At 70.1% G+C, this 54076-nt stretch carries 47 protein-coding genes; 22 read left to right on the top strand and 25 right to left on the bottom strand.

Features of this window, described 5'->3' with window-relative positions:
- Both KY469_18015 and KY469_18010 read left to right on the top strand, forming a co-directional pair.
- Positions 1-1112, top strand: a 1112-nt coding sequence (locus tag KY469_18015; protein MBW3664995.1) for a trypsin-like peptidase domain-containing protein, incomplete at its 5' end; no start/stop codon positions are given.
- Positions 1113-1253: 141 nt separating this feature from the next.
- Positions 1254-1793 carry a hypothetical protein gene (locus KY469_18010; protein MBW3664994.1) on the top strand — a complete coding sequence of 180 codons (540 nt, stop codon included), beginning with the start codon at positions 1254-1256 and terminating at the stop codon, positions 1791-1793.
- A gap of 23 nt (positions 1794-1816) precedes the next feature.
- Here the strand turns inward: KY469_18010 and KY469_18005 are convergent, their stop codons facing one another.
- The 4 genes from KY469_18005 to KY469_17990 form a co-directional block, all read right to left on the bottom strand.
- Positions 1817-3472, bottom strand: coding sequence for an FAD-dependent oxidoreductase (locus KY469_18005; protein MBW3664993.1), 1656 nt, complete (start codon positions 3470-3472; stop codon positions 1817-1819).
- A 127-nt stretch (positions 3473-3599) separates the two neighbouring features.
- The gene (locus tag KY469_18000) at positions 3600-6257 is read right to left on the bottom strand and encodes a glycoside hydrolase (GenBank protein MBW3664992.1); all 2658 of its coding nucleotides are present in this window, start codon (positions 6255-6257) and stop codon (positions 3600-3602) included.
- A gap of 147 nt (positions 6258-6404) precedes the next feature.
- Entirely contained in the window at positions 6405-7019 is a 615-nt protein-coding gene (locus KY469_17995) for a hypothetical protein (protein ID MBW3664991.1), read from the bottom strand.
- A 44-nt stretch (positions 7020-7063) separates the two neighbouring features.
- The gene (locus KY469_17990; GenBank protein MBW3664990.1) at positions 7064-7621 is read right to left on the bottom strand and encodes a sigma-70 family RNA polymerase sigma factor; all 558 of its coding nucleotides are present in this window, start codon (positions 7619-7621) and stop codon (positions 7064-7066) included.
- A gap of 132 nt (positions 7622-7753) precedes the next feature.
- Here KY469_17990 and KY469_17985 point away from each other — a divergent pair, with 132 nt between their 5' ends.
- The gene (locus KY469_17985; protein MBW3664989.1) at positions 7754-7999 is read left to right on the top strand and encodes a carboxymuconolactone decarboxylase family protein; all 246 of its coding nucleotides are present in this window, start codon (positions 7754-7756) and stop codon (positions 7997-7999) included.
- 87 nt (positions 8000-8086) lie between these two features.
- The gene (locus KY469_17980) at positions 8087-8320 is read left to right on the top strand and encodes a hypothetical protein (protein ID MBW3664988.1); all 234 of its coding nucleotides are present in this window, start codon (positions 8087-8089) and stop codon (positions 8318-8320) included.
- Between the two features lie 308 nt (positions 8321-8628).
- On the opposite strand, the gene KY469_17975 is transcribed toward KY469_17980, so the two are convergent.
- Complete coding sequence (locus KY469_17975) at positions 8629-9834, bottom strand: DUF1214 domain-containing protein (GenBank protein MBW3664987.1); 1206 nt, start codon at positions 9832-9834, stop codon at positions 8629-8631.
- Positions 9835-9946: 112 nt separating this feature from the next.
- Here KY469_17975 and KY469_17970 point away from each other — a divergent pair, with 112 nt between their 5' ends.
- Complete coding sequence (locus KY469_17970; protein ID MBW3664986.1) at positions 9947-12352, top strand: arylsulfatase; 2406 nt, start codon at positions 9947-9949, stop codon at positions 12350-12352.
- A gap of 102 nt (positions 12353-12454) precedes the next feature.
- Here KY469_17970 and KY469_17965 read toward each other — a convergent pair whose 3' ends face one another.
- The 5 genes from KY469_17965 to amrS form a co-directional block, all read right to left on the bottom strand.
- On the bottom strand, positions 12455-12634 hold the full coding sequence (locus KY469_17965) for a hypothetical protein (protein ID MBW3664985.1): 180 nt from the start codon (positions 12632-12634) through the stop codon (positions 12455-12457).
- Positions 12631-14916: a hypothetical protein gene (locus KY469_17960; protein MBW3664984.1), complete on the bottom strand. Its 2286-nt coding sequence runs from the start codon at positions 14914-14916 to the stop codon at positions 12631-12633. Before KY469_17960 ends, KY469_17965 begins: the two co-directional genes overlap by 4 nt.
- A 69-nt stretch (positions 14917-14985) precedes the next feature.
- A complete protein-coding gene (locus KY469_17955) occupies positions 14986-16407 on the bottom strand; it encodes an FAD-binding protein (GenBank protein ID MBW3664983.1) in 1422 nt (473 codons plus the stop codon).
- A gap of 18 nt (positions 16408-16425) precedes the next feature.
- A complete protein-coding gene (gene amrB, locus KY469_17950) occupies positions 16426-17214 on the bottom strand; it encodes an AmmeMemoRadiSam system protein B (protein MBW3664982.1) in 789 nt (262 codons plus the stop codon).
- The gene (amrS, locus tag KY469_17945) at positions 17211-18332 is read right to left on the bottom strand and encodes an AmmeMemoRadiSam system radical SAM enzyme (protein MBW3664981.1); all 1122 of its coding nucleotides are present in this window, start codon (positions 18330-18332) and stop codon (positions 17211-17213) included. The genes amrB and amrS overlap by 4 nt, the downstream gene beginning before the upstream one ends.
- A gap of 60 nt (positions 18333-18392) precedes the next feature.
- Between amrS and KY469_17940 the strand changes: the two genes are divergently transcribed.
- From KY469_17940 to KY469_17930, 3 genes are read left to right on the top strand one after another with little or no spacing between them, the layout of a single operon-like run.
- Positions 18393-19352 (top strand): DUF1028 domain-containing protein, encoded by a 960-nt coding sequence (locus tag KY469_17940; GenBank protein ID MBW3664980.1) that lies wholly within the window; start codon positions 18393-18395, stop codon positions 19350-19352.
- A 9-nt stretch (positions 19353-19361) separates the two neighbouring features.
- On the top strand, positions 19362-20168 hold the full coding sequence (locus KY469_17935; GenBank protein ID MBW3664979.1) for a Mut7-C ubiquitin/RNAse domain-containing protein: 807 nt from the start codon (positions 19362-19364) through the stop codon (positions 20166-20168).
- A gap of 31 nt (positions 20169-20199) precedes the next feature.
- On the top strand, positions 20200-23928 hold the full coding sequence (locus KY469_17930) for a tetratricopeptide repeat protein (GenBank protein MBW3664978.1): 3729 nt from the start codon (positions 20200-20202) through the stop codon (positions 23926-23928).
- Here KY469_17930 and KY469_17925 read toward each other — a convergent pair whose 3' ends face one another.
- On the bottom strand, positions 23929-26808 hold the full coding sequence (locus KY469_17925) for an AAA family ATPase (GenBank protein MBW3664977.1): 2880 nt from the start codon (positions 26806-26808) through the stop codon (positions 23929-23931).
- Positions 26809-27065: 257 nt separating this feature from the next.
- Between KY469_17925 and KY469_17920 the strand changes: the two genes are divergently transcribed.
- The 6 genes from KY469_17920 to KY469_17895 all read left to right on the top strand — a co-directional run bounded on the left by KY469_17920 (position 27066) and on the right by KY469_17895 (position 30685).
- On the top strand, positions 27066-27530 hold the full coding sequence (locus KY469_17920; GenBank protein MBW3664976.1) for a cyclic nucleotide-binding domain-containing protein: 465 nt from the start codon (positions 27066-27068) through the stop codon (positions 27528-27530).
- 164 nt (positions 27531-27694) lie between these two features.
- Entirely contained in the window at positions 27695-28120 is a 426-nt protein-coding gene (locus tag KY469_17915; protein MBW3664975.1) for a cyclic nucleotide-binding domain-containing protein, read from the top strand.
- A 107-nt stretch (positions 28121-28227) separates the two neighbouring features.
- Positions 28228-28404 (top strand): hypothetical protein, encoded by a 177-nt coding sequence (locus KY469_17910; protein MBW3664974.1) that lies wholly within the window; start codon positions 28228-28230, stop codon positions 28402-28404.
- A gap of 63 nt (positions 28405-28467) precedes the next feature.
- Complete coding sequence (locus tag KY469_17905; protein MBW3664973.1) at positions 28468-28980, top strand: hypothetical protein; 513 nt, start codon at positions 28468-28470, stop codon at positions 28978-28980.
- 109 nt (positions 28981-29089) lie between these two features.
- Positions 29090-30178 (top strand): L,D-transpeptidase/peptidoglycan binding protein, encoded by a 1089-nt coding sequence (locus tag KY469_17900; protein ID MBW3664972.1) that lies wholly within the window; start codon positions 29090-29092, stop codon positions 30176-30178.
- Between the two features lie 201 nt (positions 30179-30379).
- On the top strand, positions 30380-30685 hold the full coding sequence (locus KY469_17895) for a hypothetical protein (protein ID MBW3664971.1): 306 nt from the start codon (positions 30380-30382) through the stop codon (positions 30683-30685).
- A gap of 31 nt (positions 30686-30716) precedes the next feature.
- On the opposite strand, the gene KY469_17890 is transcribed toward KY469_17895, so the two are convergent.
- Positions 30717-31196 carry a hypothetical protein gene (locus tag KY469_17890; protein ID MBW3664970.1) on the bottom strand — a complete coding sequence of 160 codons (480 nt, stop codon included), beginning with the start codon at positions 31194-31196 and terminating at the stop codon, positions 30717-30719.
- A 625-nt stretch (positions 31197-31821) separates the two neighbouring features.
- Here KY469_17890 and KY469_17885 point away from each other — a divergent pair.
- Positions 31822-32346: a GrpB family protein gene (locus tag KY469_17885; GenBank protein MBW3664969.1), complete on the top strand. Its 525-nt coding sequence runs from the start codon at positions 31822-31824 to the stop codon at positions 32344-32346.
- Positions 32347-32681: 335 nt separating this feature from the next.
- Here the strand turns inward: KY469_17885 and KY469_17880 are convergent, their stop codons facing one another.
- Genes KY469_17880 through KY469_17860 form a run of 5 tightly spaced genes read right to left on the bottom strand, consistent with a single transcriptional unit; the run spans position 32682 to position 41270 of the window.
- Positions 32682-34634, bottom strand: coding sequence for a cytochrome P450 (locus KY469_17880; protein MBW3664968.1), 1953 nt, complete (start codon positions 34632-34634; stop codon positions 32682-32684).
- Between the two features lie 48 nt (positions 34635-34682).
- Entirely contained in the window at positions 34683-36290 is a 1608-nt protein-coding gene (locus KY469_17875; protein MBW3664967.1) for an ABC transporter substrate-binding protein, read from the bottom strand.
- On the bottom strand, positions 36290-37651 hold the full coding sequence (locus KY469_17870; GenBank protein ID MBW3664966.1) for a hypothetical protein: 1362 nt from the start codon (positions 37649-37651) through the stop codon (positions 36290-36292). Before KY469_17870 ends, KY469_17875 begins: the two co-directional genes overlap by 1 nt.
- Complete coding sequence (locus KY469_17865; GenBank protein MBW3664965.1) at positions 37648-40470, bottom strand: ATP-binding cassette domain-containing protein; 2823 nt, start codon at positions 40468-40470, stop codon at positions 37648-37650. The genes KY469_17870 and KY469_17865 overlap by 4 nt, the downstream gene beginning before the upstream one ends.
- Positions 40470-41270, bottom strand: a complete 801-nt coding sequence (locus tag KY469_17860) for an ABC transporter ATP-binding protein (protein ID MBW3664964.1) — start codon at positions 41268-41270, stop codon at positions 40470-40472. The genes KY469_17865 and KY469_17860 overlap by 1 nt, the downstream gene beginning before the upstream one ends.
- A 280-nt stretch (positions 41271-41550) precedes the next feature.
- Here KY469_17860 and KY469_17855 point away from each other — a divergent pair, with 280 nt between their 5' ends.
- From KY469_17855 to KY469_17845, 3 genes are read left to right on the top strand one after another with little or no spacing between them, the layout of a single operon-like run.
- Positions 41551-41694 (top strand): hypothetical protein, encoded by a 144-nt coding sequence (locus KY469_17855; protein ID MBW3664963.1) that lies wholly within the window; start codon positions 41551-41553, stop codon positions 41692-41694.
- A 55-nt stretch (positions 41695-41749) separates the two neighbouring features.
- Complete coding sequence (locus KY469_17850; protein ID MBW3664962.1) at positions 41750-42127, top strand: ParD-like family protein; 378 nt, start codon at positions 41750-41752, stop codon at positions 42125-42127.
- The gene (locus tag KY469_17845) at positions 42124-42693 is read left to right on the top strand and encodes a zeta toxin family protein (protein MBW3664961.1); all 570 of its coding nucleotides are present in this window, start codon (positions 42124-42126) and stop codon (positions 42691-42693) included. The genes KY469_17850 and KY469_17845 overlap by 4 nt, the downstream gene beginning before the upstream one ends.
- Positions 42694-43023: 330 nt before the next feature.
- Here KY469_17845 and KY469_17840 read toward each other — a convergent pair whose 3' ends face one another.
- Positions 43024-43581 carry a dihydrofolate reductase family protein gene (locus KY469_17840; GenBank protein ID MBW3664960.1) on the bottom strand — a complete coding sequence of 186 codons (558 nt, stop codon included), beginning with the start codon at positions 43579-43581 and terminating at the stop codon, positions 43024-43026.
- A gap of 411 nt (positions 43582-43992) precedes the next feature.
- Here KY469_17840 and KY469_17835 point away from each other — a divergent pair, with 411 nt between their 5' ends.
- Positions 43993-44394: an SRPBCC family protein gene (locus KY469_17835; GenBank protein ID MBW3664959.1), complete on the top strand. Its 402-nt coding sequence runs from the start codon at positions 43993-43995 to the stop codon at positions 44392-44394.
- Between the two features lie 169 nt (positions 44395-44563).
- Here the strand turns inward: KY469_17835 and KY469_17830 are convergent, their stop codons facing one another.
- The 4 genes from KY469_17830 to KY469_17815 all read right to left on the bottom strand — a co-directional run bounded on the left by KY469_17830 (position 44564) and on the right by KY469_17815 (position 47695).
- The gene (locus KY469_17830; protein MBW3664958.1) at positions 44564-44998 is read right to left on the bottom strand and encodes a hypothetical protein; all 435 of its coding nucleotides are present in this window, start codon (positions 44996-44998) and stop codon (positions 44564-44566) included.
- A 617-nt stretch (positions 44999-45615) separates the two neighbouring features.
- Complete coding sequence (locus KY469_17825; GenBank protein ID MBW3664957.1) at positions 45616-46368, bottom strand: methyltransferase domain-containing protein; 753 nt, start codon at positions 46366-46368, stop codon at positions 45616-45618.
- Between the two features lie 319 nt (positions 46369-46687).
- Positions 46688-46954 (bottom strand): hypothetical protein, encoded by a 267-nt coding sequence (locus tag KY469_17820; GenBank protein MBW3664956.1) that lies wholly within the window; start codon positions 46952-46954, stop codon positions 46688-46690.
- Positions 46955-47053: 99 nt separating this feature from the next.
- Positions 47054-47695: a TetR/AcrR family transcriptional regulator gene (locus KY469_17815; GenBank protein ID MBW3664955.1), complete on the bottom strand. Its 642-nt coding sequence runs from the start codon at positions 47693-47695 to the stop codon at positions 47054-47056.
- Between the two features lie 82 nt (positions 47696-47777).
- Between KY469_17815 and KY469_17810 the strand changes: the two genes are divergently transcribed.
- From KY469_17810 to KY469_17800, 3 genes are all read left to right on the top strand, one after another.
- Positions 47778-48539, top strand: coding sequence for a DUF2071 domain-containing protein (locus KY469_17810; GenBank protein MBW3664954.1), 762 nt, complete (start codon positions 47778-47780; stop codon positions 48537-48539).
- Positions 48536-48910 carry a hypothetical protein gene (locus KY469_17805; GenBank protein ID MBW3664953.1) on the top strand — a complete coding sequence of 125 codons (375 nt, stop codon included), beginning with the start codon at positions 48536-48538 and terminating at the stop codon, positions 48908-48910. The genes KY469_17810 and KY469_17805 overlap by 4 nt, the downstream gene beginning before the upstream one ends.
- A 415-nt stretch (positions 48911-49325) precedes the next feature.
- The gene (locus KY469_17800; protein MBW3664952.1) at positions 49326-49688 is read left to right on the top strand and encodes a hypothetical protein; all 363 of its coding nucleotides are present in this window, start codon (positions 49326-49328) and stop codon (positions 49686-49688) included.
- Positions 49689-49928: 240 nt separating this feature from the next.
- On the opposite strand, the gene KY469_17795 is transcribed toward KY469_17800, so the two are convergent.
- The 3 genes from KY469_17795 to KY469_17785 all read right to left on the bottom strand — a co-directional run bounded on the left by KY469_17795 (position 49929) and on the right by KY469_17785 (position 53859).
- Complete coding sequence (locus tag KY469_17795; GenBank protein ID MBW3664951.1) at positions 49929-50447, bottom strand: hypothetical protein; 519 nt, start codon at positions 50445-50447, stop codon at positions 49929-49931.
- Between the two features lie 963 nt (positions 50448-51410).
- Positions 51411-52133, bottom strand: a complete 723-nt coding sequence (locus KY469_17790; protein MBW3664950.1) for an alpha/beta fold hydrolase — start codon at positions 52131-52133, stop codon at positions 51411-51413.
- A gap of 1051 nt (positions 52134-53184) precedes the next feature.
- Positions 53185-53859 carry a glycerol-3-phosphate acyltransferase gene (locus tag KY469_17785; GenBank protein ID MBW3664949.1) on the bottom strand — a complete coding sequence of 225 codons (675 nt, stop codon included), beginning with the start codon at positions 53857-53859 and terminating at the stop codon, positions 53185-53187.
- Positions 53860-54076 lie beyond the last annotated feature (217 nt).

Genomic DNA, 54076 nt, shown 5'->3' with positions numbered 1-54076 from the left:
CCCCACCCCCGCCCGATGCGGTGCCTTCCACTGCCGGGAAGGGCCGCAGCCACCTGGCGACCGCCGTCCTGTCGGCGGCGGTCGCCTCGGTGGTCACGCTGGCTGGCGTGGCGATCGTGGACGACGGCCCCGCCCCGACCGTCGCGCCACCCGCCACCGTGCAGACCGGCAGCGACGCGGATCCACCCGTGACCGGCGACGCCACCGGCGGGCTCAGCATCGGCGAGATCGCCCAGCGCGTCTCGCCCTCCGTGGTGCACGTCAGCGTGAGCAACGGTCGCGCGGTCGTGGGCGCCGGCACCGGAGTCATCTTCGACTCCGAGGGATACCTGCTGACCAACAACCACGTGGTCGAGCAGGCGGCGGCGGTCGGTGTCACCCTGCCCGACGGCAGCCAGTACGAGGCCGACGTGGTCGGCACCGATCCACGCAGCGACCTCGCCGTGCTCCGCATCGACGCGACCGGCCTACCCGCCGCCACGTTCGCATCCGAGCTGCCGCGCATCGGCGAGATCGCCGTCGCCATCGGTTCGCCGTTCGGCCTCGAGGGGTCGGTGACCGCCGGGATCGTCTCGGCCCTCGACCGCTCGCTCCCCACCGGGAACGGGACCCTGCTCGGCCTCATCCAGACCGACGCCGCGATCAACCCCGGCAACTCCGGTGGGGCGCTGGTGAACGACCGCGGTCAGGTGATCGGCATCAACACCGCCATCCTCAGCGAATCCGGCGCCAACGACGGGGTCGGCTTCGCGATCGCCGCTCCCGATGCGGTGAACGTCGCCACCCGCCTGCTCGAGGACGGCGAGGTCCGCTACGCGCTCCTGGGGATCCAGGGCCAGGACGTCGACGCGGGCATCGCCGCGACGTACGACCTCCCCGTGGACCAGGGCGCGCTCGTCGTCAGCGTCGAGCCCGGTAGCGGCGCTGACCGCGCGGGGCTGCAGCCGGAAGACATCGTCGTCTCCTTCGACGGCGAGGAGATCACCTCGATGAGCGAGCTCGCCGTCGCCGTACGCGCACAGGAACCCGGCGACGAGGTCGAGGTCGACGTCGTACGGGGCGGCGAGGAGCTGACCCTCACCGTGACGCTCGGCGAGGCCCCGCCCCTCTAGGGCCGCGGAAGCTCGTGCTACCGCTTCGCTGCTTGAGCACTCGAAAGGTTGAACCGCTGAACCGGGTAGACGGGTTCAGCGGTTCGACCTTCTCGGACGGCACCGCCCGCGTCGGGACCGTTCCCGTGCCACAATGTCCATGTGGACCGAGGGAACACACCGCTGTCCGACAGCCGCTGGGATCGGCTGGGTTCGTGGCACTCGTACCGGTACCTGGCTATCTACGGCATCGTGATCTGCTTCGCGGTCGTGCCGTGGACGCACCTGCCCACGTCCGGTCTCGACGAGGTGTCGGCCGTGGCGCTCGTCGCCGGGCTCGGCTGGGCCATCCCGTGCTGGCGCCTGGGCGTCGTCGCGGACGGGCGGGGCGTGCGCCTGGACTACGGCGTCGCGAGCCGACGCTTCGAGTGGGCTTGCATCGCCGAGGCAGCCGTCGGTCGTCGCGGCCTCGAGCCGCACCTGCGCCTGACGCTCGTGGACGGCCGGGAGTTCTGGGCGCCGGGCTTCACGGTGCCGCTGTCGGAGCGCAGCTCCCGTGCCGACGGGTGGCGCAGCACCGAGATGTTCCGCGCCGCCGAGCTCATCACCGCTGAGGCCGAGCGAAGGCGCCAGCAGGTCCCGCCCGACGCGACGTTGGTGCCTCGTCCGTTCGTCACCGCCCCCGCCCTCGCCCGCCACTGACGGCGACGTCTACCCCGCGGCTCTCACCACTGGAGCCGGCGGCGCACGACCGCGGCGGTCGTCGCGAGCGCGGCGCCCGCTGCGGCGGAGGCCGCCCCGGCACCGGTCGTGGGCAGGGGTGGCGGCTCGGTCTCCTCGGCGGGGGGAGGTGGCGAGGTGGGCTCGTCGAGGACCGCGACCACCTCAGCGCCGGCGCGCTCGCCGGAGCGGATGGCGCCGTCCATGTAGCCGTTCCAGGTCGTGGCGGTCTCGGTGCCTGCCCAGTGGAGGCGGCCGACCGGGGCCCGCAGCGCCTCGCCGTAGCGGGTGAGCACGCCGGGGGCCGTGAAGCCGACGTAGCCGCCACCGGAGTACGGCTGCGCCTGCCAGTCCAGGTCGAGGTAGTGGGTCGCTTCGAGCGCCTGATCGCCGAAGTAGCGCTGGGACGACTCGAGGAACGCGTCACGGCGCTCCTCGCGTGAGCGTGTGCTCCACTTCCTCGCCGCGTCCGCCTCGAAGAAGCCCATGAGCACGCCCGGCGTGCCGCTGGGCGGGGTGTTGTCGAAGGTGAGCTTGACCGGACCGGTGTCGCTGGTGGCCTGGCCCGCGAGCCCGTCGTCGCGCCAGAACGGGGTGTCGTAGACCGCCATCGCCTTGATGACCGAGCCCATCGGCATGCGCTGGGTGAGCTGGTCGCGGAGCGCCCCGACCGGTGGGGAGGTCTCGATGCGACCAGCGAGGTGGAGCGGCAGCGCGACGATCGCGCGCTGGGCTCGAACCGTGACGCCGTCGGCCTCGACCGTGACCCGGCCGGCGTCCTGGGTGATGCGACGTACGGGGGCGGCGAGGACGACCCGATCGCCGAGGGCGGCGGCGTGGCGGATGACGACCTCCTGCGATCCGCCGACGAACCGGTCCTGCTGGGCGCCGCCGGTGGTGTTGATGAGCAGGTTGAGGTCCCCCATCGCCGAGGCGATGTAGAACAGCACGTGCAGCAGAGCGACGTCGTCGGGGTCGCAGGCCCAGATCGCCTCGATGGCGAGCTCAGCCAGCGACCTGCCTCCCGGGGTGGCCATGTTGGACTCCATCCAGGTGCGGAACGTCTGACGGTCCCACTCCCCGGCCGAGTCGCTGGCCCACGGCGCTGCAGGGTCGACCTCCGCCGCCATCATGTTGAGGCGCTCGATCACCACGCCGGCCTCGACTGCACCGGCCGGATCGGAAGTGGGGATGCGCCCCTCGTAGGTGAAGCGCATCCCGTTGCGGTAGTCGACGTACGCGCCTTGGTCGTGGGTCGGGAACGTGTCGACGCCGACCTGCTCGGCCCACGCGTAGAGCCGGTCCTGGGTCGGGCCGACCCACTGCCCGCCGATCTCGATGGGTTGGCCGTCAGGGAGGTGGGCGTTCCACACCCGCCCCCCGACGCGGTCGCGTGCCTCGACGACGAGCACGCTGCGCCCCGCCGCCACGATGGTCTCGGCCGCGGCGATGCCGGCGAAGCCGGCCCCGACGACGACCACGTCGGCCTCGTGGGTGCCGGCGGCCGAGACCCCCGACTCGGCGTGGACGGCAGCACCAGCGGCTCGAGCGGAGGCGGGGCGCGCACCGGGCAGGGCGAGGATGGTCGCGCCCGCGGCCGCGCCTCCGAGGAAGCCCCGGCGCGTCAGCTGGCGGGGCGGGGTGCCGGTCGCGTCGGTCATCGCCTCCCCCCTGGAGGGGGGAGGGGCCGGCGTTGCCGGCCTGGGGGGTGAGGTCAGATCTGTCACGGTCGTGCCTCCCGATCCTGGGTGGTGTGGAGGATCGAACCGTTGAACCGGCGTTCCCGGTTCAACGGTGCAACCTCCGGTGAGCGGCGATCAGCGCGATCGCGAGCGCCCCGACGATGCCGCCACCGGTCGTGGGCAGGGGCGCGTCGGCGGGCGGGGTCGGCCTGGCTGGGTGCGGCGTCGGGGCGGCTGCGACGACGATGCGCTCGGTGTCGGGGTGCGCCGCTGCGTCGGTCCACCCGGTGGTGGCCTGGACCGCGACGGTGCCGTCCGATGCCACGGCCGGCGCCAGCCCGGGGCCGTACGCGCGCTCGGCCCAGCCAACTCCGGCGCCGCCGGTGGCGACGATGGCCGCGAACCCCTGGTCGGCCGCCTCGCGCTCGAACGCGATGCGCAGCACGCCGCCGTCTCCCACATCGGGGCTGCGCTCGCGGGCCGCGGAACGTTCCGACACGCTGATCGATCCGGACCAGGCGCACGACGCCCCGCAAGCGAGCCGTGACGCGCGGATGTGCCCGAGCCCGCCGCGGGTGTCCTCCCACGCCAGCCACACGTCGTCACCGACGCGCCCCAGGCTGGGGGTGAGCTGCTGCGCCCATTCGGTGGTGGCATCGTCGCTCCAGGTGCGCCCGTCCGCATCCGCCTCAACGAGAGATGACGCCGTGGTTCCGAGCTGGTCGATCGGCGCGATGACGGAACGCAGGGTGTTGCGACGGTCGCGGAAGTCCTGCCACACGAGTACGGCGTCGCCGTTGGACCGGAAGGCGGCTGCGGGACGCCACGCGTGACCGATCCCGTGGACGACCCGAGAGTCGGCGGGCCCGACCTCGATCGTCGGCGTGTCGTCCACCACGACTGGATCGGTCCACGTCGCACCCCCATCGGTACTCCTCACGGCGTAGACCCGCGCCGCAGAGTTCGCCATGTCGTGACCGTGGTAGACCAGCAGCACCTCGCCGTCGTCGGACACCGCCAGGTCGTGGTAGCCGTTGCGGGCCGCCCCGTTCGTCGGACGTCCCTCCGTGGTCGAGACGCGCGTGCTGGGCGACCACGTCGCGCCCCGGTCGGTCGAGCGCGCGACCCAGACGTTCTCGGACTCGCGCGCGTCCTCGTAGGCGACGACGAGCGTCCCGTCCGGCAGCGCCACGACCTCCGGGTGCCAGGCGCCGTCGTCGGGGCGGTTGCTCGGAGGCGGTCCGTCGTCGACGCGCACCGGATCCGTCCAGGTGCGGCCGCCGTCGTCGGAGCGCTGCGCGACGATGTCGCCGTCGGGGTGGACACCGTCCCAGGAGGTCGCGCCGACACGGTAGACGAGGTGGAGCGCCCCATCCGGGGCGGAGGTGACCGCCGGGGTCCACTGGCGCCCCGCGACCTCCGAGGTAGCGCGGCAGTCGCTGCACGCCGGCGCTGCGGGGAGGTCGACGGGGCGCTCCCGCAGCACGACGTCTGCCGCGATGACGCCCTCCACCTCCTCGTCGTGGTGCGGGGCTCCCGGCTCGAGCTGGCGTGAGCAGTCCACCAGCGCGGAACGGCGCTCCAGCAGCGGGGCCGACGGGTCGTCCGGAGGGCACCACGGGCGCACCGCATCGAGCCACGGCTCGATGGCGGAGAAGCCCGGCTCGGCCGGCGAGCCGATGAAGGCCCGAGGCTGGTCGGTCGGGCGCGGCTGGTGCATCACGTGGCCCTGGCCGTCGAACATGACGAAGTCGAGGACGGTGCCGGTCGCCATGGGCGTGACGTTGGCCTGCACCGACCCCGACAGCGACAGCTGCTCCCAGCTCGCCATGCGCCAGCCATCGGGCTGCCAGTTGTCCAGGGACGGCGGGGCGTTGGCCCAGCCGTAGCCCCCGACCGCCCCGGGGTTGGCATCTGGCTGGAGCTGCACGTGCATGTCGAGCTGCTCCAGCCGCTGTGTGACCTCGTGTGCCCATGCTGGCGCGCTGATCGCGAAGCCGAGGCGCCCGACCTCGGTGGGCACGACACCGATGTGGTCCACCGACTCGGAGGTGATGTCGAGCAGGTCCTGCTCCAGCGCGACGAGGTACTCCTTGCGCGCGGTGAACACCACCTCGCCGTTGGGGTTCCACACCCAGCACAGGTTGTAGAAGAACGGCTCGTCCTCGGGCACGACGTAGGTCGGCGAGTCGGCCGGTGCCTCGGGGTCGCGCACGACCGAGAACGTCGGGTCGTCGGTGGGCTCGAACGGCGCCTGGTCGCTGCAGCTGACCAGCCACACGTCCTCGTCGTCCGCGATGGCGGAGAACGTCTCCTGCACCGCACGCGTCATGGGATCGACGAGCGCCCAGGCGAGGGTGCGCAGATCGAGCGCCGCAGCCGGATCGTCGAGCTGGGTCGGGTCGGCGGGAGGCACGCCGAACCGGGCGGCGTAGAAGTCGATCTGCGGCTGGTGGGCGACCAGCAGCGAGGCGATGGCCTCCTCGGCGGAGTTCGCCTGCCGTCCGATCGCGCCCCGCGGCCCCAGGAACGCCGTCCACAGCCCGATCGACTCCGGGTAGACGACGAGGTTGAGACCGTCCGTGTCGAGGTCGGGGCGGGCGAGCTCGAACAGGCGCCGCATCTCCGCCTCGAACGTGGCGTAGCTGGCGTAGTCGGCGAGGTAGAAACGATCGTCGACGGCGACGACGCGGACCTCGCGAACCGTGCGGTCGGCCCGCGAACTCGCCGTGGCGGTGCTCCCCACGATCGCGCCGAGCGCCATGAGGCACACCGTCAGACCCAGCCAGCGACGCAGGACGCGCTCCCCTACCGCGAACGTGCGCAGCGTAGGCGCGGTGGCGGGGAGGACCCGACCCCTGCGGGAGGCGAACACCTCCGGGAGGTCGGGCACTCCCCGCCGGTGTGGCGGTCAGCCCGCCAGTGCCGACCGCCACGCGTCGGCGGTCGCGGCGTCGTAGGGCTGGGTGAAGCCGCAACCCCAGACGAACCCTCCGTCGCCGGAGACGAGCAGCCGGTCGCCCACGGCTACGGCTGCCGGGTTGTCCACGGTGATAGCGCTCAGGCCGGTCGCGCCCTGCAGCGTGATCTCTCCACCGACGTCACCGGCGAAGGACTCCTCCACGGCGAAGCTGATGTTGTCACCCTCGATCGCCGTCACGGTCCCGTCGAAGGCGAACTCACGGTTCGGCAGCGTCTCGAGCGAGTACACCTCGATGCACATCGCCATCCCGCCGTCCGGCGAGATCGGTTCAGATCCTGCGTCGTCGGGACCGGCGACCGGTGGGCTCTCGGGCTCGGTGCCCCCGGTCAGGGCGACCGTGACGCCGCCCACCAGCACGGCGGCGATGGCGACGCCGACGAGCAGGGGAGCCAGGCGTCCCCGACCGGTGCGGGCGGGGACGGGATCGGTGCTCTGCATGGTGATCTCCTGGTACGTGGCCCGCGCGCGGGCCGAACGGGACAGCTCCACGACCTCGTCTGGCGACACAGGGTTGGCGCGGGCCAGCCGCTCCAGCTCCTCCACGTCGTCCCTCCTGCGGTCGTCACCTGTTCCTCTGTCCGGCACGGTCACGATCCTCCCACCCCCGCGTCCGTCGGTTCGCCCAGCGCACGCCGGAGGCGTGCACGTGCTCGCACGACGCGGTTGGACACGCCCGACTCGCTGATCCCCAGCACCTGGGCCGCGTCGGCGTGGGTGAGTCCGTCCCAGGCCACCAGAGCCAGCACCTCGCGGTCGCGCGCGGGCAGGCTCGCCAGCGCGCGCGCGAGCTCCTCGTCGTCCGTCTCGGTGGCGACGTCGTCGGGACTCGCCGGTGGCGGCGCGGCACCGAAGGCCGTCGCTGCGCGGTCCACCAGCCCCCTCCACCGCCGGCCAGCACGCCGGTGGTTGGCCAGGCAGCGGCGTGCGACCGCGAACAGCCACGGGCGGGGCGCATCCGTCGGCACGCGCTGCGACCGGCGCCAGGTGATGCTGAACACCTCCGAGGCGACGTCGTGCGCCTGGTCCCAGGAGACCCCCCGACGGCGCGCGTAGGCGACCACCGCCCCGTAGTGGGCCTCGAACAGTGCCTCGAACGCCGCTTCGTCCACGCTCCCACCTGTTCCCGCCGTTCGGGGCGGTTGCACCCAGCGCGGCCTAGGCCACCGAGGTGCCCTAGCCGCACATCGGTGACGGAGGTGGGACGCCGTCGAGGCTGCTCCGGTTCCACGCGCCGCGCTCTCAGTAGGCTCAGGTCGACGTCCAGACTGGGGAAGCCGATGGCGTACGTGGAGAAGATCCCGCCGGAGGCCGCCGAGGGCGTTCTCCGTCGGGAGTTCGAAGCGGCCGTCGCACGGGCGGGACGGATCTGGGAGATCGTCGCGGTCCAGAGCCAGTCCCCGGCGATGCTGCGTGAGTCGATGCGGCTGTACAAGGCGACGATGTTCGGCGACTCCGAGCTGTCGCGCGCCCAGCGCGAGATGATCGCGGTCGTCACCTCGATGGCCAACGACTGCCACTACTGAACGAAGTCCCACCTGCACGACCTCCGGGCTGAGGTCGACGACCAAGCGCTCGTCGATCGGTTCTGCGACGACTGGCGCAACTGCGGCATCGATCCGGCGACGCGGGCGCTGCTCGAGTACGCCGACAAGCTGACGCGAACGCCCGGGGCGTGCTCGCGTGCGGACGTCGACGTGCTACGCGGGGTCGGATGGTCGGACGCCGCCATCTCCGATTGCGCCCAGGTGTGCTCCTACTTCAACTACATCAACCGCATCGCCGACGGTCTCGGCGTCGATGACGAGCCCTGGATCGACGACCGCGGCTACGAGCGCTCGGGTTGAACGCCAGGCCCCTCGCCCCGCGCCGTCCTCGCCCCGCGCCGTCCTCGCCCCGCGCCACCCGCGCCATCCTCGCCCCGGCGCCATCCGCGCCCCGCCGGGCGAGCTCCAGGAACCACCGGATACGGTGGTTCCCAGGCGATCGTCCGCACCGGTCGCCATCCGGAGGCGCCGGATACCGACCGGAACCACCGGATACGGTGGTTCTCGGGGCGAGCGCGCACGGACACCCCACCGAGTCGCCGGATACCGACCGGAGCCACCGGATACGGTGGTTCTCGGGGCGAGCGCGCGGCGGCGGAGCGATCGGCTCAGAGCTCGGCGAGCGGGGCGCGCGTGTAGGTGATCTGCATCGGCTCGGACGCCCCGATGGCCCGGACCACCACGTTGAACGAGCCCATCCCGGTGGTCGCGACCCAGTTGTCGACGCCGGGGTCGCGTTGGGACACCACCACACGGAAGCGCCCGTCGTCGCCGGTCACGAGCTGCTCGCCGACGAGGAAGACGGGGTGGTGGTGCCAGTCGCCCGACTCCATCCACCGCGACAGCAGCTGCACCGACCAGTAGCGGCACGCGGGCACGACCCCCTCCACGACCAGTGCCTCGTGCTCCTCGAGGTGGTCCACCCAGCTGCCGGAGTACTGGATCGCCGGTGACGGCATCGCCCGCTGGACCACCTGCGGGTCGATGGGCGGCGGGGTGGGCTCGCCGTGCTCGTCGACGTACTCGTCGCCGAACCGCAGACGCGAGGGGGTCGCGGTCGCCATGAGCGCCGACAGCGTCGTCTCGACCTCGAGGATGTTGCCGACGAACGCGGTCACCTCGTCGAGCCGCGACGCCAGCATCTGCGGGGTCAGCGGCGGCGGCGGACCCGGATCGGGCACGGCCTCGATCGTGTACGTCGCCTCCTCCTCCACGCCCCGATCGTCGAAGTACTGACGGACCATCACGTCGGTGGCGTCGTCCTCCAGCGTGATGACGTCGGCACCGACGGGGACGGCCTGGGACCCGGCCGGGGCGAGCCACACCTCGAACGCCCCGTCCTGGATGACGGCGAGGTCGGTGTCGTCGAGGTGACCGACGATGCGCCGCGCCCCGCCCTCGCCGGTCCCGTAGACGACGACGCCGAGGTAGGTGCAGGTCCCGCGGTGACCGTGGATCTGGTAGGTCAGGGACGGATCGAGGTAGGCGGCGTCGTAGATGGTCTCGGGGTTGTCGCCGAGGATGCGGCGGTGGTGGTCCATCCAGCGCGTGAACTCGGGCCGGGCGCGGTCTCCCTTCTCGAGCAGCATCTCGAGGGCGATGGACAGCACCCGTGTGACGTGGCGGTAGCCCTCGGCCAGCTCGCGCTCGTCCTGCGCCCCGAGCTCGCCGGTCACCACCGCCCCGGCGTCCGCCAGCCCCGTGACGAACCGCTCCCACGCGGCCATCGCGGACTCGGCCGCCGCGCCGTCCTGGAGCGCCGGGCCCTTCGCCGCCCCGCCCGCCGCCGCGCCACCATCTGATGGATCTCCCACCGCGCCTCCTCCGACGAACTTGAATACCTGGGTGCACTTAGATGCACCCAACCATTCAAGTTCAGGCGGGGCGGGGGCGGCGACCTCGCCCCGCGATGACGAGGAGGTCGCCGTGACCGACGATCCGACGCCGCCGGGGTTCCCACGCAGCGACTTCCCGCCGACCGGCTCGAGCGAGCCGTACGCCGGGTTCGAGGGCGTCGTCACCGATCGCATCGCCGGCTCGGAGTCGTGGTGGCCGCCCCGACCGACCCCACCAACGGGCGCCCCGAACGTCGTGGTCGTCCTCTGTGACGACCTCGGTTTCAGCGACATCGGCTGCTTCGGCTCCGAGATCGAGACCCCCAACCTCGACCTCCTCGCGGAGGAGGGCATCCGCCTGGCCAACTTCAACGTGACCCCGATGTGCTCGCCGTCGCGGGCGTCGCTGCTGACCGGGATGAACACCGGGCACCGCGTCGGCGTCGGCCACGTCGCGCACAGCGACCCCGGGTTCAGCGGCTACGCGATGGAGCTCGCAGACGATGCGGCGACCATGCCCGAGATCCTGAGGGACGGGGCGGGCTACGCCACGTTCGCGGTCGGCAAGTGGCACCTCGCGAAGGACTCCGACCTGTCCGATGCGGGACCGAAGCACTCGTGGCCGCTGGGCAAGGGATTCGAGCGCTACTACGGCTTCCTCGACGGCTTCACCAACTTCCACCACCCGCACCGGCTCGTGCGCGACAACACGACCGTGGAGGTGGACCGCTACCCCGACGGCTACTACCTCACCGATGACCTGACGTCGCAGGCCATCGCGCTCATCGGGTCGGCGCGAGCAGCGAACCCGACCAAGCCGTTCCTGCTCTACCTCGCGCACGGGGCGGTCCACGCCCCGCTGCAGGCCCCAGCCGAGCTGATCGCCAAGTACGCCGACCGCTACCAGGTCGGCTGGGATGCCATCCGCACGACGCGGCACCGCCGGGCGCTCGAACTCGGCGTCGTGCCACCCGGAACCGAGCTGCCGCCCCGCAACTCCGAGCCCGGCTACGAGGCACCTCCCTGGGACCAACTCGGCGACGACGAGCGCACCGTGTTCGCGCGCTACATGGCGGTGTACGCGGCGATGGTCGAGACCATCGACGTCTCGCTGGGCAGGCTGCGCGGGGCGCTCGAGGAGCTGGACGAGTGGGAGAACACGCTGCTCGTGTTCACCTCCGACAACGGGGCATCGCGTGAGGGCGGCCTCACCGGGACGACGACCTACTTCACTCACCTCGGCGGCGAGGTGGAGGTGTCACGTGACCTGGCGCGCTTGGACCTGATCGGCGGGCCGCAGACCGTGTCGCACTACCCCCAGGGCTGGGCGATGGCGTGCAACACGCCGTACCGGCTCTACAAGCTCAACACCCACCAGGGCGGACGCCACGTGCCGGCGATCGTGTCGTGGCCGGCGCGCTGGCGCGACCAGGCCGGCTCGATCCGGTGGCAGTACGCGCACCTGTCCGACGTGCTCCCGACTGTGCTCGATGTCGTCGGCGTCGACGCCCCGCGCGAGCGGGGCGGGGCGCCGCTACAGCCCATCGCGGGCCACGTCATGACGCCGTGGCTCGACGACCCCTCGGTCGACAGCACGCACCGCGAGCACGTCTTCGAGGTGCAGGGCAACCGCGCGTACCTGCGCGACAACTGGGAGATCGTCTCGCTGCACCAGCCGCTGGCAGCGTTCGACGACTCCGAGTGGGAGCTGTACGACCTGTCTGAGGATCCCACGGAGATCCGCGACCTTGCTGCCGAGCACGCCGACCTGGTCACGGAGCTGTCGCGCGCCTGGGACGAGGCGGCGTGGCGCGAGCAGATCTACCCGATGGACGAGGGCTCGGGCCTCAAGTTCATGATCCGTCCCGACCGCGACGAGGTGTTCGAGCGCCCCGCCGTGCTGCCGTTCTTCACACCGACGCTGGAGCGGTGGCGTTCACTGCAGTTCATCCTGTTCCGCTCCTGCCGCGCGACGGTGTCCTGGCCAGGTTCGACTGGCGACGGCGACGGCGACGGCGGGGCGGGGGGCGGCGCCGGTTACCGCCCCGGGGACGCCGGGTACCTCATCGCGCACGGCGATCAGGGCGGCGGCTACGGGCTCTACGTCAGCGACGGGCGTTTGACGTTCGTGCACAACGACGGGCACGGCTCGCTGCGTCACCTCGACGGCGGCGAGCTCGCGGATGGCGTCACCGAGATCGTGCTGCACCTCGACCGCCCCGCAGGTGGCACGTGGACCGTGAGGTTGGAGGTGGGCGGGGCCGAGGTCGCCCGGGACGAGGGCTTCAGGCCACTGTTCCCGATGGCACCGTTCCAGGGCATCGAGGCCGGCATCAACCGCCGTTCCCCGGTGAGCTGGGGCATCTACGAGCGCCACGGCTCCTACCGCTGGACCGGCGCACCGGGTGTGGTGCGCTACGAGGCGTTCGAGCCCGCGCCCGACGCCCCGTTCCACTACCTCGAGGACATCCGCCGCATCGCCATGCAGTACGACTGACGCCCCGCTGCCCCGCAGTCGCTCATGGCGGACGTCGCGACCCCGGCCCACTCCGTGGAGACCTGGCCTCACATGCGAGCACAACTCCACACGGAGCGGTGGTCAGAGGCCGACGAGGGCGCGGATCTGCTGCTCGACCCTCTCGGAGATCTCGGCCGGTCCGCCGACGAGGCGGATCATCAGGCCGCTGGGGTCGAGAGCCGCGATGAAGTCGCCGGTCGTCGGGCCGCGGTCGAGGTCGTCCTGGGGGTCACGCGCGCGCCGGAGGGGTCGGGACCTCACGCCCCGCCGACGGCGAAGCCGAAGGACTCGCCGAGGTCGATGGGGACGACGCGGAGCCCGCTTGGGAGGTGCACGCCGAGGCGCCCATCGGGCATCCGGAAGACGAGCACGCCTGTCGGTGACCAGCCCACGCCTCCGCCGCCGTAGGGCCCGACCGGGTCGATGCCCCCGGCGTCGTCGAGCAGAGCGACCATCGACCCCTCGACGGTCACCACACCGACCGCGAGCCGCCGGCCGTCGGGTGAGAACCGGCCGCGGCTGCCGTGGAACTCGCGGAGCGTCGCATCCGGCTCGACCACGGTCTGGTCGCCCGTGGCGACGTCCCTGATCCGTACGGCGCGACACGCCGGCGGTGTGCACGCCGCCACGCGGCTGCCGTGCGTCGCGATGACCCAGGCCGGACCGAGGTCCGCGATGACCTCGTCGGTCACCGGGTCCCACACGTCGACGACACCCTCACGGATGACCGCGCCGTCGACCGCTCCGGCGAGGCCGCCGCTCATCGGCACCTCGGGCACGGTCACGTTGCCCTCGAGCTCCACCTGCCGGATAGTCGGCGCCTCCCACGTTCCGCCGAGCAGCCAGACCCGCCCCGCTTCAGCTGCGGGCACGAACTGCAGTGCCCGGCCGAGCTCGCTGACCCTCCCGTCATCGGGGTCGAGCGCGTAGGTGATGTCACCACCCCAGAACACGAGTCGTCCCGCGACCGGTTCCAACCGGAACAGGGCGTCGCCCGGGGAGACCTCGGGGACCTCGAGGCGGCGCTCTCGCCGCGCATCCACGTCGATGATCCGGACGGTGCCCTCCTCCAGGGAGGTCAAGATCGGGTAGGTGAGGAAGACGCGCGCCCCGGTCGGCTCGTCCCCGAGCGCCTGCAACGCCCCGGTCTCCCGACCGTCACGCAACCGGAGCAACGCCCCGCCCCCGTGGAACGGGATCGGCTCGCCGGCGTCGGAGCGCTCGCCGATCGTCGCGCCGAGGAGCCCACCACCTGTCCAGACGATCGCCTCGGCACCCGTCCACACGAGCGACGCCCCGAACGCGGCGGGGATCGGGGCGACACCGATGCGCTCCCACGTATCGTTGGTCGGATCGAAGCTGAGCGCGACGGGACCGGCCGCATCGAGCGTGCCCGACCACGCGACGATGCGGTCCCCTGCCCACACCGCCGCCTGCCCGCCGTTGCACTCGCACGGTGGTGGCGACTCGAGCGGAGGGGAAGGCAGCGACCGCCACGTTCCCTTCGCGGGCTCGTAGGCCGCCGCCTCGTTCTCGGTTGCGCCGGAGTCGGCGACCGGACCCCACACCACGACCTCGGAGCCGGTCCACACCACGCTCGGGTCGTGGAGGGACCGCGTCGGCATCTCGGGCATGGGCCGCCACGCGTCCATCGTGGGGTCGTAGCTGGCCGCCTCACCACCGCCGACAGCGATGACGAGATCGCCGGTCCAGACGGCCTGCATGTGGGTCGTGCCCTCCAGCGGCACGTCGGGGATGGACCGCCACGTATCGGTCTGAGGGTCGTAGGCAGCACCGTCGCGAAGTTCGTCGTCGCCGAGGTTGGGGTTCTCGCCCCCGAAGGCGACGACCTCGGTCCCGGTCCACACCGACGTCGGCGAGAAGCGGCCCGGCACCGGTGCCGGCGCAGCGTGCCGCCACTCGTCCTCCCTGGGGTCGTACAGCGCGGCCCGTCCCTCACCTCCGTATCCCCAGACGAACACCTCCGCGCCGGTCCACTCCGCGACACCGTCCAGCCGACCGCCCACGGGGTGCGGCACGGGTGCGATGCGCTCCCACGTGTCGGTGGCCGGGTCGTAGAGGGCACCCTCGGAGCTGGGCGCGTTGAGGCGGCTCATCCCGCCCCAGACGAACATCCGGTCGCCGGTCCACACGACCGCTGGAGTCGCGTTCTCGTCCACTGGTCCGGGGGCGGGCAGGTGCCACGTCGGCTCGTCGAGCGGGGCCCCCGACACCGTGGTGACGGTCGGGGCGCCACGGCGATCGGCAGCCGCGGACGGCACGGGCTCCGGTACGTCGAGTGACGCCCCGTCGATGCGCCCGGAGGCGACGGCGACGACCGCGACAGCCGCGAGCACGACCGAGGCGAGGGCCAGCCACAGAACCGAGCGTCCTGGGGTCGTCGGCACCGGCCGCTTCCGCGGAAGCGCCCCGCCCCGCGGCGCCGTGGCCCGGCGGTCCAGCGCCGCCCCGCACGCCCCGCACCAGCCGGCCGACGGCGGCGCGACGGCGTCGCATTCGCGGCAGCGCACCTGCGTCGTCATCACCGACACGGTACGACGTCCGAGGACGTCGCATCGTTCAGTCGCCTGTCCCCGCCACTCTGGGTCGGATCATGGCCGTATGTGGCCGGAACTCGACCCGGAGCGGGGCGCGAGCGCCTTGCCGGGGTTGAGGATCGCGTGCGGGTCGAGCGCGTGCTTGATCGCGTGGCTGACGTCGAGGACGTCGGCGCCGATCTGCTGCTCCAGCCAGCGCTGCTTGAGCACGCCGACGCCGTGCTCGCCGGTGATCGTTCCGTCGTGCGCGAGTGCGAGGTCGACGAGCGCCCCGAACGCCTCCTGCGCGGCCCCGACCTCGTCCGGGTCGGCCGGATCGAACACGATGGTCGGGTGGAGGTTGCCGTCGCCGGCGTGCCCGAACGAGGCGATCGTGAGTCCCGCCCGTTCGGCGACGCGAGGGATCACGGCGAGGTAGGACGCGATCCGCGACAGCGGCACACCGACGTCATCGAGGAGCGTCGCGCCCCGCATCTCGAGCGCCGGGATGGCCATCCGGCGGGCGGTGAGGAGCGCGTCCCCCTCGAGGGGGTCATCGGTCACCGCGGTGTACCCGGCGCCGGCGTCGATGCAGGCCTTCTCGAAGCGAGCGATCTCCTCGGTCCGCTCGGCACCGGCGTCGGACTGGGCGAGGACGAGCGCCGCGGCGTCGCGTTCGAGACCCATGCCGGTCGCGTCGTCGACGGCGGCGACCGTGGTCGCGTCCATGATCTCCAACAGGGACGGGGCGCCGGCACGCGACAGGGCATCCACCGCGACGCCTGCGGTCTCGAGCGTCGGGAAGAAGGCGACGAGCGTGCTGGCCTGGGGCGGCAGGGGACGGACTCTTACGGTCACCTCGGTCACGACGCCGAGCGTTCCCTCGGAACCGATGAGGAGCTGTGTGAGGTCGTAGCCCGCGACGTCCTTCCGGGTCCGGCGCCCCGTCCGGATCACGCGGCCATCGGCCAGCACGACCTCGAGGCCGGCGACCCAGTCCCGGGTCACGCCGTACTTGACGCAGCACAGACCGCCGGCGTTGGTGTTGATGTTGCCGCCGATCGAGCAGAACGCCTGGCTCGCCGGATCGGGCGGGTACCACAGGCCGACCGTCGCGAGCTCGGCCTTCAGGTCGCCGTTGAGGACGCCGGGCTGGACCACTGCGAGGCGGTCCCGCACGTCGACATCGAGGACGCGGTCCATGGGCTCGACCGAGAGGACGATGCAGCCGTCGATGGCGTTGGCTCCGCCGGACAGGCCCGAGCCCGCGCCCCGCGGCACGACCGGCACACGCAACCTCGAGGCGACGGTCATCGCCGCCGCGACATCGGCCGTGGACCGCGCCCGCACCACCACGGACGGGGCACCGGCCGGAGCCCACTCCGCACGATCACGACGGTGCGTCGCGACGATGTCGGTGTCGGTGATCACCTGCTCCCGCGGGAGCACGGCGAGGAGCTCGGCGACGACGGGAGGAGGCGGAGGATCAGCAGCCACGCCAGCACCGTACCTGCGTCACGCGACGACGAACGCCCCGTACCCGACGACCGAGTCACGCGGTCCCCCGGCATCTCCTGAGCTGCGCAACGCGACCTCTCGCACCGACATCTCCCGACGCCCTGCGAGGTGGAGGAACCCGCGCAGCGCGTAGACCCCGCAGGCATCGTGCGGCGCGATCGCAGCGGCATCGGTGGCCGTGATCGCCGCCGAGGTCCGAGCATCGCGCTCGCGTGCGACGGCGTGGGGCAGGTAGTGGGACAGGTCGGTGGAGACCACCACCAGGGTCCCGTCGTCCCAGAGCTCCTCGAGCACGGCGGCCACGACCTCCGGCGCCGCCGCCCCGACGCCGAGCGGCACGACCGGGACGGCCCCGACCGTCTCGAGCAGGAACGGCAGTTGCACCTCGAGGCTGGGCTCGCGGAGGTGCACGTCGTCATCGACCACGATCTGCCGCCGCGCGGCCAACCCGTCCAACGCGTCGCGGTCCAGCGGAACGTCACCGAGGGGCGTCGCGAACGCGTCCACACTCGGCACCGCGATGCCGTGCAGCGGGGCGAAGTGGGTCGGGCCGGCGATGACGACCCGCCGCCACGCACGCTCCGCCACCGCCACCCGGGCGTACGCCTCTCCCGCGACCGGGCCGGAGTAGCGGTACCCGGCGTGTGGGACGATCACCGCACGGAGTGGCCCGGCCGCGTGGCCTCCGACGGCGACGTAGCGCCCGACGTCCGCGCGCAACCGGTCGGGATCGTCGGGGTAGAAGACACCCGCGACGGCGGGGCGTCGAACGGACGGGGCGGTCACGCGGTCCGCTGCCCCGACGCGGACGCGAGGTGCACCGGTAGGCGACGCTCCCCCCACGTCCCGACCGGTCCGTCGAAGACGCCCGGCACGTCCGCACCGCACACCTGACAGGCGCCCCGATCGGTGAGGCGGTACGTCCCGAGCTGGTACCAGTCACGTTCGATCACGACCGTGCCGCAGTCGGCGCAGCGCGTGGACTGCCCGTCGACGTCGTGGACGTTGCCGGTGTAGACGTGGTGCAGCCCGTTCCGCAGAGCGATCTCTCGAGCTCGGGTCAGTGTGCCCGGCGGGGTCGGCGGGACGTCGCGCATCTTGAAGTCCGGGTGGAACGCGGTCAGGTGCAGCGGCACGTCGTCACCGAGCTCGTCGACGATCCAGCGGGTCATCTCGTCGAGTTCCTCGTCGCTGTCGTTCTGGCCGGGGATGAGCAGCGTCGTGACCTCGGTCCAGACGTCGGTCTCGTGCACCAGGTAGCGGAGCGTGTCGAGCACGGGGTCCAGCTGGCCGGTGCACAGCCGCTGGTAGAAGCGGTCGGTGAACCCCTTGAGGTCGACGTTGGCGGCGTCGAGGTGTGCGTACAGGTCGCGCCGAGCCTCAGGGTTGATGTAGCCCGCAGTCACGGCCACGGCCCGGATACCGCGCTCGCGACACGCGTCGGCCGCGTCGGCGGCGTACTCGAGGAAGATGGTGGGGTCGTTGTAGGTGAACGCGACGCTGCGGCAGCCGAGGGCTTCGGCGGTCTGCGCGATCAGTTCGGGCCCGGCCGTGTCGGCAAGGGTGTCGATCTCGCGGGACTTCGAGATGTCCCAGTTCTGGCAGAACCGGCAGGTGAGGTTGCAGCCGGCGGTGCCGAACGACAGCACGGCGGAACCGGGGAGGAAGTGGTTGAGCGGCTTCTTCTCGATCGGATCGACACAGAAGCCGCTCGAGCGACCGTAGGTGGTCAGGACGATGTCGTCGCCCTGCCGCGCTCGCACGAAGCACAGGCCCCGTTGTCCGTCGCGCAGGCTGCACGCCCGTGGGCAGACGTCGCAGCGGACGGTGCCGTCGTCGAGCGGGGTGGCGTAGCGCGTCACGACGACGGACGGGTCGTCGGTCGGGGTGTGCAGGGACTGCATGGTCGTTCCCTCGGAGGCGGGCCGCAGGCCGAGTGCTCAAGTAGCGAGCGGTAGCACGACATGAGGGTACGGCGTTCGGTCCCTGCCACAGGCCGCCGTAGGCTCCGCGTCGGCGAGAAGCCGCGGCGTGCGAGAGGGAGATGGCGTGTGACGTTCTCCATCGTCGCGGCGGATCCCGACGCGGACGACGTCGGCGTCGCGGTCCAGTCGAAGTTCGTGGCCGTCGGGGCGATCGTGCCGTGGGCGCGGGGAGGCGTCGGCGCCGCCGCCGTGCAGGCCTACCCTGACGTGATGGTGGGTCCCCGCGCACTCGACCGACTCGAGGCCGGGCAGGATCCCGACGACATCCTCGACGAGCTCGTACGTGCCGATCCGGCGGCCCCGCTGCGCCAGACCGGTCTCGTCGCGGCGGACGGATGCTCCGCGTCGCACACGGGCGAGGAGTGCTTCCCCTACCGAGGCTCGCTGACCGGAGACGGGTTCGCCGTGCAGGGCAACGTCCTCGTGGGCCTACAGGTGCTCGAGGCAATGGCCGAGACGTTCCGCGGTTCCCAGGGGGCCTTGGCACACCGGCTCGTGGCCGCGCTGCGAGCGGGTCAGGCCGCCGGAGGCGAGAAGCGCGGGATGGAATCGGCTGCCCTGGTGGTCCGCCGACCTGGCGGTGGCTACGGCGGCAACCACGACCGCCTCGTCGATCTGCGCGTCGACCACCACGACGATCCCATCGAACGCCTGAACGAGCTGCTCGAGGTGCACGACTACTACTTCGACCGGGCAGCGCGCTCCGAGTGGGTCGCGCTCGACGAGACCCTCCGGCGCGAGCTCGCGGCACGTCTCCACGCCCACGGCTGGCTGGATGACCCCGGTGGTGGCCTGACCTCGCCCCTGCTGGACTACATGGGGTGGGAGAACCTCGAGGAGCGCTGGACCGACGCCGATCACATCGACCCGCTGGTGCTCGCGCACCTCCGGGCGGACCTCGCCCTGCCGGACACCGAGGGATCGGGCCCGGGCACGTAACGTGGGCAGGTGCCACCTTCGGACCGGCCCCACGACGAGCGCGTCGAGGTGCGTCTCTACGGCGACCTGGACTGGTTCTGCTCGGAGGTGGATCGCCACGGGGTGGCCAGCGTGCCCTTGGGTGAGCCTCGCTCGGTCAAGGACCTGATCGAGTCGCTCGGCGTTCCCCACGTCGAGGTCGGAGCGGTCCTGATCGACGGCGAGAGCGTCCGACTCGACACGCTGATCAGCTCGGCCGCCCGCGTCGCGGTGTACCCGCCACTCGATGATCTGGCACCCCTCCCTCGGCTGTGGCCGGATCCCCCCGACCCACGACGCTTCGTCGCCGACGTGCACCTCGGCACGTTGGCCCGCCGACTTCGACTGCTCGGTTTCGACACGTGGTACGCCACGGACGCTGACGACGCCGACCTGGCCGAGCGAGCGGTCGAGGACGAGCGCGTCCTGCTGACGCGCGATCGTCAGCTGTTGATGCGCCGCGTCATCGTCCACGGCTACTGCCCGAGATCGTCGGAACCCGACGAGCAGGTGACGGAGGTCGTCACGCGCTACGACCTCGCTGATCGCGCCCGACCCTTCACGCGATGCGCCGAGTGCAACGCCCCCCTCGCGGCCGTCTCCAAGGCTGACGTGCTGGACGAGTTGCCTCCGCGGACGCGCGTCGAGCACGACACGTTCTCGCGCTGCACCGGCTGCCGCCGGATCTACTGGCCGGGCTCCCACATCGACGCGTTGAGCCGACGCTTCGGCACCATCCTCGACCCTGCGCCGCCCGGTCGCGGATCCGTCGCCGGACACCCGAACCGGGCACGTTGAGGCTATTAGGCTCGCGGGGCGAGGGGGGGACGTGGTGGACACAGCGCTGCTCCAGGGGACCGTCGCCATCGTCGTCGTGGACGTCGACGGCCCGACGCCGTACGCCGATACCCGGGCGACCACGGATGCCCTCGCCGAACGAGCGCAGGCGCATCGGGGCGCGCTCCTGCGCAGTCAGGGCAAGGAGCACGTGCTCGCGTTCACCTCCGCGCCGCGTGCCCTGTCCTTCGCGATGGGGTTGCAGGACGACCTGGGCTGGGGCCGTCCGGTCCGTCTGGCGATCCACATCGGTGAGCTCACCCACCGCGACGGGGAGGTCTACGGCTCGGCGGTGAACGTGTGCCGGCGGCTGACCGAGGCAGCCGAGCCCGGCGCCGTGCTGGCCTCGGCGGTCGTGCACGACGTCTTGGGGGCCTCCACCGAGCACAGGTTCGTGCCGGTGCCGCTCGACCACGCCGGTCCCGCCGGGGCCGCGATGGCGTACCGCGTCGATGCGGCCAGGAGCGTCCCGCCGATGGCGGGCCGCCTCGCGGGCCCACCGGCACGGCTGGTGGATCGGCTCCAGGAGGCGACCCGTCGCGCACGCCTGAGCCTGGTCCTCGGTCGCGCGGGCTCGGGGAAGACCACCCTCGTGCGTGCGTTGGCCGACCTGCACCCGACGGTGTGGCTGTCGATCCCGAGGGATGGACTTCGTCCCGCGACGCTCGCACGCGAGATCGTGAGCGGTCTGCGGATCCGAGTTCCGGGTCTGCCGGCCACGCTGAACGAACTGGGAGCGGGACTCCAGAGCGAGGATCAGCGGAGCAGTCGATCTCGGGCCGAGACCCTGGCGGCGTCGGTCGGCGAGGCCCTCACGGACGCGCTGTCACGCGACCTGTACTTCGTGGTCGACGGGGCCGATCACCTCGCGACCTCGCGGACCTGCGTCGCCCTGCTCGAGGCCATCGCTCGGAACGCCCCGCCGGAACTCCGCCTGGTGCTGATCGCACGTCGCGATCCCGGCCTGCGCACCGATCGGCTGCGCACCAGCGGGGGCGTCGCCACGATCGATGACGCGACGCTCCGACTCGAGGACGCCGAGGTCATCGATCTCGCGCGGAGGCAACTCGGCCGCTCCGGGACCGATGCGGCCGTCGAGGCGGTCGTGAGGTTCGCCGACGGCAACCCCGAAGCCGCCACGCTGGCGGCCGCGCGGCTGCGTCTGGGTGGCGGACCACCCTTGGACAGCGTGACCGCGGTCGCGCGTGAACTCGTCGAGAGCCGCGACGACACCGACCGCACGTTGCTCGAGACGCTCGACGCGCTCGAGAGCGCGACCCCTCAGCTACTGGCAGCCGTGACCGGGTTCCCGGTCCTGTCGATCGTGCCCGGCCTGGCAGCGGATGGCTTGATCCGATCGCTGGGCGTGAGGTCCGACGTCCTCGAGGTGGGAGCAGCGACCGCGGACGTGCTGCTCGTCGACGACGAGCTGCGCAGCCGGGCGAACCTCGCCGCGGCGCGTGAGCTGCGTCGCGTCGACGACCCCGCGGCGGCGCTGCGCCACCTCCGACGCACCCCCGACCGGATGGAACCCCTGTCGCTGCTCCTCGAACACGGACGCCGCCTGCTGCAGGACGGCGCGTGGCCGTCGGTCCTCGAGACGGTCGGTGAGGCCGCCCGTGATCCGGCGATCCTGTTCACCAGCGAGGCATCCACGACGGAGGGGCTCTCGCTCGGTCCAGAGGCGGCCGCCGACCTCGCCGCGCTGATCGGTGAGGCGTGGCGCATGGCGGGTGACCGTGGTCGTGCGCTGACCTGGTTCGAGCACGCGAGCCGGGCGCTCGATCCGGTCCCGCCCTGGCTCGCGTGGCGCACGGGCATGCTGCTGCACTTCGGTGGGGAACTCGACCAGGCTCGCGAGCTGTACGCACGTACCGGGGACGAGGGCTCACCCGGGGACCGCGCGATGGTCCACGCCTGGGCCGGCGCCGCGGCCTGGATGCAGAGCGATATCGACTCGGCGCGTCGTGAGGCCGAGCACGCCATCGAGATCACCCGGTCGCACCATCACGACCACGCGCTCGCCGCGACCTACACACTCCGCGCCATGCTGGCCGCGGTCGACGGCGACCGGGCAGCCAACGACCACTACTACCTGCGGGCACTCGAGCACGCCGAACGAGCCGGCGACCTCCTCCAGCTGGTGCGTGTCCGCACGAACCGCGGCTCACGACTGCTGGAAGAGGGCGAGCACGTGGAAGCGTTGGCCGAGCTCGAGGTCTCGCTGCGTCACGCCGACCTGATCGGCGCCGTACCGCTGCAAGCCATGGCGCTGTCGAACCGTGGCCAGGTCCTACGCAGGCTCGGGCGCCTCGACGAGGCGACAGCCGATCTGGTGACCAGCCGCGAGAGCTTCGAACGCACCGGTTCGCGCTGGGTCGGCTACGCGCTCGGCCACCTCGGCGAGCTGTACCAAGTCCGTGGCGAGCGGGCCCTCGCGATGTCGTCGTTCGAGGAGGCACTGGCCCAGTGCGCCCCGGTCGGAGACACCCAGGGCACGGTCCCCGCTCTGGCCGGCCTCGCCCGCCTCGTGCTGCCCCACGACCCGCGACGCGCGCGGGAGCTGGCGGACCGCGCGAGCATGCATCCCGATTCGCTGGGACACGTCGACGCTCTGGCCGCCTTGACCGAGGTGGCCCTGGCACAGGGAGAGACCTCGTCGGCGACCCAGGCCAACGTCGAGGGGCTCCGGGTGGCGAGGTCGCGCCGCGATCGACCGGGACTGGCCACCCACCTAGTGCTACGAGCTCGACTCACGACCGACCCGCAGGAGTGCCGAGCGCTGCTCGAGGAGGCACGCACGCTGTGGTCACGCATGGGTTGCGTGCTCGAGGAGGCGCGCACCGATGTCGCACTCGCAGCCCTCGAACCGGCTGCGGCTTCGATCGCGACCATCGAGGCAGCGGTGCGGACCCTGCGCACCCGCGGCGCTCGCACGTGGGCGGACCAGGGCGAGGCGACCCTGACCACGCTCCGTGCCGAGACCGCGGCGCCCCTCCACATGCGCGTCCTCGGCGGCTTCGAGCTGCAGCACTCCAGCCGTCCCGTGACCAGCGTGACGACCGACAGCGATGCCCGCCAGCTGTTCGCCTACCTCGTCGTGATGCAGGATCGCTCGGGGCCGCGGGAACGCATCGCGGCGACGCTGTGGCCCGACGCCGATGATGCGCAGAGCCGCCTGATCGACGCGCTGGGTGATCTGCAGGGGGCCCTGGAGCCCCTCGACGAGGACGCCGCCGCGGCGATCGGAGACCTGCGCATCGACCCCGCACGCATCAGCAGCGACCTCGAGGTCTTCCGCGACGAGGCAGAGCGTGGCTTGTCGGCCGTCCGTGACGGCCGTCCGGTCGTGGCCGAGGCTCACCTCGTCACCGCGGAGGCGACGTACGGGGGTGAGCTACTCGAGGGCTGGCCCATGCTGTCGTGGCTGGCGATCGCACGCGACGACGCGTCGGAGCTGTACCTGCAGGTCGTGATGGCGCTGGTCGACCTCGAGGAGGGTCGCGGTGACAGCCACGGCGCGGTCCGGTTGCTGCTGCGCGTGGTCGAACGCGACCCCTTCGACGAGGCCGCGCACCTGCGGCTGGTGGCGTGCCTGGAGCGAGCAGGTCGACGGGGCGAATCGCGCCGTCGCTACCGCGCCTACACGGCCAGGATGCAGGAGATCGGGGTCGAGCCCGCTCCGTTCCCCGACGTCAGCCCCGCTCCGGAAGCGTCCTGATCAGCCGGCGGTCGCCAGGTCGGAGATCGCGGCACGGATGACCCGCTCCAGCTCCAGCCCCGTCAGAGACGGCACCGACGGCCGGGCGTCGTCGGAGCCCATGAGCTGGGCAACCTCAGGCCGCCACCCGTGGTGCCCGGGGATGGTGTGGATCTCGACCGCGAGGGGGCGGAGCGTCGGGGCCACCTCGAGGTGACCCGCGACAGCGAGCGCCCCGCCCACGAAGCCGCCGATCATGCGCAGGTGCATCTCGTCGACGGTCGCCAGCGCGATGGTGAGGATGTCGGCGAGTTCCTCGTGCAACCCGTTGACGTCACCCACCGCCGCTCGCAGCCGGGCGAGGTGGCTGCGTGCGTGCAGCGCCCAGGTGGGCAGCGCGAGACCGTCGACCGACGCCACGTGACCGAGCTCGACCTGGGCGGTGACGAGGTCGGCATCGAGCAGGCTGTAGGCGCGCGCCAGGTGAGCCATGGCGGTCGCGGTCGGACTCCCCGAGCGTTCAGCCAGCGCGATGGCGGTCTCGGTGAGCTCCGCGACGAACGCCGACGCCTCTCCCGTCAGATCGATCGCTCGCTCCGTCATCCCCATGACCATGCCACCGAGGCAGTACGCGGCGACGTCGTCGGGGACCCGGTCTCCCAACGAGGGGTCCGCCAACGGCGCGTACAGCATCGCGGCGCCCTCCTCGTCGCCGGATTCCCATCGCACCCACGCGACCGCCAGGGCGGTGACGATGTAGGTCTCGTCGTCCGCACGCGCGGCCACCTCGAGGGCGGCGTCTCCCGCGGTCCGGGCGGCGTCGGCATCGCCTGCGAGCCAGTGCCCGATCGTCGCGGTGCCGCGGAGACGGGCATCGAGGCGTGGATCGAGCTCGGGGCCCTCGGCGACGAGACGCACCGCCAAGCGGGTGATCTCCCACTGGACCGTCCGACCGACGCGTTCCCACGGCACGCTGGTGACCATCCGTGCCGCGTCGGTCCACCTCCCGGCGACGATGCACCACTCGAACGCAGCGCGCAGGTCGTCGAGTGCGGCGGTCACCACGGCCAGGCCCTCCACCTCACGGGGCCCGTGGAGTAGATCGCCGGCCCGCACCGCGACTCGGGCTAGGTGACGGGCGTGACGGTTCCTGGCGGCGGCGAGCTCACCGGACGCCTCGAGCTGCTCGTGCGCGTAGGCCCGCACGGTCTCGAGCATGCGGTAGCGGACCTCGCCCCGCTGGCGTTCGACGACGAGCAGCGACCGGTCGATGAGGCTCGCGATGATGTCCACCTCGTCACCGTCGTGATCGGGATCGATCACCGCGGCCGCGTCTCGCACGTCGAAGCTCCCGACGAACACCGACAGCTGCTGCAGCGAGCGCCGCTCGGACGCGCCGAGCAGCTCGTACGACCACGTGATCGCCTCCCGGAGCGTCTCGTACCGCGCGTCCGCTGTGGGCGCACCCGTGAGCAGTCCGAAGCGCTCGTCGAGGCGGGACTCCACGTCGCGGGGCGTGAACATGCGCATCCGGGCCGCCGCGAGCTCGATGGCGAAGGGGAGGCCGTCGAGACGCCGACAGATGTTGGCGATGACGCGCGCGTTCGACTCGTCCAGGCCGAAGTCGCGCGAGACGACGCGAGCGCGGTCCACGAACAGGCGCACGGCATCGGCGCCCGCGATCTCGTCCGTCGACGCTTCAGCGGCAGGTACGTCGAGGGGCGCGACGCGGTGTACGCGCTCGCCCGCCACGCCCAGTGGTTCGCGGCTGGTCGCGAGGATGCGCACCTCGGGGACCCGTCGCGCCAGCTCCGCGGCGAAACGGCCGAGTTCGGCGGCGAGATGCTCGCAGTTGTCCAGAAGGAGGAGGAGCTGGGTGCCCGAGAGCGCATCACGGAGCAGGACGAGCGAGTCGGCACCAGCACGCCTCGACACCCCGAGCTCTCCCAAGATGGTCGTGATGGCGGCGTCCTCGGTCGTGGCTTGGGCCAGCTCGGCAGTGACGATGCGCACCGACCGGTTCCGCCGCAGGCGACCTGCTACCTCGCGTGCGAGCCGGGACTTGCCGACCCCTGCCGGCCCCGTGAGGGTCACGATCGCCACGTGCTCCAGCAAGCTCGTGACGTCGTGCAGATCGGCCTCGCGCCCGATCAGCGTGGTCAGCAGAACCCCTGACGTTGGTTCGGGATCGGCGGGCAGCTCGAGGTCGACCGGCCACGTCCCCGGCCCCTCGACCGTCAGCGACGGGTCCTGGCGGAGGATGGCTCCCTCCAGCTCGCGCAGCTCCGCTCCCGGTTCGATGCCCAGTTCCTCCTGCAGGAGCTGGCGCACCTCCTGGTAGCAGGCCAGGGCATCGGCCTGCCGACCGCTGTGGTAGAGGGCCACCATCCGGTGGCGCCAGAGCCGTTCCCGGAGGGGGTGGTCGCGGGTGAGTTCCGCGAGCCGGGCCGCCACGGCCGCGGCCTGGCCACCGATCGCCAGCTCTGCCTCCGCCTCGAGCTCCAGCGCGTCGAGCCTGGCCGCCTCGAGTTGTGCCGCCGGCGCGGCGGCCCACTCACGATGGGCGACCTCCTCGAACGCGCGTCCGCGCCAGCGCTCGAGCGCCCGACGCACGAGCTCGAGCGCCGGCTCGGGATCGTGCATCACCAGCGAGCCGGCGCGACGGACCTCGTCCGCGAACTGCTCCGCATCGACGTCGACCTGTGAGCGGTCGAGGGCGTACCCGCCCGTCCGCGTCACGACGAGGTCCGCCGGGAGCACGCCCCGCAGGCGCGCCACGTACGTGCGCACGGTGGACGTGGTCGTGCGGTTCTCGCTCTCGGGCCACAGGTCGGTGATCAGCCGCTCCACCGGCAGCGACTGCGCCCCCGCGATGACGAAACGCAGCAGCAGTTCACGCACGCGGCCCGCCGGGAGCTCCAGAGCGATACCCCCGTGAACGACCTCGAGGGGGCCCAGAACACGGATATCCAGCCCAGCCCTCCCCGGGTGCAGCACGAGTGCTCAAGTAGCGCAGCGGTAGCACAACCCGACCGCTCAAGTAGCGCAGCGGTAGTGCAACACGAGTGTGACGCGACCGCAACGGCCGGATGCAACCGTAGGGCAGTCGCGCAGGGAAGTCGTCCCGGGGGGACAACGGCGCGGGGGAAGGCCGAGGGATGCAGGACGAGGTGATCTGGGGTCGTCGTCGCCGCTCCGACGACGAGCACCGCGATCGCATGCGTGCCATCCCGTTGTTCGATGGCCTCGCTGACCAGATGATCGACCTGCTCGACGAGGTCCTGACCGAGGCACACGTGGACGCCGGCAAGCGGCTCGTGGTCGCCGGGGCGGTCGGTCGGGACTTCGCGTTGATCCTCGAAGGCCTCGCGTCCGTCGTCCGCGACGACGTCGAGGTCGCTCGGCTCGGGCGGCACACTTTCTTCGGTGAGCACGCCCTGCTGACGAGGAACACCCGCAGCGCCGACGTGATCGCGCTCACGCCCATGCGGCTGCTCGTCGCGGGGCCGAGCGAGTTCCAGCGGATGCTGCGGGAACTACCCCTGGTCGCGGAGCGGATCAGCGCCGCCGACCAGGAACGACTGGGGGGCAACCGATCGCCAGCGCTACAGGGGGGTAGCTGACGATCTCGCGGCCGGCCCCGGGGGGTGGGGCCGGCCGCGTACCACCTCCGGAACGGGTATGGCCATGCTGCTGACGCCGGGCTCGACGAGAGACTGGGAACCGACACCGGCCGCGCGGACGCCGACACGTCACGTCTTGGGTCAGCTGGTCCCGTTGCGACGTCTTGGGCGAACTCGCGGTCCTCAGCGGCGAGCAGCGGACAGCCGACGTGATCGCCGCGGTCGACTCGGTCGTGCTGCTCTACGAGGGCGAGCAACTCGAGGAGATCCTCGGCATCGCTCCGGTGGCCGAGCGGCTCCGCGCCATCGCCGCTGCACGGCTCGCCGCCTCGGGGCGCACGATCGTCGAGGCTGCATCGGTTCCCATCGTGAAGCGGCCGCCTCGAGTCAGAGGCCGGGGCGCCGGCATCCGCTCGCGTACCGAGGTACCGGCGCGGCCTGTGCGCTTCGGGGCGCTCGGGCTCGCTGCCATCACCATCGCCTCCGCTTGCTCGTGGATCGTGAGCGAGTCCACGCGATCCACCGTCGTCAGCCTCGACGATGCGCTGGCACGATCACGTGCCGCCCCGCCGCCACCGAGGTCCCGGTAACCGGACGGCAACCCGCGTCGATCGCCGACGCAGCGCGGGCCGTGACCCCGCCCGCACCGGCGACGACCGGAGCCGGGGCGCCTCTCGATGCATCCGCACCACCAGCCGTGGATGCAACCGACAGCGCAGCCACGGGCACGGTCGCTCCCGCCAACACGCCGCCAGCGCCCGAGACCGAACCCGGGGCGGCACCCGAGACCGCGCCCGAGCCCGCGGCGGAGGCGCAGGCAGCGTCGCCCGCGTTCCGTGCGCCCGCGCCGGGCGTGTACAGCTACGCCACCTAAGGCGAGGAGAGCATCAGCCTGACCGGGGCCCACCACACCTACCCCGATACGACCCACGCGGTCGTGACCACGACCGAGGGTTGCGGCTGGCACGTCGAGCACCGCGTCATCGAGGAGCACACCGACATCCACGACCGCTGCAGCACGGCCGAGCAGGTCTCGGTCCTCGCACGAGGCAGCGAGGTCGAGTTCTTCGGGCAACGTGACGGCCTCGTGTACCGGTGCGACCCACCGGCCCAACTCCTGCGTGTGGGTGCCGACCCGGGCACGACCTCGTCGGGCAGCTGCGCCAGCGCTGATGGCGAGGGCGAGGCGAGGTACTCGGGCGTCCTCATCGGACTCGAGCAGCTCACGATCGGCGGCCAGTCGGTCGACACCGTGCACATCCGCGCCCTCTACAAGCTCAGCGGACGAGCGAACGGCACCTCGACCGTCGACTGGTGGCTGCACCCCGAGACCGGCCTGACGGTGCGCGAGGAGCGGACCGTCGACACCCGGGCTCGTGCGATGTGGGGTGACGTGCGCTACCAGGAGCAAGCGACCTTCGAGTTGCTCTCGCTGACCCCAGCGACCTGATCGTCCACGGTGGGCCCCGACGACTATGCGTAAGTCGATGCAACTCCTCGGCACGGTCGGGCGTCTTCTGGTACGAAGGGACGTGACGACGGGGACGACAGGGCGCACGGTGAGCACGCACGCAGGACCCGGCACGACGTGGACGGCACGCAGCACGTCGCGACGCATCGGGCTGATCGTCGCCGTCAGCGTCCTCAGCGTGCTGACCCTCGCCGGTGCCGCGTTGGCGATCGATGTCGACCGCTACGCCTCGGCCCAGCGCGACCTGCTCCTTCCGGGTACGACCATCGCCGGCGTCGATGTCGGCGGGATGAGTGCCGACACCGCGCTCGCCGCGGTCGAGGAGGCGCTGACATCGCAGCTCGACGACGCCGTGGTCGAGATCGAGGCGGCGGATCGCACGTGGCGCCGTACCCGCCGCGAACTCGGCGCTACGCACGACGCTGCCGCACAGGTCGACGCGGCGCTCGCCGCCGCCGAGGAGCTGTCGTGGTGGGACTGGGCCCAGGTGCGCTACCGCTCGCAGGAGCTGGGACCTGAACTGGACGTGACCATCCACGATCCCGCGTCCGGACCCGGCCGGCTGGCCCGCGAGATCGCCGCCGCGACCGACTTCGACCCGGTCGACGCCGAGCTGGAGATCGTCGGTGGCGCACCGACGATCAGCCCCGGCGCCGAGGGCCGACGCGTCGAGGTGGGCGCCACGGCGGGTCTCATCGCGGCCCGGGTGACGACGGGTGGGAAGGTGTCGGCGTCGGTGACGCCGCTGTACCCCGAGGTCCCCACCGAGCGCTTCGACGAGATCCTCCTCCTCGACCAGACGGCCCACCGACTCGACGTCTACCTCCGCGGGAGGCTGGTCAGGTCGTTCACGGTCGCGACCGGCACCGGCAACTACCCGACACCGACCGGCCGCTTCGAAGTGACGCTGAAGCGCTACATGCCGACGTGGGTCAACCCCGATCCGAGAGGGTGGGGGGCGTCGATGCCCGCCCGCATCGGCCCCGGACCCAACAACCCGCTCGGCGTGCGGGCGCTCAACTGGAGCGCGCCCGGCGCGATCCGCTTCCACGGAACCGCCAACGTCGCGAGCCTGGGACGTGACGCGTCCCACGGGTGCGTGCGGCTGTCCAACGCCGACGTTGTCGAGCTGTACAACATGGTCGACGTCGGGGCGGTCATCGTCTCGATGCGCTGACCGCAGACCTGCCCGCCCCATGGTCCGATCGGGGCGGGGCGGTGGCCTACACCAGCCCGGGGTGCCTTGCCCCCGACGGGCGGCTGAGCGGCTGGGTGTCGAGGATCGGCGAGGTAGCCTGCGCGCGACGGGGGTCAGGACATCACAGCGCCCACCGTCCGTAGCCTGGGTCGGCGGGCCCCGCAGGATCGGAGCTGCTGCATGGGGGCAGGCAATCGGATCAAGAGCTGGCTGCGTCGCGACGAGGCCGCATCCTCCCAGGACACGACGGACGCCCCGCCTGAACCTGCACCCGATCCGCCCCGGGAGCCCGACCCCGCGCCTCCTCCCGCAGAGGAACCGGAGACCGGTGCAGCGGAGCGATCCGAGCACCTGAGCGAGTCGCTGCCTCTGGCCCAGGACCAGGAGCTGTTGGGTCCGTGCCGCGACTGCGACGGCTACTGGACCCGGCTCAAGGTTCGCGGTCAGAAGCCGATGACGTGCCCTGCCTGCAAGCAGGCCGCCTAAGTGGTCCCACACAGAGCCGACGCCACATCGTTCAGTCGGCGTCTTGGAGCGACGCGGTGCCGCGGTAGGTGGAGTGGGTGGACTGGTAGTGGCGAACCTCGACGACGACGTAGCGCGCCGCGCCCTCGACGAACGTCAGGTCGACCTCGACGTCCTCGCCCGGCGGCTCGTCGGGCAACCCGAACCTACCGCTAGCGTCCACCCTGGGACCGACGTGGCCGACCCCGTCGGACTCGTAGAGGTACAGGTCGAGATCGGTGACCGGCGGCGGGACGGGACCGAAGTCGCCGATGTGGGCGGTCAGCCGCCCGAAGGTCTGGCCGTCGTCGGGCACGATCTGCAGATGGATGCGCTCGCAGACGTGGCCCTCGTCTTCGGTCTCGCACGTGACGTCTCCGGCGAGCCAGCTCGACGTCGTCGGCGCTGACTGCCACTCGTGGGGCGCATCGGTCGAGATCCGTTCGGTTCGGTCGAGGGCTGGTTCGGGGTCGGGCGGGGCAGCCCACAGCACCGTGCCGCTCGCGCCGTCGACGACGAACGCGTCGGTGGTCAGGTCGCCGAGCGTGGCCAGTCCGGCCGAAGGGTCGCGACCGGTGGCGTGGAAGCGGCGCGTCCAGCGCGTCTCGCCGGTGGCACCGTCGACGATCGTCAGCTCGTCAGCCCGTTCGCCTCAATCCGCACGCACGTAACGATCGTCGCCAGTGCCGTCGGTGTTGGCAGACAGGCGGATGCCGTCGGTCACCACGGTGGGGGTGACGACCAGGGTGGCACCGCTGATCGTCGCCTCGGTCGTGTCCGACACTCCGCGAGACGCCGCTGCCGATGCCGTCGACGGGGCTCGCGACGATGTCGAGCTCGAACTGGCCGGTCTGGAGCAGCGGCGCGTCGAAGTCGATGCGGTCGTCGCCGGCGGTGCTGTCGTCTCGACGCCTCCGGGCACGTTCGCCCAGGACAGGAGCACCGCTCCCGTGATCGAACGCATCCAGACCTCCCTCGCGAAGCTCCCCGGGTTTCGACACCGTCGCACGCGAGCCCTGCTTCGAGGGAAGCGAGGCGATCCAGGAACGACGGACCACATCCGGTCACGGAGGCTGGGCGTACGCTCCAGGCTCGAGTCACGTCACGAGGGACCAGCGATGGCCGAGGACGAGGGCGAGCCCATCGAACTGCGGCAGGTGACCGATCTGACCGATCTGGCACGGCGAGAGACCGATCGGCTCCGCTCGCTCGTCCAGCACGAACTCGGCATGAGCACGGTCGAGACCGTGGCGTTCGGCGCCACGTCCTACCCCGACGGTGTGACGAAGGGCGACATCGACGTGCTGTTGCGTGTCCCGCCCGAGCGCTTCGGCGAGCTCGTCGAGCGGCTGGCTGAGATGATGGCGGTGGCCCAACCGGATAACTGGGACACCACGTTCGCGAGCTTCACCGACACGTCATCGAGCACGCCCGTCGGCGTACAGGTGACCGCCGTGGGTTCCTCGCATGACCGCGACTTCGAGCGACAACGACGCCTGCTCAGCGATCCCCGTTTCCGAGCCAGCTACGACCGCGTCAAGCTGCGGTCGGCACATCTCGGTGCCGACGGGTACTGGCAGGCCAAGAACGCTTTCTGGCAACGTCACGCCCTCGACGTGGTCGACGAGGACGATGTCCGTTGACACAACACGGGTTCACGCGAAGTAGGACGAGCCTGAACGCGTGACGGTCTCTCCCGCAGGGATGCCCTGCCCGGTGTGGCCGCCGGAACTCACGGGCGTCGACACGCTGGCTGCTTCCGACTTCATCCCCCGATCTGGTCGGATATCCGGTCGGACCGGGTGACGAAGTTCCTCGTGCCGGATCGATCAGCAGGAAGAAGATGAACAGCGACATCGCGGCACTGAGGCGTCGATGCGTACGCGCTCCCGGGGCTCAGCCAACTACTACATGCCGCGCCGGTCGGAGCTTCCCCGGGACAGGATGATCGCTCAGTTCGGCTGGCGGGCATCGGTGCTCAGCCGATCGGTGTGGTCGGGGTGAACCGCACGGGGAGGCTACGCAGGGCGCCGAGGAACCGTTCTGGGGGTTGGGTGCTGGCCAGTTCGAGGTCTGGTAGTCGGGTGAGGACCCTGCCGACCATGGCCTGGATCTCGACTCGGGCGAGGGCCGCGCCGAGGCACAAGTGGCGGCCGAAGCCGAAGGCGAGGTGGTCGTTGGGTGACCGGGTGATGTCGAAGTTCTGCGGTGCGTTGAACTGTGCCTCGTCGAAGTTGGCGGACTCGTACAGCAGGACGACCTCGTCGCCTTCGCGCAGCTGCGTGCCGGCGAGTTCGACGTCGGTGGTGACGGTGCGGGCCATGTTCTTGATCGGCGAGACCCACCGCAGCATCTCTTCGACGGCCGAAGCCAGCAGCGAGGGGTCGTCCTCGAGCGGGCGACGTTCGCTGGGGTCGTGGAGCAGCTGTTCGATCCCGCCGCTGATCACGTGCCTGGTCGTCTCGTCGCCACCGAGCAGGATCAGCATCGACTCGAACACGATCTCGTCGTCGGTGAGGCGGTCGCCGTCGACCTCGGCGTGTACGAGCACGCTGACGAGGTCGTCGGTTGGCTGTTCGCGGCGAGCGTCGATCGTGCGGCGCGCATAGGCGTCGAAGCCCGCGAACGCCTCGGCGGCCGCCTCCAGCCGTCCCGGGCTCGGGTCGAGCGAGCCGATCAGGTCGTCGGACCAGGACAGCAGCTGGTCGCGGTCCTCGGGGGCGACGCCCAGCATGTCGCCGATGACGATCATCGGCAGCGGGGCGGCGAGGTCGCGGACCAGATCGCACTCGCCGCGTTCGCACACCGTGTTGATCAGGTCGTCGCACAGACGCGCGATCCGTGGAGCTTGCTCCTTGACCCTGGGAGGGGTGAACCCTCCGCTCACGAGCTTGCGCCGCTTCACATGATCCGTGCCGTCGAGGTCGATCATCCACGGCATCGGCGGGAGCTTGGGGCGGCTTCCACCCGCGTTGGAGAACGTGTCGCTGTCCTTCGAGGCCGCCCGCACGGCGTCGTAGGTCGCGATCCCCCACAACTCGTTCTTCTCGTCGAAGTACACCGGAGCGTGGCGGCGCATCCAGGCATGGGTACGGCGGGCGACGTCGTCGTACAAGTCGCCCGACAGCAGGTCGATCGGCCCCTCGGGAGGCTGCTGGCGGGAGGCGGAGGTGGACGCGGAACTCGAGGCCGAGGTCGAGGATGCGGCGCCCGCCGGCTCCTTCAGGTTCGCCACCGCCGCCCGTGCGGCGGCTGCGGCGGCTGCCTGGGCGTCGCGTCCGACACGGAGCATCAGCGGGATGCGGCGCGGGTGGGTGAGCATGTAGCGGATGGCCGCCCCGAGTTTGGGCGTGCCGTCCTCATGCACCAAGGCCATGACGTCGCGGCCCAGCGAGTTGTCACCAGCCATGTCGCTGACCACGCGGAACGCGAGCCACGGCACGCCGTGTCGTTCGCAGACACGGGCGATCGCGGCCGTCTCCATGTCCAGGGCGGTGAACGCCTCGGCGACCAGGCGTTCCACGTCGCCGTCGTCGAACTCGTAGGACGCACCGTCACCCGTGTGGATCACACCCGAGACCGTGACGCCGCCGAATGGTGTTGAACGGAAGCGTTCGCCGGTGGCGCTGTCGACGACCTCCTCGGGGACGACCATGTCGAGAACCCTGGAGGCGGGTGCGAGACCGCCGGCGATCCCGGACACGATCACCCGGTCGACGGTGGTCGTCGAGAGCAGGCGCTCCGTCGCCGTGGTGGCCCGCGCCGGGCCCACGCCCGTCCCGGTGAGCACGACTTCCACGTCGCCCGCCCAGCCGGTGTAGACCGGCATGCCACCCTGCTCGCCGGTCCGTGTCAGCTCGAGCATCTTGATGATCGGCTGCATCTCTCTCTTCATCGGCGCGATGACTGCTACCCGCTTGTGTTGACCCATGTCCCTGTCTCCGTGTCCCATCTCCGTCGAGTGGTTCGGGGCGTGCGTTCAGTAGTGGGGTGGGCGGAAATCGCCAACCGGCATCCAGCAGGCTGAGGACCGACCTCCCTGTCCCTCGGCGGGGGGGCAGGAGGCCTCTGCGACGAGCGTCCGGATGTGATCGGCACCGTCAACCTTGCCTGGGCCGAAGGACATGCCCCCGAAGAAGGGGTAGTCGAGGGCACCGATCTGCTGCACGCCTGTCACCCATCCTTCGCGCGTGAGTTCGGGGCCGGCGAGGGTGGCCGCCCGGACGAACAGGTCGACCATCCCGCACGACAGCATCGCGCCCCCGTAGTCGTTGTCGGATCTGTGTGGATCCTCGCCTGAGGAGGCGGCGTAGGTTTCGCGGCAGGCCGCGTCGACGGCCGGTTCGGGGCTGCCGATCCGCCATTCGCCGATCCGCATGGTCGTGATCCCGACCGATCGGAACGACTCCGGCATGGCCGAGAGGGCGATGTCGTTGGTCATGGATCCGAAGTCGGACACGAAGTAGTCGGGCGTGTAGCCGCTCCGATCGGCGGTCTGCACGAACTCGGTCGAGGTGATGAAGTCCATGAGCAGCATCACTGCGTCGACGCGGTTCGCGCGCATCTGTTGCACGGCGACCGGGATCTGCGATGTGGCGACTCCGTTGTCCGGCGAGAGGTCGGCGCGGTAGGTGACCTCGTAGCCCAGCCGCTCGAGGGTGGCGACCATGCCGTCGGTCACGGTCCGGACGGTGCCCGGGAAGTCTCGATCGACGATGCCGATGCGTTTGCCTTCGAGCAGGCCCTGGTTCACCAGCTCGTGGGCCATGTTCGCCAGCGTGCGCACGCCCGAGGGTTGGAGCGTGACCAGCCTTCCCTCGGACTTGTCGTACATCTCCTGGGTCGTGCCGAAGCCCCCGAGCTCTATGAGCGGCGTGCGGTTCTGCTCGGTGAAGCACAACTGGCCCGGGAAGTCGAGACCGCCACCGACGTCGAGGGCGGCGAAGATCTCATGGTCCTGCGTCGCTGCGCGGCAGGCGGCCTGCCCCGACGAGGGGTCGGTCGGGTCGTATGAGAAGAACAACGGTTCGATCGTGCGGCCGAACACCCCGCCACGGGCGTTGGTGTCGTCGACGAACGCTCTGACGTAGCCACGTTGCGCCTCGGGGTCGAAACCGGGGATGCTGAAGCCGAACTGCGACACGCCGCCGAGGTCGACGATCAGGAACGCCAGGTTGATCGTGTCTGGCGTGACGCCGCGGTCGCTGGCCGTCAGGCCCCCCGGAGCCTCAGACAGGGCGGGGTCCGAGTCGGGTTCGGTGGCCTCCGGATCGGCGCGTTGGGTGCCCGGAGCGAGGGCCGTCCCGCCCGTGCCAGGTCCGTCGGCCTTGGCCGCGCCCGTGCTCTCGGGCGACGCTTCCGATGCCGTCACCTCGGTCCGGGCATCACCAGTGGCATCGCCCGGCAGGTCCGCGTCGGCGCGCGGCACGAGGGGGCGCGCGTTCGACGGGACCGACTCGAGTTGCTCGCCGAAGACGAACGGGATAGCGAGGCCGGCGATCAGCATGCCGATCACGACACCCATCACGAGCGTGTAGGTCCCGCCCTTGCTGTGTAATCCGAGGTTCGTTCGTTGCCTGCGTGACATCAGGCTCCCCCTGCGTTCGCTGAGGTTCGGCGTCGGTCGTCGTGCACGGCTGCGGTCGGGCCATCGTTCACGGCGATGGTGAGCACAGCCCAGCGGTCGGGGTCGTCGCTGGTCCGACCGTTGGCCACAAGGAGGGCGCCGCTAACGAGCGCGACGGCGGACGGTGAATCGAGAGGGATCGGGCCCGTACCGGGTGGGTCGATCTGGCTTGTCTGGGAGCCGTCCGGCGCGATGGTGACGATCGTGCTGCTGCTCCGGAGCACGACGTACGCCGCCCCGCTGCTCGCCAGCGCGAGCGACCCGGGACGGTCCCCCTGCGGGAACGCGTGGACGAGGGTGAGGGCACCGGCGGACCCGCCAGGGTTGATCGTCAGCCGGTACAGCGCTCCGGCATCGAACGCAGCTGGATCGTGGCTCGTCCCCACGGTGAACTCGACCACACCGGCGCCCATCGCTAGGCCGTACGGCCCATCACCGGCCGAGAAGTACACGGACTGGTACCAGACCTCAGGTGCTTCGTCGCGGGGGCGGAGCCGCCAGAGCGTGTCCTGCGCCGGATCGGTGACGTACAGGGTGCCGTCTTCGTCGTAGATGGCGGAGACCGGGAACGGGGCACGATCTTCGATCCCGGGCTGGCACAGGCCGGTGCCGAGGGGGACCAGACAGGCGGGAAGATCCGGGATCGTGGCGAGGACGGACTGGGTGCCCGATCCCATGTCGATGCCGATGATGCGCGCACCCTCGGGATCGAGGACGGCGAGGGCGCCGCTGCCCGGCTCGACGGCTACCCCCGCGAGCCCTCCGCGGCGATCCTGCGGCTGCCCCGCGATGGCATGGTCGGCGGTTGGTGTGCCGTCGCCGTCATAGGCGAACACGCGTGACGGTCCGGGGCCGCCACGGGCGCTCCCGTTGTCGGTCGTTACGAAGACCGTTCCGTCGTCCGCAACGGCGAGACCTCCCGGGGCCCCGGGATGACCGACCCGGGCGAAGGTCCGGATGGAGCCGGGTGCCGGGGTGGCGACGGTGACGTCTGGCGGCGTCGTGATCTCCGCGGGTGGTGCGGGGGGTGTCGGCGGACTCGACGGCGGTGCGACGAAGGTGGATGCCGGGCTCGCGTCTCCCCTAGGTGTCGGCGGAGGCGTCGAGACGGGCGGCCTCACGGGTGATGGGGTGAGTGCTGTCGGCGCGTCATCCGTGGCAGGAGGCAGCGCGGGGGCCTGACTGGGCCGGTCGCGCAGGACGGCAGGGATACCGGGGACTGCGAGCAATAACGCGAGCGTCATCCCGATCAGCATCGTGAAGACCTGCCCCTCGGTGCAGTCGAGAAGCCGGGCCATGAGCGCGACGGGACGTTCGCTCATGCCGGAACCGGCCGTCGGCCGTCGGCGGCAGTACCGCTCCGGGCGATCGCCCGTTCGTCCGTGCCGAGGTAAGCGGCCACGACCGCGGGGTCGTTCCTGACGTCCGCCGGGAGGCCCTCGGCGATGCACCGGCCGGCGGCCAGGCAGTAGACACGGTCGGAGATGGACATCACTAGCGGGATGTCGTGCTCGACCAACACGATCGTGGCGCCGAGCTCCGACTGGATCCGCTTGATGAGCGGCCCGAACGCCTCCGTCTCCCGCTGCGCCACTCCAGCGGTCGGCTCGTCCAGCAGCAGCACGGACGCGTTCTGCGCGAGCAGACAGGCAAGTTCGACCATCCGGCGGGTGCCGGTCGATAGGTTGCCGACGAACGTGTCGGCGTACCGACCGAGGCCCAGGAAGTCGACGATCGCCTCCGCCTCCAAGGCCTTCGCCCGCTCGGCCCGCCGTGACGGCGGCAGAGCAAGCAGTGACGGGACCAGCTCGCTGCGCTCATGCGCCTCGAGCGCGACTTTCACGGTTTCACGCACGGTCAGATCGCCGAACAGTCGTGCGTCCTGAAAGACCCGGCCGAGTCCCTGGTCGGCCCGCAGGTGTGCCGGCAGGGGGGTGATGTCGGTGCCGAGCAGCACGACGTGGCCGTCATCGACCGGGACGAACCCGCTGATGACGTTCAACAGGGTCGATTTCCCGGCGCCGTTGGATCCGATGAGCCCGACGACCTCTCCCTGGTTGGCAATGACGGTGACGCCGTCGAGGGCCCGCTGACCTCCGAAGGCCACGGTGATCGCCGAGGCGATGAGGACAGGTTCCTCGCTGTCCTCACTGTCGTCGACGTCAACGGCTGGCATGGTTGGCAACGGGCGGTCGGCCGCGGTCTGCATCGGCGAAGGAGCCGGGGGAGTGTGTCGGGCGAGGCGTGCGAGCAGGGCGTCGCGGATGCGATGCACGATCTCGATGAGCCCACCGGGCAGGTACAGCAGGAGCACCAAGAGGCCGATGCCGCTGGTGGCGAGCGCGACGGCCGGCGACCCACCCCAGAGCGCGGGGAGTCCCACCACGTACACGGCGCCGAGGATCGCACCGGCCACTGAGCCCAGCCCACCGATGATCACCATGGCAACCACCTGCAGCGACAGCTGCGGACCGAAGGACGTGCTGCCGACGTTGATCTCCAGCCCGGCCAGGAGGCCTCCCGCCAGGGCGGCCAGCCCACCGCTCAGGGCGAAGGCAGTGAGCTTGGCGCCCGACGGGGACACCGTCAGGGCGGACGCCGCCGCCTCGTTCTCACGTACCGCGATGAGACGCCGCCCGACGCCCGTGGTACGGAGCCGCGCGATCATCGCTGCGCACGCGATCAACACGACCAGGCACACGTAGTAGTACGTCCGCTCCGGCGCCAGATCGATGACACCGAAGAGCTCGGCGCGGGGCACGACCGAGACCTCCTGGCCCCCGGTCAGAAGGTCGACCTGGAACAGCCAGTTCGACGCCGCGACCGCGAACGCGAGCGTGGTGACCGACAGGAAGAGCCCACGCACCCGTAACGCGGGAAACCCGACCGCGAGCGCGACGACGGCGCCGGCGACGGTCGCGTACCCCACGGCCACCGGGAACCCCATGCCTCGACCGATGAGAGCGGCGGTGACCATCGCGCCGACACCGACGAACGCGAACTGGCCCAGGCTCAGCTGTCCGGCCCAGCCGGACAGCACCGCGATGGACAGCCCGATGATGGCGTAGAGGACCACCCGCGTGAACAGGTAGTTGCGACTTGCACTGCTGACCACGAGCGGGAGGCCGATCGCGAGTGCCACGGCTGCCGCCGCAGACAGCGGCCCCATCCGCCGCACCCACCAGACGTGCCGGAGGCGTTCGGGTATCGCGGCAACGCGCGGTGTCAGTGACCACCCGCCCTCCTCGCCACGGTCGCCCCGGACACGTCCGAGCACGAGCACGAGCACCGCGACGAAGAGCACAGCATCGACGATCCCGGGCTGTCGGACGTTGACGAACAGGATCGCCTCGACGACGCCGATGGTGACCCCCCCGACGAGCGCGGCCGGAACGGACATGAGCCGTCCGAAGAGTCCGGCAGCAAGTGCCCGCAACAACAGGCTGGGCCCCAGCGCTGCAGAGGGCACCCCGACGATGACGCCCCGGAGTGGGTTGACGAGCACGGCGGTCACGGTCGACAGGACGCCGGCGAGCACCCACACCAGCGTCGAGATGCGCTTGGTCGAGATGCCCGACAGCTCTGCCCGGTCCGGGTTGTCCGCGGCGGCGCGGATCGCCAGACCATGCGGCGTTCGTGTCAGGAACAGGGCCAGTCCGGCGATGATCGCCGGAGCGAAGGCGATCACCATGAAGTGCTCGCTGGACAGCCGCAGCGTGTCGCCCACCTGCAGGATGCGGTCGAACGGCGACGGGTATCGTCCGGGGGTGTGCACCTGGGGAAGGAGCAGCTGAGCGACGAACAGCAACTGGGACACGCCGATCGTCGCCACGAGCACGACCACGCGCGGGGCCTTGAACAGCCGACGGATCACGCCGCGCTCGACCGCAGCGCCGACGATCCCGCCGAGCACGAGCACCAGCGGCAGGGCGACTACGAAGCTCCAGCCCTGATCGATGACCAGCTTGGCGAGGACAGCGGCCCCGAACGCGCCGATCTCACCATGGGCGAAGTTGATCACCCGCGTCGCCCGGAACACGAGCACGAGCCCGGCCGCCAGCACGGCGTATGTCAGTCCGGTCAGGACGCCGATGACCAGGATCTCCAGGCTGACGTCCCAACCCGCGACGGACACGCCCATCAGCCGCCCTCGCTTCCGAGGAACACGGCGCGCACGAGATCCTCTCGATCCAGGAGGTCCGCAGCCTGGCCCTCGAAACGCACCTGGCCGCGTTCCATGAACACGGCTCGGTCGGCGAGCGCGAGTGCGACGTTGAGCGACTGCTCGACGATCACCATCGTGAGCCCGCCGTCCTTCAGACGCTCGACGATCTCGAGGAGCTGCTGCACGATGACCGGGGCCAGCCCGAGGCTGAGCTCGTCGATCATCAGCAGCTTCGGGTCGAGCATGAGCCCCATGGCGAGCCCCAGCATCTGCTGCTCGCCACCGGACAGGGTTCCGGCCCGCTGATCGAGACGCTCCGCGAGTACAGGGAAGAGCCCCAGGACCTCGTCCACCCGCTCGGCAACGCGGTCCCGGTCCCAGATGAACGTGTAGGCGCCGGCCAACAGATTGTCGCGGACCGAGAGCATGCGGAACACGGCATCGCCGCCCGGCACCTGCACGATGCCGAGACGCACCCGGTCGTGCGGTTCGGCGTAGGTCACCGTCTTGCCGCCGAAGCGCACCACGCCGGTGTCCGGCTCGCCGAGGCCGCTAATGGCACGCAGCAGCGTCGACTTACCAGCACCGTTCGTCCCCAGGAGGGCGAGCACCTCTCCCTTGTTGACATCCAGGTCAACGTCGAAGAGCACCTGGACCTGACCGTAGGAGAAATCGAGATGGCGGACAGCCAGCATCGGCTCACGGATGACAAGGCCCCGGTGGTCCTGCTCGGTGCCCCGTGCCTCCTTGGCGTGCGCCCTCCCCTGGCGGGCCATCTCCCACCTTCCCGTGCGCCTGCCGCCCCGCCGTCACATCGGCGCCCATGCAGGAGAGCAAGAAGACACTAGTCCGTCAATGCCTCGTGCCCTGCCCGAAGGAGATGTGCTTCTCTTCCATCTCCGTGGATCGGTCCCTCCAAAATGCACGGGTCTGACCCAGTTCGGTTCGTAAGCGTCCCAGGAAGTGGTGGAAGTAGGGCCGGGGTCCGCGGATAGGGCGGGCCACCGTGCGACTCTCAGCGAGTTCTTTCCACGGAGCTCGAGAGGAGGCCACACGATGGCCCACCAGGATGATGCACCACCGCTGTGTGAAGTGCTCGACACCGTCGGCGGCGACGGTCTGAAGGATCTGCTGCGCGACGTGGTCCGCGATGCGCTGCAGGAGCTGATCGGGAAGTGTGGTTCGCCGGGAGCGCAGTAGTAGACGGGAATGTAACATATCGATACAGTTGTAGCAGTCTGTGACAGGAATACAGATGGCCAAGACGTCGTCAACCCCCACACGTGTCGCAGATGACGTCGCCACAACCGCGAAGGCTGTCGCGCTGGCGGAGAACCGATCCACCGCCGAGCAGATCAGCCACTGGGCGCGAATCGGCATGCAGGTCGAACGGTCGGGATCGGTCGCCAACCGTCGTGTCCTGGCCGTGGCGGCTGGTCAAGCTCAGTTCTCGTCGCTTACGGACGACGAACGTGTCGCCGCCCACGCGATGGTCGACGCGCGCATCAGTGAGCTAGCTGCCGCCCAGTCGTTCGGGGCAGCGGCTCGCGACGAGGGGCATTCGACCGTGTCGCTTGACGAGGACGGGAACCTCATCGAGATCGGAGCAGATGGCCGCCGCCGTCCACTGTGAGCCGGCTCGACGTAATCGCGGGACCGAACGGAGCCGGTAAGACGACTCTGTACGAACGAGTCCTCCGACCAGCACGGCCGGGACTGCCGTTCGTCAACGCAGATCGGATTGCCAGCGAACGGTTCCCGGGCGAAGAGCTCTCCCGGGCGCACGAAGCAGCCGAGATCGCCGACCGTACGCGCCAGGCGCTGATTGACGCCCGCATCGACTTCTGTGCAGAGACCGTGTTCTCCCACGAATCGAAGGTCGATCTTGTCACCACGGCAGTCGCGGCCGGCTACGACGTCGTTCTGCACGCGGTACTGATTCCACTTCGTCTGTCCAGGCCACGCGTCGCCAAGCGCGTCGCCGCCGGCGGACACGACGTGCCAGAGGAGAAACTCGCTAGCCGCTACAACCGGCTCTGGCCCCTGATCGCCGAGGCGACGCCGCACTGTCACCGGGCGGTGTTCTGGAACAACGCTCCCGACAATGGTCCGTTCGAGGTTGGGTCGTACCGCTTCGGGGTCCCCGACTATCCACCACGCTGGCTGGACTGGACACCGGAACCACTGCTGGAGCTCTAACCGCAGCACCCACGGCTGGAGAGGGCCGCTTACTGAGTACGCAAGCCGCCGACCCCCGGCGACGCCGACCCTACCGAAGGTACACGCGGTGACCGCGATCGACCCGAGGCGGATCTACTCGCCGCAAGAGGCAGCCGAGATCCGCGGGTAACGGCATCGGCGCCCTCGACCCGGCGATCTGGGACGCGGCGGTGCCGCTGGTGCATTCCGTCGTGCACGCCTCCGCTGACGAGATCGGTCTGTGCTCTGCCGATGCTCACCGCATGGGCCCACCGGTCAGTTCCGAATGGGTCGAAGCCTGAGCGTTCCCGTCGAAGCGGACGTGGCTCCCTACAGAGGGCGGTAGCGGAGGTGTACGACGCCGTTGCTGAATCGGCGCTCGCCGAGGAGCGCGAGTTCGGCGCGCGTGTCGGTCGGCAGCGCTGGCTTGCCCCCACCGAGGACGACGGGCCAGATGAACAGGTGGCACTCGTCAACCAGCCCGGCCTTGAAAGCCTGTGCCGCGAGGTTCGGACCTCCCACGATGAGATCGCTTCTGGCCGCGGCTTTCAGGTCGTGCACCGCGCCGGGGTCGAAGTAGCGTTCGAGCCGGGTGTTGGCGGTTGACACCGCGGCCAGGGTCGTGGAGTAGACGACTTTGTCCGCCGCCTGCCAGACGTTCGCGAAGTCGCTCATGAGCTCCGACTGCGCGGCCAGGGCGGCGTCGGTTTCCCAGACGGCCATCGTGTCGTACATGCGCCGCCCGTAGAGGTAGGTATTCGCCGACCGCATGAGGTCGGTGATGAACGCGAACACGTCGTCGTCCGGTGTGGCCCAGTCGAAGGCGCCGCGTTCGTCCTCGGTACAGCCGTCGAGGGACACGTTCGACGCGTAGATCAGCTTGGACAATTGCCGCTCCTACATCGCCGCCGACGCATCTCGACGACCTTGTTGTCCGACAGTAGTGGGCGGGGCTGCGCGAGGTCGATGGTGAGGGGGAGCGCGACACGTCAGGGTCGAGCCTAACGCCTTCACGCTGCTGATCCTCCTCAGTGATGAAGACGGCGCTGGGTGGACCACTTCTCCGTCGACCGTGAGACCCGAATCTGGGCGGCAGGCGGGGGCCCCCACCAGAGCGACGCGGCGAGCGATGCCTACGACCAGTTGTACGACTCAGCCGAGGGGACCTGACGCCGGCAGGTGCATCGCCGCGGTTGGGGTCGGGTGGACCAGGTGGCCCGAGCAGCGCCTAATGCGCACCGTTCCCAGGCTCGGCCTGCCCCCGTCATCGGCGACGTCCGGCGCCACTAGGTTGGCGCCATGGGATCACGGTCGCAGCACATCAGCGTCGACATCGACCGACCTGCGACCGATGTCTATGACTTCGTCGCAGATCCGTTCAACCTGCCCCAGTGGGCGGCCGGGCTCGCCGGCGCAGAGGTCGAGTACGACGGCGAGCAATGGTCCACGGAGTCGCCGATGGGGCGCGTCCGGTTCTGGTTCGTGCCGCGCAACGAATTCGGCGTCCTCGACCACGACGTCACCCTTCCGTCCGGGGAGACGGTGCACAACCCGCTCCGGGTCATAAGGGATGGTGACGGGTGCGAGGTTGTCTTCACCCTCCGCCAGCGCCCGGGGATGACCGACGAGGAGTTCGACCGCGACGCCGAAGCCGTGGCCCGCGACCTTGCCGCCTGGAAGTCCCGGCTCGAGGCACCGTAATGCGTGTCGCGATGGGATGATCTTCAGCTGCCCGACGCCGATGCGACCTGGAACACGCTTCAGGAAGGGGTGCCGGCCCATCACCGTGGTTCTCTGGTCGTGCCCGTTGCCCACACTCTGAGTGAAACTGGCAGCCGACGCCCCGTCCGCAACGCTTCGTGAGTGGACGTCAGCGAGCGATGCGCTCGAAGATCAGGTCGAAGTCCTTGCGCCAGGTAGCGCCTGCATCCTCGGAAGCGTCCCACTGCCCGTGGATCCGACCGTTCGTGACGGTGGCGACGAAACGCTGGTGGAAGTCGGGATCCTCGCGGAGGAGGGTCCACTCGCCATTGCCGAAGCTCATCTGAAAGACGCGCGATGTGGGTCGCGGGTCGTGGTACAGCGCGATGAGCTGCTCGTGGGCGTCGCTGCGGCCGAACACGAAGTGCCACACGTGCTCGCCTTGCATCTCAGCTTCGAGCTCGATGAACGCGTCACCGATCCAACGAACGACCGCGTGGCCGTTCTGACGGACATCTCTGGATTCGAGGAACCACGCGTCGGTCAAGGTGAGCGACCATTCACCGACGAGCACGTCGAGGGTTTCTAGGGCGGTGTTGCGCATGGCTTCCTCCTTGCCTGGCGGGGCCACACTCTCCGATGTCGGACGGTTGCCTGGTCGCGGTAAGCGTCCTCATTGTCTGCAAGCACGGCCTCGATCTCGCGTCGGCTGATGCTGCGCCGGACCATGTTGTCGGCGAGCGCTGGGTTGTCCAGACGTCGTTCACGCGGCCGGAAGCGGGTCGCCGATGTCGAACTCTGGCGCTGATGGACTCTCGGTCGTTCGTGGCGATCATCATGCCTCGACGCTGGGACATCAACCTTGAAGCACACCCGCGAACGGTCCGACGCTGGCTCGACGGCGTGACCGGTAGCGCCGTCGAGGAGGTCGATCCGTCGGACATGTTCTGCCTGGGGCGGCGCGCCACCGCAAGCGCGGGGCGAACGACGCTACCCGGACCTTCACCACACTGGCCGCAGCTGAGATCGTCGAGCTCGGGGCATGAGGTCCGGTCGTCCCCCATCGGTTACGGCGACGGCTCGGGAGGTCAATAGGCCAAGGCCGTACGCGCGAACACGGGATTTCCCCGGCCCAAGGCGGCCGCTCGGTCAGCAAAGCCCGGCACGGGAACGCTTCCGTATCGACGGCGCCGGACCTGGTCAGCCTTCCGCTACTCGGTGCTAGGGACTCCGTCGAAACAGCTGCACATCAGTGGAGTACGGCAGAGCGACGGATCCACCCCGCCGTGTTGCCAGGTCGCGGACACTCCGCTCGACTCCTTGCCGTTGTTGGTCCGCCAGCGCAGCGATGAAACTCGTTGACATCACGCGGTCTACGAGTCCGTCCTCGTTGAGCCGTTGGACGTTCGAGAAGCTTCGCTCGTGGGCAGCTTCGAACAGCGGGCTGGCCAGGAGCGGTTCACTCCAAGTCTCCGTCTTGTGATGGCTGGGGGTCGCACCCCGATGGGGATCAACGATCCCGCTAACGTCCTCGTGGATCGGTTCGTTCAGCAGTCGCCGGTTCCACACCAGGGCAAGTGATCCGCCAGGTCGCAGCACCCGGTGAATCTCCGCCAGCGCAGCGGGCACATCGAACCAGTGAAACGCCTGACCGACGGTGATGACGTCGGCGTGTCCAGCTGCTAGCGGAATGTTCTCGGCTGTGCCATCGAGTACCTCTGCGGACGGGACGAGACCAGCCAGGACATGTCGCATGCCCTCGACCGGCTCCACGGCGATGACCTGGGCACCGGAAGCGACCAACAGCCGGGTGAGCTTGCCGGTGCCGGCTGCGACATCTACAACCACCGAGCCGTCGGTCAGCTTGGCCCGCTGAACGAGCCATTGGATCGCCGAATCGGGATATGAAGGACGACCTCGCTCATAGGCGAGCGCTGCCCTGTCGAAGCCCGATGCCGCAGCCTGGTGAACCACGCTGATCCCTGGCGCGAGAGAACGAGCCAGACGATAGTGCGCTGTCGCCGGCCTCAGAACTCGCTGGTGTCGCCCATCCCCGTGATGCCGACGCGCCGGCGCCCCGACGGCTTGAGAGCTGCAGGTAAGCGCCGCCATATCGCGACCGGCAGCCGTGGTTGTGATCGGGTCGGCCAGGTCACCCGTGCAGCGCATAACGCCCGCCGCGTGGCGGCGTCGGCGGCGTACGGAAGCGGCGGTTCCCCGCCAGTTCGGGTCAGACGCGTGCACGGCCACGACCTCGCCGGCGACTTTCACGCACGCCACCGATAGAGCCCCGTCAGCTGCCGTTGCGATAGCCACGAAGGAACCAGCGCACGGCCCCGCCGACGACACCGACGATTGCGATACCCACGAGAACCGCGCCGAGCAGGTCCAGAGCCTGCCCGAGGAGCGACTGGTCCGAGAATCCCATGCTCGACGTCTCGAAGAACGCGAAGATCAAGCCGAGCACGAGTCCCTGCCAGAACATCCCGTCGGACCACACGGGCCGATCGAAGACCCAGAAGTGCCGCGCCGTCTCAGTGTGCGAGGTTGCTTGCCGCACTCGGCTCCCTCTCGCGTGCTCCAACGTCGAGTAGAAGTCTACGGTCCACCACCCCAATCAGAATGGCTGTTCGAGCGCGGCCACGCACTGACAGCGGCGTCAGTTCGGCTTGAGGTTGCTCACGGTACTGAGCCGTCGTCGGAGGAGGCCATTGGAGATCGTGCCGGCGTTGAGGATGAGGTCGACCAGGACGGTGATGGTGTCGAGGGTGTCGAACAGTGCTGGGTCGTCAGTGCCGCTGACGGAGTCGAGGAGTTCGATGCCGATGAAGCCGGCGGAGACGGCGCGCGCGACCTGGTGGGTATCGAGAAGCCCGTCCAGCGCGGTTCCGGACAGGATCCGTTCGAGGGTGCTGGTGACCTCTGATGCGAGCAGATCGAAATTGTCATGCAGGATGGTGGCGAGCTCGGGATGAGCGCGGCTACCGGCGAGCAGCTGGGCGAGCACGGCGAGGTTGCCGCTGGCGTGTTCCTCTCGGTGCAGACCGCGAGCGACGACTGCCAGTTCGGTGAGCGTGCCGACGGGTGCGAGCCGTTGACGGTAGGTGGCGGCACGCTCGGCGGTGAGTGTGCGCGAGACCTCAGCGAGCAGGCTCGTAAGGCTGTCGAAGTGGTAGTAGATCAGGGCGGGATTCACGCCAGCACGGGTGCCGATGGTCCGGGCCGAGGTGGCCGCCATCCCGTCCTGGGCCAGCGTGGCCCGCGCGGCTTCCACCAGCTTGGCCCGGGTTTCCTCTGCCATGCGCTCTCTCCACCGGTTTGAACGTCCGTTCAAGTGTAGCTATGCTTGTCCTTGAACGGTCGTTCAACCCATGGAAGCTGCGATGTCCCACCACCAGCCGAGCCGACGTCCGGTCGGGTCCCCTCACGTCGAGGTGGCACGACCGGTGATGCTGCACGAGTGGCGGGAGGTGACCTTCCTGCACTGGCCGTATCCCCCGGAGGTGGTCCAGCGCCTGCTGCCGCCGGAGCTGGAGCTGGACACGCACGAGGGGCAGGCGTGGGTGGGACTGGTGCCGTTCGTGCTGTCGGTGTGGACCCGATCGGGCGCGGTCGGTGCCCGCTTCCCCGAGACCAACGTCCGAACCTACGTGCGAGGACCTGACGGGGTACCGGGCGTGTGGTTTCTGTCGCTGGACGCGGCACGCACGGATGCGGTGATCACCGCACGGGCGACACACCGCCTGCCCTACATGCGTGCCCGCATGCACACCGACGTCGACGGACCGATGGTCCGCTACCGCGGTGCCCGACGCTGGCCGCATCAACCCGCCCGGATGCAGGCGACCGTCCGCGTTGGCCCCGCGATCCCACCCCAGCACATCACCGACCTCGAGGACTTCCTCACCGCGCGGTTCTGCCTGTACAGCCTGCGGGGCGGGACACTGCTGCGGGCTTGGGCAGCACACCAGCCGTGGCCGCTGCACCGGGCCGAGCTGATAGCCCTGGAGCAGAGCTTGGTTCGCGCCGTCGGGCTTGCTGACCCCGCCGGTGCACCACTCGTCCACTTCTCGCCCGGGGTGACCGTGCGAGTCGGTCCTCTCAAGGCGGTAGCTACCCTCGAGACGACCGGAGCGGCGGCGTGAACCTGCTGGCCCGCGTGAGCGGTGCACGTCATGTTGCAGGCTGCGCCGTTCTACTGCTGGGTGTGCTCGTTGGAGTGGGAGGATGCAGCGGGGATACTGCTCAGCACGACGCTGGCTGGGGCCCCGGCTACGAGACGTTCGACGCCGCGCGAGTGGAAGGCCAAGATGCGGCCATCTCCATCAGCTTCAGCGGCTGCAGCGAGAACGCCCCCGTCGAGGTCCGCGAGACACGCACCCACGTGGTCGTGACGGTTCCCGAATCGGGACCCTGCGCCTGGTGGCATGAACGCATCGTCCCGTTGGACGCTCCTCTCGGAGACCGCATCGTGGTGGACGGCGGACGCGGCGATGAGCGAGTACCGCTGCGGTGAAGGAGGTGGCGGGGTGCCCCGTGGTTCCCGTTCTGCGGACAACGAACACCTGCTGATATCACGCGTCATTTCCGCGCAGCAGGGCGCTGTCCATCAGCGGATATCGCGTGGGCTGCGGCGCTGAGGCACAGTGGCGGACATGACTCGACTCCCGCCCCCGACTCGCGCCGAGATCGAACGGCGCTTCGTTGCCGTGCTTGACGGCAGTCTCAGCCGCAGCGATGCCGACCGATGGGCAGCGCAATGGGGGTTGGCCGACGACGGGGACATCGACGAGGCCCCGGTCAAGCGAGCGCTGGACCGCCTGGTCGGCATCGACAGTACTGACGGACCGGATGGCTCAATGCTCTACCCGGACGAGCAGATCCGAGAGTGGCTGCAAGAGTCCCGTACCGAGTGCGCCTCAACCGGAGGCATACCGGATGCCGAGACGGTGACGCTGTGGCGTCCCACGGGTCCCGAGGAACTCGAACTGCTGGCGGATTCGGGGTGGCGGCGCTGGCCGCCGCGGTTGCCCGGCCAGCCGATCTTCTACCCCGTCCTCAACGAGCAGTACGCGACCCAGATCGTTCGCGACTGGAACGCGAAAGCCTCTGGTGTCGGGTACGTCACACGGTTCGAGGTTCGTCGGGAGTTCATCGAACGCTATGAGCCCCAGCAGGTCGGTGGCCGCGAGCACCGTGAGTTATGGGTCCCGGCCGAGGACCTCGAGGAACTCAACGACAACATCGTCGGTCAGATCGAGGTGATCGCAACCTTCAAGCGAGAGGACGGCTGATATCGCCCGTGGTGCACCCCAATCGAGGTCGACGAGAAGCGGCGGGATACGAGCTGGTCAACCTGGCGGGTCCGGCCCCTTGAGCAGGCATCGTCCGCACGCTCGGTTCCGGCATCCTTTCACCGCTCAGGTCAGGGCAGCGCCACATGGCCGACTGGTCATCGGCTGACGATTCCGAGCACGGTGGGCGCTCGGGGCGCCGGGTCGCCTACGCGCGCGTCTGCGGGGCCCACAACGGAGCTACACGACGGCGGGGCCGGGTCGTTGCTGCAACTTGGTACGCATGACTCGGCCGAGCCCGATGAACCAGATCGCGAGGAGATAGTCGGTCGGCGGAGGGAAGGTGACGCCCCAGATCTCTGGATAGAAGTCCGGGCCCACCAGGACGAATGTGGCGATGCCAGCAGCGACCAGGAGCGGAGCGCCGAGACCAAGAAGCAGGAAACCCTTCCCGCCCTGTCGTCGCAGCGCCAGGGTCAGGGCCACGACCCCGACCAGCAGTACAGCCCCGCCGCCCCACACCACCACCTCGACATCTTCGCTCGCTCGGCCGTCGTTGACGGTCAGGTCGATGGCTCGCACCGCGGCTGCGTACGTGAAGGCAGCCGACCCTCCGGCGAGCATGAGGGCACCGATCCGTACAGTGGCCCAACCTCGCAGCGCGACGACGAGTATGACCGCCGCGACCAATCCGAGCGCGCCACCCGCAACGAGGATCATGTAGTGGCCGACCAGGACGACCTGCAGTCCCGGGTCCATGACAACCGCGTTCCCCGGATTGGCATCCAGACTGAACAGCTCCGGCCAAGGGATCACCGAGAGCAACCCCAAGACTCCGGCGACGCCTGCTCCGACGGCCGCCCCACCTCCGGTTGCAAGCCATGCTCTCCTTGGGCTGTCGGCCGCACGTACAGATCCCACCCCGGTTCTCCTCTGCCGCGAAGCACCATCCCGCAGTTTCCCCATTCTGCCGCGGATCATCCGCCACCACGGTCGCAGAGACCCGCCAGCACACCGAGGGACGAACGCCCAGTCCCGGACCCTAGGCAAGGACGTGCCGTTGGGCTTGGCGCTTGAGCCCGGACCATGCTTTGTGAATAACTCTCCTGGCATGATCTCCCCCACTGCATTGGACGTAGGAGTTGCCGGACGACGGTCCGGGCCGCAGAGCCACATGTTGTCGTCCGCATGGGCTGACCCCGCGAGAACCTGACTCCGACGGGCCGTGTACGCCACATCCGGTGGGGCTACTTGCCCGCGGCGTGGCTGGCTCGCAGCATCGAGATGCACGTGCCGAACCGTTCGACACCCATCCGTCGGCCCGGCGACCACCACATCGTTGTCGAGGTAGCAGCAACGGGCGCCCCACACATCCACGATCTCGAGCGTGCGGATGGACGTGCTATATCGCGTGACCCGATCGTTCCGAGCGACCCGATCAGATCGATCGGCGGATACGAGTAGTCTTCTCGGATCGTCTCGGTGCGCGATCATGACTGCTCTCGACCCGCACGGGAACCGTGGATATGCGCGTGAGACCTGCTGTGACGGACGCGCATGGCGGACTACGGCGGAGGCCCCGAGGACGACCTCGATACGGAATCTCGTGGACTGCATCCCGCGCTCGCTCCCGAGCCTTTCGGGCTCCCTGCGGCATCCACCGTCCTCACCGTGATGACCGTCGGCACCGTTCTGTGGTGCACCCCATCGCCGTCCAGGCGGTCAGCCAGCGGCGGTGCGCTCCAGGATGATCCGACCGACCAGTGCCGGGTCGTCGAACATCGGTACGTGTCCGACATCGTCGAGCACGATCACGTCGGCCTGGGGCAGCAGTGACCGCGCGATGGGCAGGTGTACGTCGATCGGGAAGATTCGATCCTGGGCCGACCACACCAGCGTGATCGGCACGTCCAGGTTATGCGCCGAGCCCATGGCTTCGCCGAACGTGGTCATGTCGTCTGCCATCTCGCAGCCAATCACGTCGTCGGCGATCTCGAGGAACTCGGCCGGGGTCACGCGGTCGCCGTGGACCGCGTTCGCGGACAGCCCCATTCGGCGGAAGTCCGGATCATTGACATTCGTGTCGAGAAGGTCGCGCCCCTTCCGGGTCGCCTGAACGATCCTCGCCAGCAGCGCCACCGCGGACGCTCGTTCCTGCGGGCCCCAGCATCCGGCCGGAGAGAACAGTGTGAGGCTGCGGGCGCGGCCTCGCCGCGCGAGCCCGACCCCGACCCAGCCGCCAAGCGAGTTGCCTGCGACGTGGACCGCCTCCAGTCCGAGTGCATCGAGGTGCTGCTCGACGTCGTCAAGCAGGTCGTCCTCGACAACCGGACGGCGGGTCACCGGCGTGCCACCGCGGTGCCCGAGCATCGTCAGCGCCACGGTGTCGCGATGGGGGCTGAGGTGGTCCACCACGTGCCGCCAGCACCGCTCGCTCGACAGCACGCCGTGCAGGAGCACGACCGGCTCACCGCGGCCGGCCCGGATCATGCGGCGACCTTCGTCGAAAGTGCCAATGACCGTACCACCAGGCCCAGGACGGCGTCAGCCAGGCCAGGGGCGTCTCGTCCACCGATGCGACAGTGCAGGTGTGGGGAGGCAGATGAGGATTGGGACCTGGAACCGATGCGCGGTGGGATGCTCGCCATCGCCGTCTCGTGGTCGAGCAGGACTGCGACGTCTTGCTCCTCACCAGGTAAGAACCCTGTTCTCACTCCAGGAGTTGCGGCGCCGCGACGACTGGCCGCATGAGTCTACGTCAGCGTTGGCTGCTGTCTTCACGCGCGATGCGAGACCCCCCGAGCCGGACCGGGGACTGCGGCCGTCGGAACGCTGATGGGCTGACGATCTGGAGTTCGGTTCTTCGCTGGCTCGCGTCTGGCGCCCAGGATCCGCGGAACGGCGCGTCCCACGACGACCGCGTGTCGGCGGCGATCCGGTCGCTCCGCACCTGCGCACCCGCAGGGAGCCTTCTCTGGGGTGGAGACTGGAACCACTCACTGGACAGTCGCGTCATCGGAAGCCGAAGAGGCCGCAACGCCATCATCGAACTGGCCGACTCATTGGTTCTGCAGGTCCCGACTACCTGCCTTCCGCATCAGCGCGGCACCGGGCGAAGCATCGATCACATCGCCGTTCCCGCCTCGTGGGAGATCCGAGATTGCTGGAACGTTCCCACCTTCGCCAAGAGCACGAACTTGTCGGACCACGATCTCTACGTCGTGGAAGTTGAGCAGCGATAGCCGTGGTTGTCGCGCGCGTCATGGCCCCCGGTGAACCGATCGATAACGCACACCCGATCCTGACCTCGGGCGGCATCGAAGAGCGGCGGCTCCCGTCCGGTATCCGACGCTGTAGCGACGAAGCGCCATATGCGCATGACCATGCGGGTGATACCGGCGCTCGGCCGCTCATTCTGTGACGAGGCCGCACAATCCCGTTGGTTCTGGGCGCCGGCAATTAGAAGGGTGTTGTTGGATAACTACACAGTGGTAGTTCAAGTCTGGTCGTGTCCGCTGTCGGTGGGGGCTTGTTCGTGTAGGAAGCGGGCACGTTCGGCTGGTGTGAGTTGTCGTGTGATGCGGTCGCGGGCGAGTTCGAGCATGCGTTGGATGGGATGGCAGACGTCGCAGGGGTACAGGCGGATCGCACCGTCGGTGCCGCCGACGGCTATCCGCTGTCCGTCGGGGGTGAACGCGACGGAGAACGAGCCTGCGCCGGGAAACCGGGCGAGTTGACGTTGGGTGGCAAGGTCCCAGATACCGGATCCGGATTCGGATGCGGTGATGAGCATGCGCCCGTCGTCGCTGAACGCGACGTCGCGTGTGGCACCTCGGTGCGGCAGCTCTGCTACCAGCTGTTCGGAGGGCAGTTCGTAGACGCGGACGGTCGATCCGGTTGCGATCGCCACCCGTGCGCCGTCGGGACTGAAGCGGAAGTTGCCGACCGACAGGGCCTCTTGGGCGGGCAGGACGTGGCGCTGCTGGCCGGTGGCCGCGTCCAGGACCAGCGTCATTGCCGCCGCGCGCTTGTTCCCGGTGCGCAGCACGTTGGTCGCGCCGATGTTGCCGCTGCCCTCGCCCTGGATGTCGATCCCCCGCCGGCGGGCGAGGATGTGCCCGTAGGGCACCGAGCCCGACAGGTAGCCAGCGAGCACGATCAGCCACACCACGGCCTGGCTCTATCACCGGATCGCCCAGCGCAAGGAAGGAACAAGGAAGCCAAGGGGGGAGGATGAACGGTGCTGGGCGCCCCGGCGGTCTCGGCGTGGGCGCACCAGAGACCGCCGGTGGCCGCCTCACAGCGAACATCGTGCCGGCCCCGATCGACCGCTCGTCAACCACTTACGCCGACAAACAGACAACCTGGTTGCCGCTCCGCCACCGAAG

The organism is Actinomycetota bacterium (assembly GCA_019347575.1).
Taxonomy (GTDB): Bacteria; Actinomycetota; Nitriliruptoria; order Nitriliruptorales; family Nitriliruptoraceae; genus JAHWKY01.
Note: the sequence above shows the minus strand (reverse complement) of the source record. Positions and strands in the feature narration are given on the sequence as shown.

Bases quoted from the DNA above. Each gene is read 5' to 3' on its own strand.
- KY469_17830 (MBW3664958.1), bottom strand. From the start codon at position 44,998: ATGCGCAACACCGCCCTAGAAACCCTCGACGTGCTCGTCGGTGAATGG.
- KY469_17860 (MBW3664964.1), bottom strand. From the start codon at position 41,270: ATGGCCCGCCAGGGGAGGGCGCACGCCAAGGAGGCACGGGGCACCGAG.
- KY469_17885 (MBW3664969.1), top strand. From the start codon at position 31,822: ATGGCCGAGGACGAGGGCGAGCCCATCGAACTGCGGCAGGTGACCGAT.
- KY469_18005 (MBW3664993.1), bottom strand. From the start codon at position 3,472: ATGACCGACGCGACCGGCACCCCGCCCCGCCAGCTGACGCGCCGGGGC.
- KY469_17960 (MBW3664984.1), bottom strand. From the start codon at position 14,916: ATGACGACGCAGGTGCGCTGCCGCGAATGCGACGCCGTCGCGCCGCCG.
- KY469_18000 (MBW3664992.1), bottom strand. From the start codon at position 6,257: ATGGCGCTCGGCGCGATCGTGGGGAGCACCGCCACGGCGAGTTCGCGG.
- KY469_17875 (MBW3664967.1), bottom strand. From the start codon at position 36,290: ATGTCACGCAGGCAACGAACGAACCTCGGATTACACAGCAAGGGCGGG.
- KY469_17795 (MBW3664951.1), bottom strand. From the start codon at position 50,447: ATGGACCCGGGACTGCAGGTCGTCCTGGTCGGCCACTACATGATCCTC.
- KY469_17810 (MBW3664954.1), top strand. From the start codon at position 47,778: ATGTCCCACCACCAGCCGAGCCGACGTCCGGTCGGGTCCCCTCACGTC.
- KY469_17815 (MBW3664955.1), bottom strand. From the start codon at position 47,695: ATGGCAGAGGAAACCCGGGCCAAGCTGGTGGAAGCCGCGCGGGCCACG.
- KY469_17880 (MBW3664968.1), bottom strand. From the start codon at position 34,634: ATGGGTCAACACAAGCGGGTAGCAGTCATCGCGCCGATGAAGAGAGAG.
- KY469_17940 (MBW3664980.1), top strand. From the start codon at position 18,393: ATGAGGGTACGGCGTTCGGTCCCTGCCACAGGCCGCCGTAGGCTCCGC.
- KY469_17855 (MBW3664963.1), top strand. From the start codon at position 41,551: ATGGCCCACCAGGATGATGCACCACCGCTGTGTGAAGTGCTCGACACC.
- amrS (MBW3664981.1), bottom strand. From the start codon at position 18,332: ATGCAGTCCCTGCACACCCCGACCGACGACCCGTCCGTCGTCGTGACG.
- KY469_17985 (MBW3664989.1), top strand. From the start codon at position 7,754: ATGGCGTACGTGGAGAAGATCCCGCCGGAGGCCGCCGAGGGCGTTCTC.
- KY469_17895 (MBW3664971.1), top strand. From the start codon at position 30,380: ATGGGGGCAGGCAATCGGATCAAGAGCTGGCTGCGTCGCGACGAGGCC.
- KY469_17920 (MBW3664976.1), top strand. From the start codon at position 27,066: ATGCAGGACGAGGTGATCTGGGGTCGTCGTCGCCGCTCCGACGACGAG.
- KY469_17835 (MBW3664959.1), top strand. From the start codon at position 43,993: ATGGGATCACGGTCGCAGCACATCAGCGTCGACATCGACCGACCTGCG.
- KY469_17870 (MBW3664966.1), bottom strand. From the start codon at position 37,651: ATGAGCGAACGTCCCGTCGCGCTCATGGCCCGGCTTCTCGACTGCACC.
- KY469_17865 (MBW3664965.1), bottom strand. From the start codon at position 40,470: ATGGGCGTGTCCGTCGCGGGTTGGGACGTCAGCCTGGAGATCCTGGTC.
- KY469_17850 (MBW3664962.1), top strand. From the start codon at position 41,750: ATGGCCAAGACGTCGTCAACCCCCACACGTGTCGCAGATGACGTCGCC.